Origin of the sequence: Nocardia ignorata NBRC 108230, assembly GCF_001612905.1 — a bacterium.
In the GTDB taxonomy this organism is placed as follows: Bacteria; Actinomycetota; Actinomycetes; order Mycobacteriales; family Mycobacteriaceae; genus Nocardia; species Nocardia ignorata.
In genome coordinates, this window is sequence record NZ_BDBI01000051.1 from 1 (window position 1) to 57,421 (window position 57,421).

The window sequence follows — 57,421 nt, forward strand, 5'->3', positions numbered from 1 at the left end:
GAGCTCGAGCAGCGCGGCCGCGTCCACCCGCAGGGCGGCGGCGGCACGGGGCGCGGCGGCCGGGTCCTTCCACAGGATGGCCGCGCAGCCCTCGGGGCTGATCACCGAGTAGATCGCGTTCTCGCACACCAGGACCCGATCAGCGAGTGCCAACGCGAGCGCGCCGCCGCTGCCGCCTTCCCCGGTGATCACGGTGACCACCGGCACGGGCAGTCCGGCCAGCAGTTTCAGTGATTCGGCGATGGCCACGGCCTGACCCTGTTCCTCGGCCTCGACGCCGGGATAGGCGCCCGCCGTGTCCACCAGTGTGACGACGGGCCTGCCGAGCTTGGCGGCCAGGCGCAGCACCCGGACGGCCTTGCGATAGCCCGCGGGGGTGGGCATCCCGTAGTTGCGTTCGGTGAGTTCGGGCCCGGTGTGGCCCTTCTGGGTACCCAGCACCACGACCGGCAGGCCGTCGAGGCGGGCCAGGCCCGCGATCATGGCGGGGCAGTCGGCCGACATGCGGTCGCCGTGCAGTTCGACGAAATCGTCGAAGGCACCGGCGAGATAGTCCAGGGTGGTCGGCCTGCCGAGCCTGCGGGCCGCGCGCACGCGATCCCAGGATTCGCCGACGGTGAGAGCGGCGGGGTCGGTGATCACGGCGTCGGCGTCACCGGGGTCGGTGCGGCGCGGTGGCGGATCGGCCGTCGCAACCAGGCGGGCGAGCCGGGTGCGCAGCGCCCAGCGGTGGCAGATCATGTCGACGATGCCGTGCTCGAGCAGGAATTCCGCGGTCTGGAAGCCCTCGGGCAGGGTCTGGCCGATGGTCTGCTGGATCACCCGCGGGCCCGCGAAGCCGAGTCGCGCACCGGGTTCGGCGACGATGATGTCGGTGGCGGTGGCGAACGACGCCGCGACACCACCGTAGGTGGGATCGGTGATGATCGAGACGGTCAGCACGCCCGCGTCGTCGAGGCGGCGCAGCGCCCGGCTGGTCTTGGCCATCTGCATGAGCGCGACGATGCCCTCCTGCATCCTTGCCCCGCCGGAGGCGGTCACGAGCACCAGCGGCACCCCGTCCGCCAGTGCCGCTTCCGCCGCCGCGGTCACCGCCTCGCCGACGGCACTGCCGAGACTGCCGCCGAGAAAGCGGAAATCCATGACCGCCAGCACGATCGGTGTGCCGTCGACGGTGCCGCGCACGCAGCGGATCGCGTCGGACAGCTCGGTGCTCTCGCGCGCCTGCCTGATCCGTTCGGGGTAGGCGCGGGTGTCGGTGAACCCGAGCGGGTCGGTGACGGTCGCCGCGGTGGCGATCGGACTGGCCGAATCCGCGTCGAGGAGCTGGTCGACGCGCTGGTCGGCGGTGAGCATGCCGTGGGCGTCGCATTCGGGGCACACCCGGCTCGCCCGCTCGTAGCGTTTGCGGTAGATCATCGTGTCGCAGGACGGGCACAGCATCCAGGCCGTGCCGGTGGTCGCGGTGGTGTCGACGACGGTCATCGGTCCTCCAGCGGGCGTGGGACGTAACGGGCGCAGGCGGCGGGCAGCCGCACACCCGCGGTGCGCAACTGTGCGACGCGGGTGAGGTAAGCGGCGCCGAACAGGAGCTGGCCTGCGATCTCGGCGACGGCGCGGTTCTCCGGGGCGGCGAGATGGGTTCCGGCCGTCCAGGTGTTGAAGGCGCCCATCGCGGGGCCGCACCAGATCTGGTAGTCGGTGACCCGATCGGCGTCGCCGCGGATGCTCCAGCCCGAGGACAGGCCGAGATACCAGCGGAACACCAACGCCATCCTGGCTTTCGGATCCCGCTCCGCGCCGGTCAGCTGGGCCGGGTCGCGCTCGGTGAAATACCGGACGCACTCCTGCCACACCTCGTCGAGCGGCCTGCGGAACAGGGTGGCTTCCAGCTCGGCGCGCAGCGCGGCCGGCAGCGCGTCGAGCCCCGGGTAGGCGCGGTAGGTGTCGTAGAGCTTCTGCGCGCGGGCCGCGAACATCGTGCCCCGGCGCAGCACCTGCACCTGCACCCCGAGATCGAACATGTCCGACGAGGGCGACATGGCGCAGTCGGCGAACTCGGCGCGCGCCAGCAGAGTCTTGGTGGCACCGCACTGCGCCGCCTCGACGGCCGACTGGTTGACCGACCCGGTCACCACGTAGGCCGCGCCGAGTCCGAAGGCGGCCGCGACGGCGTCGGGGGTGCCGAGTCCCCCGGCGGCGCCGATGCGGACGCGGTCGGCACCGGGCACCGTGGCGGCCAGGCGATCCCGGGCCGCGATGAGTTCCGGCAGCAGCACCGTCAGCGGCCTGCGGTCGGTGTGGCCGCCGGAGTCGGCTTCGGCGGTGATGTCGTCGGCCATCGGCACCTGCTCGGCGAGACGGCCCTGCTCGGCGGTGATCCGGCCCGCCGCCACGAGCTCGCGCAGCAGCCGGGCCGGGGCCGGACGCAGGAACAGTTCGGCGACTTCGACCCGGGAGACCTTGGCGATCACCCGGTGCTCGATCTCGATGTCGCCGCGCTGGTCGACGCGGAGGCCGAGGGCTCGATAGCGCACGACTTCGGCGGTCAGATCCATGAAGGCGGACGCCTCCACGCAGCGGACACCGTGGCGCAGGCAGGCGTCGACGATCGCGCGTTCCAGGGCGGGTTCGCTCGGGCTGTGGATGAGGTTGCAGGCGAACGGTTGTGCGCCCAGGTCGGCGGCGAGCTCGCCCAGTGCCGCGTCGACCGTGGCAGGCGCGACACCCGCGGCGCCGTAGGCGGCCAGGTAGCCGTGCCGCGCCATGGCTTTCACCAGGGCGGGCGAGGCGATGCCGTTGGCCATCGCGCCCGCGGCGTAGGCCGCGCGGACGCCGTGAGCTGTGCGGAACGCGCTGTCGCCGAGACGTTCCGGCGGGAGCGGGCCGACCGCGGCGAGCACCTCGGCACGCGCGGCGACGGTCTGGTCGGCGGTGGCGCCGACGTGTCCGTCGGCGCGGACGATCCAGACCGGCGAGTCCAGATCGAGCAGCAGGGCCGTGATGGCCTCGGTGGTGGTGGCGACCGCCACGGTGCGCATCGTGGTCATCACGCTCTCCGATCGACGAGTTCGACGGCCAGGTCGGTCACTTCGTAGATGCGCAGGCCCGGCTTCCACAGCGAGCCGTCCACCACCGCGGTCACCCCGTGTGGTCCGCGATGCAGCGCCTTGACGTGAGCTTCGAGTTCCACGGTGCCGTCGGTGGGCAGGAACTGACCGCGGTAGCGCCAGCTGAAAGGAATGTCGGCTGGGATGCGGAACACCGGGTCGGCCATGTCCGCGGCGTGACCCGCGTCCAGCAGCCATTCCTGGACGGCGTGGATCACCGATTCGACGCCGAGTGAGCCGGGGATGACCGGGTCGAGATGGAAGTGGCGGGCGAAGAACCAGTCCGCCGGATCGATGGGCCGCAGCGAATGCAGGTATCCCGCACCGTGTTTCCCGCCGCCGTCGACCACGTCGACCTGGTCGACGAGGGCCAGGGTGCGGCGCGAGCACAGGGGCACGGTCGGGTCGGCGCGGCGGGCGGCCACGTCGATCGTCCGAACCTCGGCGGCCGGGTTCTCGGCCAGCCAGGACGGTGCGGGGCGCCCGGCGTCGAGCCCGGTCTGGTTGGCGAGTGCCTCGTCGCTGAAGTAGCCGAACATGGTCTCGCCGGTGTAGAACGGCTCGCCGTCGAGGCTGAGCGTGTAGTCGAAGGTCTGCAGGGAGGAGCCGGGCAGGATCGTCGTCGACAGCAGCCGCGAGGACTGTTCGATGGTGCGATCGCGCAGGTCGACCTGCCGCAGGACCGTCGCCGTCCCGCCGAGATTGCGCAGACTGAGAGTTGTACCGGGCTGGGTCAGCGTCGGTCCCGCGTAGTAGCCCATGAGCAGGGCCGCCTGCAGTGAGGTCTCCATGTAGACGAAATGCGGCATGGATTCGTTGGCGGTGTCGGCGTAGTACCAGGAGTCCGCGGGCGAGTCGTACTCGGTGGTGTAGGTGGCGTGGTCGAGAGTGCCTCGCGCACCGTCGAATTCGCGCACCCGGTCGACCAGGAGCAGACCGCCGGTGGGCAGTCGGGTCGCGCGGACCCCGGTGTACTCCGCGAACTCGGGGCCCATGGCGATCGCCTGGTCGCCGCGGGCCAGGTGGGTCATGTGGAATTCGTTGAGCAGCAGGTTCGGAACAGCCTCGCCGGGGCCGACACCCGCGCCGGGCGCCTCGGTGACGGTGACCTCGACGGACAGACCGGGCTCCCCTGCGGAGAAGCTCGCCGTGCCCGTGACGTGCGGGCGGGGTACGAGATCCAGGGCGCTCACGATGAGCTCCAAGGTGCGGTGGGCCGGGACGCGTCCGTCGACAGCAGAACCGGTCGAGTACCCCTGGCCCCCGGGACGCGCAGGGGAGCTCGGTGGTCGAAGTGGCACGGTCGCCGCGGTCAATGTGCTCCCCGACAGGCACAGGTGCATGCCGGTGAACAGCGCGAACACCTCGGCGGCCTGGCGGGCGGCGGCGTCGGGCGCGCCGTCGTACCGGGCGACGACCCGGCCGTCACCGGTACCGCCATAGAGTTCGATCGACTCGATCGCGGTGAGCGCCAACGGTTCTCCACCTGCCAGGCGTGCCACGACTTCGACGCCGTCGCGCCGGTGGGCCGGCCCGAACACCTCCGCGATCGCGCCCGCGGTGAGCGACTCGAGGGCCGCGCGGTCCAACTCGGTGCGCGTGGTGCGAGCCAGTGGCTTGAACGCCCCCTCCCTGGCGGCGACGGACGCACGGGATGCTCGATCGCCGACCGGTGCCGTGCCATGGTCCTCCCGAACGGCGATGGAGGCCGTCGCGCGGACTCGAACCGCGTTGCTGGACAGGGGCGTCCCCACCGCCCGCTTCCACAGCGCACGCTGTAGGGCGACCTGCGCGGCGAGGGCGGCGCGGTGGGCGGTGACGACGCCGGTGCGGAGCTCGGCGATGGCGGCTCGAGGTGCGGCGGCGCTCGCCTCACTCGTCTCAGCGATCGCGGGCGCTCCCACATGTGTGGCACGTTCCCCTGCGGATTGGGCGTCATCCCGCGCCTGCCGAGTGAATTCCACTGCGCGCCCATCGGGCACAATCGCGTGCCCGGCGGGCTCCACTGCCGAGGCGGGGTCAGTCGTCCGGCTCGCGGATTCGGGGGCAGGCCGGTCGGGTGCGGAGTAGGGCGCTGGCCGGGCAGGTGCGGAGTCGGGCGCTGGTCGGGCGGGTGGTGCGGTGTGCGGCGGCGCCGTCAGGGCGGGCTGGGCGGGGGGCGCGCCGGTCGGGTCGAAGGCGATGCCGTCGAAGTCGAGGGCTGTCATCGGGTCCACTTCCTCACCGAGGTCTGGAACTTGTCCGTCAGGTCGGGCGTCGTGAGGACGGTGACGTCCGAGAAGCGTTGCAGCACTGTGCCGTCGGTGGACAGTGCGGTGGCGTCGATGCGGGCTTCGAGCCTGCTCGCGCGTGGGTTGTCGACCACCAGGACGAACGGTTCGGTGGTCGGGAGCGGGTGGTGGTAGTCGATGCGGCCGACGCCGAGCGGCAGGCAGGCCGTGCCGAGCAGTCGGTGACCGAGGACGGGCGGGCCCTGCAGGATCAGGTCGGCGGCGACCGGGTCGTGCAGGTGGCCCGCGTAGGCGCCCGCGGCGACGGGGTCGGTGGGCAGGTGGCAGTCCAGGACGATCGCACTGTCGCTCTCGGCCCGGATCGCGCGCAGGCCCTGCAGCGCGGGACCGTGGAACTGGATGGCGTCCCGGTAGATCCGGTCTGCGGGGGTGCCCGGTCCGGCGGGAATCGTCTGCCTGGCACCGCCGTCCGGGTTCGCGGCCAGCAGCAGGGTCGCCCGGAAGTGGGCGAGCTTGCCGTCGAAGACGGTGGCGCGCACCGCCGTACGGCCGTCGAGGTCGTCGATCGGGACGAGCTCGATCTCCAGCGCGGTGACCGGGTGATCGAAGACGAGTCCCTTGAGCACCTGGTAGTCACGGACGCCGACCACGGTGCGGCCCGGCCTGGTTCGCTCGGCGAGGTGGATCATCGCGCCGAGGCCGAAGGTGGCGGGCAGCACGATGTGGTCACCGATGCGGTGTGCCTGGATCACGGGTTCGTCGACCAAGCCCGCGATGTCGCGACGGGCCCGCACCGTGGCGGGCACGTGTTCGCCGGTCGACAGGGCGGTGGCGGCGCCGACCAGCAGGATCGGCTCGGGCCGGCGGTCCGCGGTGAACTGGGTGGTGAAGGCGGCCGCGCCCGCGGCCGGGGCCAGCAGCGGGATGCCGCGCGCCCGGAAATGCTCGCGCAGGTCGGCGGTCACCATGCCGCCGTCCCAGGCGCCCCAGTCGATCGCGGTGACGCGGTGCCCGGGATGCCTGCGCCGCCAGCTCACCGCGAACCGGCACAGCGCCTCGTTGGCGGCGGCGTAATCCGCCTGGCCCGCATTGCCGAACAGACCCGCCACCGAGGTGAACAAAACCAGGTCCTTCGGCTCGCCCACCGCGGCGAGGACGGCGGCCAGACCACCGAGCTTCGGACGCAACACGCGAGCGATCGAGTCGGCGGTCTTGTCGGGGATCATCGAATCCGCCAGGACCCCGGCGCCGTGGACGACACCGGTGATCTGGTCGCGCCACGGCGCGACGGCCTCGGCGAGTGCCGTCGCGTCGGTGGCGTCGACGGCCAGGTAGTCGGCGCGGTCGCCGAGCGTCGCCAGGGTCGAGCGGATCTCGCGGACGGCGCGGATGTCGCCGCAGGCCCGCTCGATGTCCTTGGGCCGCGCGCCGGTTCCCGCCAGCGCGCGCACCGCGGCGGGCTTGAGGTCGGTGTCGGGGACACCGGCCGCCCAGGTGGGCTCTTCACCGAGCGTGGTGCGGCCGAGCAGCAGGAAGCGCGCCGCGCTGTGCCGGGCGAGGGCGAGGACACAGGTCGCCGTCACTCCCCTGGCTCCGCCGGTCACCAGCAGCAGATCGTCCTCGGTGAGCAACGTCGGCCCGAAACCCGCTGCGGTACTGACTATCTCGGTGACGACAGCGGGCTTGTGCCTGCTCGGCACCGGTGTGCGGCGCAGGCCCGAGGCGTCGACGCCGACCTCGACGGTGTCGATCGCGGCGTCGCACAGCTCCTCGAGCACGATCTGCGCCACCCGCGCCGGAGTCGCCGCCGGCGCGATGTCGAGCGCGCGACAGAACAGTGTGGGTTCCTCGGCGGCAAGGGTTTTCACGACGCCGCCAAGTCCGCCGAGCAAGGCGTGGACCGGGTCGGCATCCCCACGCAGGCCCAGATGACCGTCGAGCCGGGTGACCGTGACGAACCCGGCACGTCCGGTCGCACCGCGCAGGGCGGGCACCACGCGGCCGGCGACCAGGATCGTCTCGGTCAGGATCCGCTCGGCCTGCGCCCACTCCGTGGCGACACCCGCGACGACCACGCACAAGTCGGCGGCGCCGGTGTCGTCGCCGGGTTCGACCCGCCGCACAGTCCAGCTGAGCGCGCGCAGCGCTTCCTCGATCGCCTCCACGTCGGTTTCGGCGGACTCGTCCAGGCACACCACCAGCGCCCGGCCCGCGGGCCGATACGGCTCGACCGCGAGGTCGACCGGGGCGAGCTCGACGAGTTCGACGACATGCCGCGGCGTTTCGGCCGCGGCCTCAGCTTTTGGGTGGACATCACCCCCGACCAGCTCAGCCACGATCTGATCCAGCGAACGCAGTGTGCCGAGTTGTTCGGGTCCGAGAATGGGCAGAGTCGGAAACCGTTCCTGTAATGCGCCGATCACCTGGACCCGTTTGATCGAATCGACACCGAGATCCGCCTCCAGATCCATTGCCGGATCGACCATCTCGACCGGGTAGCCGGTTTTGTCGGCGACCACTTCCCGCAGCGCCTGCCGCAGGGTCTCGGCGGAGTGCGTGAACCCCGCGTCGGCCGAGGCGACCTCGTCCGCGGCCGAACCACCGGTCGGCGCGGCCGGGCCGCTCGGCTCACCCGTCACGACGGAACTGTCGGCCGCCGTGGTCGAAGCCTCGGTGGCGAGCAGATCGGCGATCTGGTCGAGGGTATGTAACGTACCGAGCTGCTCGGGGCCGAGGCTCGGCAGCGACGGGAACCGCTCCTGCAGAGCGCCGATCACCTGCACCCGCTTGATCGAATCGACACCGAGATCGGCTTCCAGATCCATTGCCGGATCGATCATCTCGACCGGGTAGCCGGTCTTGTCGGCGACCACTTCCCGCAGTGCCGCGCGTATCGTTTCGCCGTTCAGCGTCTCCGCCCCCGGCGCACCCTGCTCAGTATCGACGGCGGAGTTCTGGACGTCGGAACCCGCTGTGCCAGCGGCTGTCTGCGCGGCTGCCGAAGACGTCCCTGCATGCTCCTGGGCTATCGGTACAGTTCCGGCTGCCCGCGGTGCGGTGTCGCTCGCACCGGTGAAGTCCTGACTGGCCTGATGACCCATCGGGTAGGCGGTGCCGCTTGCGGCGGGAGTCACCGATCCGGGCACGGTGTTCGTGGGGGCGGTACCGCTGGACAGCGGGGCCGGCGCGGGTAGGTGGCCGTTCGCCGGGGCCTGTGTGGGCGCCGCTGTCAAGGCCTGGGTCGGTGCGGGGGCGTTCACCGCGGGCGGGGTCGCGCGGTAACTGGTCACCGAGTGCGAACCGGCGGCTCCCCCTTCGATCTCGGCCAGCTGGGCGAGCACTTCGCTTGCCCGCGAGTGGCTCTCGCTGATAGCGACTCCGTGATCCTTCACGGCTTCGATGGCGCGCAGCAGACGGTCATCGATGGCACCGGTATTCAGCGCGCCCGCCAGTCCGCGGGCCAGGTCGAGCTGACCGTCGAGGTACTGCCGGTGCGTGTCCAGATGCTGGACGAGTGCGGTGTCGAGCGGATCGGCGGGGATGGTCACGAGCTGTTCCTCCACGAGCGGGGGCACCGAGGGATGGCGCGAAAGTTCGGATACGGCAGGTGATTCGGAGATCGGGTGCGACGGCGTGCCGGTCCGGTCGTCGACCACGGCGTGCGAATCCGCCACGGCGGAACCAGGAACAGTCGCCGGAACATCGGGCAGGGTCGAGCCGCCCCGCGGGGACGCGGTGGGTGAATCAACGAGTGCGGACACAGGTTCAGGGTCGGCGAGGGAGTGTGGTGCTGTATCGGCCGCGAGCTGGATGCGGTAAACGCCCGACAACGCTTCGGCGTAGGCGGCGCGGCGGGCGGCGGGAACGTATTCGGGGGCTGAAAGGATCACAGTCATCCGGTCGGCCGCCGGGGTGGTCGGCTCGGTGGCGGGGGCGGCGTAGCGATTGATACCCGACATCTCGATACCGAGGACGGCGAGACGGACGGCCGCCCGCTTGAGCGCCACGTCTCCGTTGCCGATGGGTCCGGAATCGGTGGCGAAGGCGATCACGTCCTCGCCGAGGGTGCGCCGCACCAGCGAGGTCAGCACCTGTTTCGGACCGCACTCGACGAAGATCGTGCAGCCGTCGGCGTGCATGGCCCGCAGCGCGTCGACGAACTCGACCGGTCGGCTCAATTGCGCGGTCAGGGTCGCCCGGTTGGCGGCGACATCGGCACCGTAGGACGCGCCCGCGGTGTCGGCATAGACCCGCGCATCGGGCTCGACGATGTCGACTTCCTCGACGGCGGCACCGAACTCGGTGACCGCGTGCGCCACATACGGGGTGTGGAAGGCCGCCGCCACCGGCAGATCCCGGGTAGCCCAGCCCTTCTCGGAACTGCGCGCGATGAAGGCGGCGATACCGTCGGGTCCACCACCGACCACGATCTGGTCGGGCGCGTTGTGATTGCAGATCCACACGTCGTCGAGATCGGCGATCACCTCGGCGACCTCGTCGCGAGCCGCGTTGACGGCCACCATCGTGCCCGCCTCCGCGTCGTCGGCGACCGTCATCGCCGCGCCACGCGCCCTGGCCAGACCGAAGAAGTCCTCGGTGCTCAGCGCACCCGAGGCCCACAGCGCGGTCAGCTCACCGAAGCTGTGACCGAGGTAACCGTCGGCCCTGAGCCCGAATTCGGTGAGCACCCGGAACTGCCCGGCCGCGAGCGCGCCGATGGCGGGCTGCGCGAATTCGGTACGGCGCAGGGCGGATTCCTGCTCGGCCCGGGCCTGCTCGGTGAACGCGGGCGGCGGGAACACCACCGCGCCCAGCCGCTGCTCGGCGCCGACGAACGCGGCGTTGGCCTCGTCGAACGCCGCCCCGACGGGCGGATTGTTCAGCACGGTGTCCAAGCCCATGTCCACGTACTGGCTGCCCTGCCCCGCGAACAGCACACCGACCTTCGGGTCAGGTACGGCGGCTGCGCGGAAGTACACGCCCTCGGGGTGGTCCCACTGCGCGGCATCGGGATTGCGGACCAGTTCGTCGACCGCGAGCGTCCGCAGGTCCGCGGCGGTGTCCTCGTCGACCGAGACGAAGCCGATCCTGGCGTGCCCGGCCGGAATGTCACCACCGTCGGAGCCGGGGGTACTGCGCACGACGTCGATCAGCGCGGCGACGTCGGGGGCGTGCCACAGGTGCGCACGCGGCACCCGGTGCAGGACCTGCCCGCGCGTCTGGTCGGCTTCCTCCAGCACGATGTGGAAGTTGGTGCCGCCGAAGCCCATCGCCGAGGCGGCCGCCCGGCGCACCGGGCGCTGCGGGTCGCGCACCCACGGGCGGGTCCTGGTGTTCACGTAGAAGGGCGTCCGGGCGGCGTCGATCTCGCTGTTGGGCGCGTCGACATTGATCGTCGAGGGCAGCACCTTCTGGTGCAGGGCAAGCGCCAGCTTCATCACCCCGGCCGTGCCCGCGGCGCCCTTGGTGTGCCCGATCTGGGACTTCACGCTGCCGAGCGCCGCGAAACCGGTCTCCGAACTGGCCTCGGCGAGCAGCCCTTTCAGCGCGGTCAGCTCGGTCTTGTCGCCGACGGCGGTGCCGGTGGCATGCGCCTCGATCAGTTCGACGTCGGCGGGTGAGCATTCCGCGTCGGCGTAGGCGCGGTCCAGCGCGACCCGCTGCCCCTCCGCGCGCGGCGCGTAGATGCTCTTGGAGCGGCCGTCGCTGGAGGAGCCGAGACCGCGGATCACCGCATAGATCCGGTTGCCGTCGCGGCGCGCGTCGGCGAGGCGGCGCAGGGCCAGCATGGTGATGCCCTCGCCGAGCAGGGTGCCGTCGGCCTCGGCGGAGAACGGGCTGATCCGGCCGGTCGGCGAGAGCGCGCCGACCTTGCTGAAGCACAGGTAGATGAAGATCGAGTTCTCGGTGTCGACGCCGCCGGTGATCATCATGTCGGCGCGACCGTCCTGCAGTTCGGCGATCGCGGTGCGGATGGCGGCCAGCGAGGCCGCACAGGCCGCGTCGACGGTGCAGTTCATGCCACCGAGCCCGAGCCGGTTCGCCACCCGGCCCGCCACCACATTGGCGAGCAGGCCGGGGAAGGAGTTCTCCTCCCACGGCGCGAACGCGGCGACGAACCGGCGCGAGATCTCGCTGACGTCGCTCTCGGACAGTCCCATCGACCGCCCCGCCTCCGCCAGCACCGGCGTCGACAGGCGCGCGGCCAGCGGGTGCATCAGCGGCACCGGGCCGGTGGTGCCGAGCACCACGCCGGTGCGCGCGGGGTCGTACCACTGCGAACCGGTCGCGCCGGCATCCGCCAGCAGGTCACGGGCCACCCCGAGACTCAGGGTCTGCATGGTGCTGGTGACCTCGAGCTGGTTCGGCGGCAGCCCGAACTCGAGCGGATCGAACGCGACATCGGGCAGGAAAGCGCCACGGCGCGAATAGGTCTTGTCCGGCGCCGAGCGGTCGGCGTCGTAGTAGTCGTCCAAGCTCCAGCGCGACGCGGGCACCTCGGAGGTGCAGTCGACGCCGTCGATGATGTTCTGCCAGTACTCGCGGTGGGTGTGTGCCTTGGGCAGCAGACCCGACATCCCGACAATGGCGATCGGGTCGCGTGCCAGGCGTCGTTCGACGGTCACGAAAGGGTTCCTCTCAGGCGGCGACAGTGGTGGCGGTGGCCGAGGCGATCAGTTCGGCCGCGGCGGCGGCGAACAGGCGGTGGCCCACCGGACTCGGGTGCAGACCGTCGGCGGTCCACACCTCGGGCCGGGCCCATTCGGGCCTGGCGGCGATATCGAGAAGCAGGGCGCCGGTGTCGTCGGTGACCCGGGCGAGGACATCGTTGGCGGCGGCGAAACGCTCGCGCAGCAGCGCACGGAAACCGTCCGGCACGGGCAGGCGGGCGGGAATATCGGGGTAACTCGCGGTGAACACCGTGGCTTCCCCGGCTCGCAAGGTGGTGAAGATGGTGTGCAGGTTGTCGGCGAAACGAGCCTCGTCATACGCGCTGACCAGGTCGTTCACGCCGACAACCACGCCGTAGAGGCCGGCCCGCGCCGCCGAGGTCGCCGGTGCGAGCTGGCTCGCGACGACGTCGCCGGTGGTGGCGCCGTGCGTGCCGAAGTTGCGAATCGTGGTTGGCCGCAACCCGAGCTGACCGCCGAGGCGGGAGACCCAGCCCCGGTAGCCACCCGCCGCGGCGGGGTCGCCACGGCCCTCCACGAAGCTGTCTCCGAGCGCCGTCAGGCCGGCCGCGATCACGCCGACACCCCGGTATTCACCACGTGCCGGTCGGCGACCGGGAAGTCCACTTCCTCGTAGAGTGCGGTGAGCTCGGCCTCACCGAAGAATTTGTCCGGCGGGTACAGCCCGGCGATCAGCCCGAAGAACTTCTTCGAGTAGTGCTCGCTGCGGCTGGCCGCGCGGAACACCGAGTCGTAGTACGGGGTGAGGGTGAGTTCGGAGATCGACTGGGTGAGCTCGTAGGTGCTGGCGCTCTGGGCGTCGCGCTCACGCTGGTACTCCGGCAGGGTCTCCTCGAAGGGCCGTGCACCCGAGAGGGTTTCGTGCACCAGATCGGCCAGCAGCTGGCCGTACTTGAAGGCGTCGGTGATGCCCCAGCCGGTGAACGGGTCCTTGTGGTAGCCCGCGTCGCCGACCAGCGCCCAGCCGGGACCGAAGGACTGGCGACGGTAGTTGTCGGGGTAGAGCATCGGCCGGAACGGCTCGACCCGCTTGCCGGTCTCGCGCAACCGCGCGCCGATCTCCGGGTCGATCTGCTCGACGATCTCCTGCACGCCGGCATCGGGATCGGCGCGGAAGTCACGGAACCGGTCGCGCTTGCGCATGACCGCTACCAGGGCCAGGCCGTCGTTGGTCGGCCAGGAGGCGAACTGCTGCTCACCGAACCCGGTGCGGTGGTGCATGCCCCAGTCCACGCCCTCGTAGTACGAGTAGTAGACGAAGCAGGCCGCGGGCGAACCCTCGTAGGTGGCCGCGCCGACCTCCTTGGCGACGATCGAGTTCGAACCGTCCGCGCCGACGACCAGTTTCGCGCGGAATTCCTGCTCGGGACCCTCGCCGACGCGGCCACGGATACCGGCGACCCGGTCACCGTCGCGCAGCAGACCGGTGACGGTGAAGCCCTCGATCACCTCGGCGCCGGACTCGCCCGCCGCGTCGACCAGGATCTTGTCCAGGACGGTGCGGCGGGGGCAGTAGACGGCGTCGATGCCGTCGGCCGAGGGATCGGCCATGCCCGGGATCTCGATGTCGGTGTAGGTGAAGTTCAGGTGCCGGATCGGCGGGCAGCCGGTGGCCACCACCGTGTCCAGCAGACCCCAGGACTTCAGAAAGCCGAGACCGGCCTGGTGGATGTAGTGCGTGGACGGGGTGTCGCTGGGAAAACTCGCGCGATCCACGGCGAGCACGCGGTGGCCCTGACGGGCCAGCAGCATGGCCAGGGGCGAACCCGCGACCCGGGTTCCGACGACGATGACGTCATACATGATGTGATCACTTTCGGTGGTCGAATTCCGATTTCGAGTCTGTCGCCGGTGGAATACGGAAACCACTGGGGCCACCGCAATTCATCGGCCGATCGGTCCCGGCTATCGTCGGCGGGACCGGTGGGAGAATTTCGTGTCGCGTTACCCGCGCGACATGTAGAGCTGATCTATTTCGGCGGAATAGGTTTCGGCGATCGCGGCCCGGCGCAATTTCAACGACGAGGTGAGCAGGCCGGCGTCGACGGTGAAATCGCCGTCGATGATGCGGAATGCGCGAATGGATTCCGGCCGCGACACCAAGGAATTCGCGTCGTCCACGGCGGCCTGGATCGTCTCGGCGGGATCGGCGTCGGGATGCTCGGCGCGCCACTTCGCGTACCGCTCGGCGTCGAGGGTGATCAGCGCCGTCACGAACGAGCGGCCGTCACCGACGACCATGCAGTTGCTCACCAGCGGATGCAGCCGCACCCGGTCCTCGAGCGGGGTCGGTGCCACGTTCTTGCCGCCGGAGGTCACCAGGATCTCCTTCTTGCGCCCGGTGATCCGCAGGTGCCCGTCGTCGAGTTCGCCGATGTCGCCGGTGTGCAGCCAGCCCTCGGCGTCGACGGGCCGCTGGTCGGCGGCCGCGCCCCAGTACCCGGGCGAGACGTGCGGGCCGCGCACGAGGACTTCGCCGTCGGCGCCGATCCCCACCTCGGTCCCCGGGATGGGACGGCCGACGGTGCCGAGGCGGTTGGTGGACGGCGCGCTCACGGTGACGGCGGTGGCCGCCTCGGTGAGGCCGTAGCAGTTGAGGATCACCACGCCGAACCCGGCGTAGAAACCGGCGGTGGTGTCGTCGAGGGAGGCGCCGCCGGAGATCACGTAGCGCAGCCGTCCGCCGAACGCGGCCGCGACGGCGTCGTCGGTGACGGTGGGCGCGGCACCCTCGGCCAGCAGTGTCAGGCCACGCGCGACGGCCGCGTCCTCCTGCCCCTCGGGGAGCAGCGCGCGGACGTGCTTGCGAATCTTCTCCAGCGCGTACGGGATCAGCGCGAGGAAGGTCGGGCGCAGCGTCGCCAGCGCCGGGACCAGGTCGGGCACGCCGGGCAGCAGATGGGTGCGGCTGCCGCCGTACAGGCAGGCGAACAGGATCGTCTGGCCGAACACGTGCGAGAGCGGCAGCGCGAGCACCGTCGTGCCGTCGAAGATCCCCTCGACCTGCCGGGCGGTGTTCGCGGCGGTGACGTACATGTTGCGGTGGCTGATCATGCAGCCCTTGGCCAGGCCGGTGGTGCCGCTGGTGTAGACGATCATCGCCAGGTCGGCGGCGCCCACCGCGGCGATCCGCGCGTCGAGGCCGGGGTGCTCGCCGCCCTCGGCCCACGTGCCGAGCTCGTCGAAGGACCACACGTCGCCGGCCGCGCCCGCGTCGGTCAGGCGGGCGGCGTCGTCGGCGGTCTCGGCCGCGTGGAACCGGCTTCCACTGTCGCTCAGGATGTGTGCGATCTGCGCCGGCGAGGAGGTCGGATACACCGGCACGATCACCGCGCCGACAGCCATGGCCGCGCAGTCGAGCAGCGCCCATTCCAGGCTCGTGCGGCCGAGCACGGCCACCCGGTCCCCCGCCGCGACCCCGCGGTCGAGCAGGGCCGAGGCGAGCCCGCGGACCCGGGTGTCGAGCTCGCCGGTGGTCAGCTGGGTGCCGTCGGCGGCACACAGTGACGGGCGGGCCGGATCACGCCGCGCCGCGTCGGAAACAATCTCGTACAGACTGGACGAATCGGCCGGAACGAATCCGTTCGCGGTAGCAGACACTGTGTTCACGAATCGAATTCTTCACGGCGTCAACCATTCCCGTCGCTGCCGCACTCGCTGTTCCTACCGCACGAAAGTCATGTCCTATCGAGGGGTTCAGGCCGACAATGCGCGGACATCATCGAGTTGTGCCGATTCGACGCATTCCAGGAACAACGCGACCGCGGGATTCGGTTCGTCGGCCCGCCAGACGGCGTGCAAATCCAGAGTCGGCACCGGATCGAATAATTTCACCGCCACCGAACTACTGCCCGGCACACCCATTCCCATCGAAATCGCGCGCGGCAGCGAGGCGAACCCGACGAGTGGTCGCACCGAGACCATGTGCGCGGTCGCGCCGGGGTCGTCGGCCGAATGCGTGACATTGAGTGAGATCCTGGTTTCGGCCGCCGACCGCAGGATGGTGTCGTACATCGCCGGACACTGTTCGCGCGCGAACAGCACGCAATCCTGACTCTGTAGTTCCGCGAAGGGGACACCTGGCCGGTCGGCCCACCGATGTCGGCGCCCGACGACCGCGACGAGCGGAACCCGGTGCAGCAGGCGGCGATAGCGGAAATCGGCGGTACTGGGATGCCCGTAGACCAGGGCCACATCGAGGGAACCGTCGGCGAGGGCGGCCAGCTGGGGGCCGGTCCGCTTCTCCCACAGCGACACCACGATGTCGGGGTGCCGTTCGGTCATCCTGGTGAGTGCCTCCGGCAGCACATGTCTGCTGGCGGGCAGGTTGTAGCCGATGCTGAGGCTGCCCGCCCTGCCCTCGGCGGTGGCCTTGGCCGCCTGGGCGGCGCGGTCGAGCTGAGCGACGATCAGGCGGGCCTGGCTTTCGAACTCGCGCCCAGCGGGGGTCAGCCGGACCTCGTGGGAGTTCCGGGCGACGAGCTGGACGCCGAGCGATTTCTCCAGCTTCTGCAGCTGGGCACTGAGACTTGGTTGGGTCAGATGGAGGCGCTGCGCTGCGCGACCGAAATGCAACTCTTCGGCGATGGTGATAAACGAAACGAGATGTCGGAATTCCATGACGCCGGCTCCTTCCGAGTACCACCACGCTATCGAGGCCGGATAACCGGTGATGAATAGCGGTCGCCGCGCGGATTGCCGGTCGGTGAACCTGGCCGCGCCGCTTCCTAGGGGGCCGGGTTCGCTGCGTTCATCACCGCCTCGAGCGACGCGGCGACGGGCGAGGCGTCGAGGCCGAATGCCCATCCGGTTCGGCCCGCGGCTCGATACTCGACGTAGCTCGCGGCGGTGCCGTCAGCGGCGGCGTGCTGGGTGAGGCCGAGGATCTCGATGGAGTCGGCAGTCTCGGCGAGGGCGGTGATCAGGGCATCGACCGGGCTCGCCTCGTGGGTCGAGTGGTGTTCGGTGCCGTGCACGTCCAGGACGATTTCGGTGGTTCCGTCGACAAATTTCCACTGTACCAGGGTGATTCGACGCTCGTCGGCGGTGTAGCTCTGCGCGAACAGGGCGCGGAGTTCATCGGCGCTGACCTCCGCGCCGGTGTCGTCGGTGTACTCCTGCACCCGCTGCGCGAAGTCGATCTGCAGGCGGCGCGGCAGTTCGAGACCGTATTCGGTGTGCAACAGGTAGGCGATGCCGCCCTTGCCGGACTGTGAGTTGACCCGGATCACGGCATCGTAGGAGCGGCCGAGGTCGGTGGGGTCGATCGGCAGATACGGCACCCGCCATTCCGATTCGCGCTCGTGTATGCCGAGGGCCGCTGCCCGCTCACGATGCTCGGCCATGCCTTTGCCGATCGCGTCCTGGTGGGTACCGGAAAACGCCGTGTGTACAAGATCGCCCACGTACGGGTGCCTTTCGTGGACGGGCAGACACGTGCAGTACTCGACCGTGCGGCGGATCTCGTCGATATCGGAGAAGTCGATCATCGGGTCGACCCCTTGGGCGTGCAGGTTCAGCGCCAGGGTGGCGATATCGACATTCCCGGTGCGCTCACCATTGCCGAAGACGCAGCCCTCCACCCGTTGGGCACCGGCCAGGACGGCCAGTTCGGCGCAGGCGATACCGGTCCCCCGATCGTTGTGCGGGTGCACCGACAGGATCACCGCGTCCCGCCGGGCGAGATTGCGGTGCATGTATTCGATCTGGTCGGCGTAGACGTTCGGCGTCGCCACCTCCACGGTCGCGGGCAGATTCAGCGTGACGGGGCGCTGTGGGGTCGCCTCCCACAACTCGGTGACGGCGTCGCAGATCTCGAGGGCGAAATCCGGTTCGGTCAGGTTGAACACTTCCGGCGAGAACTGGAACCGGACATTCGGCAGCTCGCCTGCCAGTTCCAGGACACCGCGGGCGCCGGTGACGATCAGCTCGCGCAGCTGCTTCCTGTCCTTGCCGAGAACCACCTCGCGCCAGACCGGCGCCGTGGCCGTGTACAGGTGGATGATCACGTCGTTGGTGATGCCGCGGACCGACTCGACGGTCCGTGCGATCAGGTCGCGACGCGCCGGGGTGAACACGACCAGTGCCACATCCGGCGGCGCGATGGGGTACTCGGCCAGCAGGCGTACGAAGTCGAAGTCGGTTCGCGACGCGGACGGGTAGCCGACCTCGATCTCCTTGTAGCCCATGGTGACCAGGAGTTCGAAGAACCGGCGTTTGCGCGCCGGGTCCATCGGTTCGGCCAGTGCCTGGTTGCCGTCGCGCAGGTCGACCGGGACCCACAGTGGCGCGGTGGTGATCCGTGCGCTCGGCCAGTCGCGATGCCCGGCAGGCACTTTCACGCGACGGTGGACATCTCGATATCGATACGACGGCATCGCCGAGTGACGTTGCCGGTTCCATGCGGGCGCACCATCGGCAAGAGGACCCGAAGGTGTTGTCAGGGTGGGGAATTCGGTCATGACTTGCTCTACTTCCCGGCCATCCAGGGCCGAAGACGACGGAGACCGGCCACGACGGAGCCCCACGGCGGGGCGGCCGGTCGTCAGGCCCCGCCGTGGCGGCCGAGGAGGAGCGCGGTGTAGGTCATGATGGGTACACTTCTACCACAACTCCTCAGACAAGTAGAGAGGTCCTCGGGTGATACCGCAGGTAAGGCGCCAGCCACTGGCGGCACAAGCGGCCGAACTGCTGCTCGCGCGGATCCGGGCGGGCGAGTGGCCCTTGGGTCATCGATTACCGGGCGAGACCTTGCTCGCCGCCCAGTTGGGAGTCGGGCGGTCGACCGTGCGTGAGGCGATCCGGGAACTCGCGGGCAAAGGCGTGCTCGACAGCAGGCAGGGCGCCGGCGTGTTCGTCACCGCGCTCGACGTGACCGAGGACTGGGATGTGGTGCTGCGTGGCGCCACCATCGTCGCGGTGATCGAGGCCCGCATCGCCATCGAGGCAGAGGCCGCGGCCCTCGCCGCCGAACGACGGACGCCCGCCGATCTGCGGGCCATCCGGCGAACCCTGGCGGAACGCCGCGTCGAAGGTCGGCCCGTCGCCGATCACGTCGATGCAGACATGGCCTTCCACCGTGCGGTCGTCGTCGCCGCGCACAACGATGTCCTCACCCAGCTTTTCGACAGCCTTCTTCCGCGTCTGCGTCTGGCCATGATCGACATGCTCGAGCTTCGCCCGGTCCGCTCGGAGCAGGACGACCAGCACGCGCACGAGCAACTCGCGCAGGCGATCGCAGACCGAACACCTACCGCAGCAGCAGAATTCAGCCGCGCCCACCTTTCCGCCCTGAAGGAGGCCTTCACATGACCGGCAGCCCCGTGATCGAACTGGACGATGTGACCTTCCGCCGGGACGGCAAGAAGATCATCAACGGGATCTCGCTGACGGTGCGCGCCGGGGAGCACTGGGCGCTCCTGGGGCCCAACGGCGCAGGCAAGAGCACGCTGCTGGGATTCTGCGGTGCTGTCACCTTTCCGACGACGGGGATCGTGCGGGTGCTCGGGGCGCAGTTCGGGCGGGTCGAGTTGGCTCGGCTGCGGCGCTCGATCGGGCATGTGAACCCGCGGCATCGGCTGCCGCATGCCCTCTCGGTGCGCGAGGTCGTGCTCACCGGCATCACGGGCACGATCGACACCCCGATGCGCTGGTCACCGAGTTCCGGCGACCTGGAGCGCGCCGAGCGGATCATCGACACTCTCGGCCTGTCCGGCAAGGCCGACGACCTGTGGCCCACCCTTTCCCAGGGTGAGCGCGGCCGCACCCTCATCGCCCGGGCATTGATCAGCGACCCGCGGGTCCTGCTCCTGGACGAGCCGTCCACCGGCCTCGACCTGGCCGCCCGCGAACAACTGCTCACCACTCTGGACAGCCTCGACCGAACCCACCCAGAAGTCGCCTCGATCCTGGTCACCCACCACCTCGAGGAACTACCGAGCACCACCACCCACGCCCTGCTCATCGCCGACGGTCACACCGTCGCCGCAGGCCCGGCCACCCAGGTCATCACCACCGACCACGTCTCGACGGCCTTCGCCCACCCGATCGAAGTCCGCTACGACGGACGCTGGAGCGCCCGAGCCCGCTGAGCGCCGATGACAGTCTCTCCGTGATCGGCTACCGCGCCGGCATCGGCGGGCCAATCGCAGTACTGCCCCTTCTGGTTCCAGTTCAGGCCACTCGGACAGCTGTGCACGGTCGGCACGTTGTTCGAGCACTCCACGTACTTCGTCACGTCTCCGGGATAGGCGAAGAGCCCGTCGGGTTCGGGGCAGTTGAAGGCGGCGATCTCGAATCCGGTGTCCTGCGCGAGAGCAGGCGACGCGGCGACGAGTGTGAGGACGGGACCGAGGAGCAGTCCGGCTGTCGACAAGGCGAGAGCATGGGCGAATCGCACGGTCGTCTCCTTCGGGTTCTTTCGAGGCGATCAGGACGTCGTCGGCTACCTGTGGCTTGTGCGTCGCATCCTTGCTGCCGACACGATCAATGCACTTTCGAGACACGCGAGCAGGGCGAACATAACCGGGTGACGGTGAAACCAGGACACGACACGCGACGCCGAGACGGTCTGTCAGAGAATCCTCGCCGACCTCACAGCCGCCGACGTCAACAGTTTGTTCAACAACACCGATCAGAACGTCTGCTTCTACACTGACCCCGACTTCACCGGGGACTCTGTAGGCGTAGCCGGACACCAATTCGCCAGGGGTACGGAGACCGAGCTCCCATCGGCAGCGACATCTCGTCGGTGCGCTGGGAAGCCTGCTAGGACTCCGCGCTGTCGAGGATCGAGCGGGCGAGGGTGTCGGGGTCCTCGAGCATCGCGAGATGCCCTACTCCGCGAAGGTATTCCAGCTGGGCACCCGGCACCGCCTCGTAGTCGTGCGCCGACGCCGGGTCCCAGCGGGGATCGGAGTCTCCGAAGATCACGAGGAGGGGCTTTCCGGTGTCGGTGAGGCGCTGGGGCACGGTTCGCGCGGCGAGGTAGTCGATGTTGGCGGCGAGAATCGCACGGAAAGTTCGATAGGACATCGCGCGCAAGTCGGCCACGGCACCGTCGGGCACCGTGATCGTCGTCGCCGCGGTCGCTGCCAGTCCGCGACGGATCATCGAATCGGTGCGCACCGCCCACACGAGCGGACCGAACGGCGGCGAGGTGAGCGCCCGGATGATCGCGGGCTCAGGGAGCAGCGCTGCAAGACTCGGGCCCGTACCGACCAGGACCAGATCGCCGACCAGATCGGGACGACTCTCTACGAGGGCTGTCGCGACATACCCGCCGCTGGAGTGCCCGACCACCCGCAGATTCCGGATGCCGAGCTCGTCCAGCACCTTCGCCACCCGATCCGCTTGTTGCGCAACGGCGTACGTCGATGCCGACTCCGACCGGCCGCATCCCGGCAGGTCGATCGTGATCACTCGATACTTCGTGGCGAGCGACGGCACCACGGGTGCCCACATCGAACCGGTTGCGCCCGAGCCGTGCACGAGTAGCAGGGGCGGTGCGGCCGGGTTCCCGTCGATGACGACGTGCAACCCGCGGATTGTCGTATCCTCGCGTGGCTTGATGGGACTCGATGCGCTCATACCGCCAGCATCGCCTTCGACCCGTCACGTCGTATTGGACAAATGTCAGGCTGTTTCACTCCGGTTAGCCTGGGATGCATGGACGCAGCGAGCCGATGGGACTGGAGTCGGGTCGATGTCGCTGTGCCGGGTCGATTGCCCATGCCGGGGATCCAGATGGCGGGATTCCGGTACCACGGGGATGCCTCCGTGGAAATCACCATGATCCCGCATCCCTCGATCACGCTCCTGCTCGACCTCAGCGAACACGGAGTCGTGTACGACCTTCTGGGGTGCCAAGTCGTCGGGAACGCGATCATCGGTCTCCACGCAGGCCCACTACGCATCACCAGCACAGGAACCGGTGACGTCCTGCAGATCCGCATGTCCCCCGTCGTCGCCGCGGTGGTTCTCCGAGACACCGACATCATCGGCGGCACTGTGACACCGCTGCCGGACCTGTGGGGCAACGAGACCGCCGGCTTGACCGAGCGACTCCGTGCGACGCAGTCGTGGAACGAGCGGTTCGCCATGGTGGCCGCATTCCTGCGAAGCCGGGTGCGTCGCGGATCCGGTGTAGCACCCGAGATCATGTATGCCTGGGACCGGACCGTCCGCAGCAGAGGCCGGATCCGCATCGAGACCCTTGCCGCGGAGACCGGCTGGACCCGCCAGCGACTCTGGTCCCACTTCCGGACCTGTATCGGAGTGTCACCCAAGCACGCGTCCGACCTGGTCCGCTTCGACCATGCCGCCCACCTCCTGGTGGCAGGACGCTCGCCCGCGGACGCCGCCGCCGAGGCAGGCTATGTCGACCAATCGCATTTTCATCGTCGCACCAAGGCGATCACCGACATGACCCCCGCCGTGGTCGCGAAGGCTCCGTGGCTCGCGATCGATGAAGTGGCCTGGCCGACAATCTGATTCCTGTCTCCGCCAGGGCAGCCTGCGAGCGACGCGGCCCCGTCTGCCGTGCGCAGCGTCGAGAAGTACCGGGTCGACGCAGCGGCCGCGCACAAGAACATATCGACATCTATGTAAGGTAAGCCTACACATAGACGAAAGTAGGCAGTTCCATGCGTATCGTGTCGTTCGGTTTCCAAACCTGGGGCCGTAAGACCCTGCAGGCCCTGATCGACTCGGAGCACGAGGTGGTCCTGGCGGTCACCCACCCGGCCGCGGAATCCGCCTACAAGGCGATCTGGAACGACTCGGTCGAGGAACTGGCCACCGAACACGGCATTCCGGTGCACCTCACCGAACGCGCCGACGCCGAGACCATCGATCTCGTCAAGCGTGCCCGACCCGACGTGATCGTGGTCAACAGCTGGTACACCTGGATGCCCGCGGAGCTGTACGACATGCCGCCCCACGGCACCCTGAACCTGCACGACTCGCTGCTACCGAAATTCACCGGGTTCTCGCCGGTGCTGTGGGCGCTGATCAGCGGTGCGGAGGAATTCGGACTGACGGTGCATCGCATGGACGAGCAGCTCGACACCGGCGACATCCTGGTCCAGAAGCGCCTGCCGATCCCGCCCGGCGCCACCGGCACCGAACTCGTCCTGGCCGGCATGGAGTTGATTCCGGGCGCGGTGCACGAGGCGCTCGCGGCGCTCGAGAACGGCACCGCGGTGTGGACGCCGCAGGACAAGGCCGAGCGCACCTACTTCCACAAGCGGTCCGATCGCGACAGCCGGATCGACTGGTCCTTGGACGCGACCGAATCGGAACGGTTCGTGCGGGCGCTGTCCGCGCCGTATCCGCGCGCCTACTCCTACTACCGGGGTGAGCGCATCGAGATTCTCGAGGCGGTGGTCTCCGAGGCACGTTACGGCGGCACCGCGGGCCGGGTGATCGTTCAGGAAGGTGGCGGCGCGGTCGTGTGTGGAGCCGACCCGCACCGCGGTGGCAACCACGCATTGGTGATCAAACGTGTCCGCAGCGCGACGGGTACCGAGTACGACGGTGCCGAATTCTTCGCTCGCGGTGGATATCTCACCGACTTTCCCGCCTGAGTTCCCGGTTCCGCAGCGCCCGTCCGACGGCACGGGCGCGGACTTCCCACCTTCGCTCCCAGCTTCTGAGGCACCATGATCCCCCACCGCTCGACCCCTGCTGTCCGCCCGCTCACCGCGGCACAACGCGAGGTGTGGTTCGCTCAGCAATTGCTCGGGCCGGTGCCGCTCGCGGTCGGCCAGTATGTCGACCTGCGCGGACCGCTCGATGTGGTGGCATATCGCCGCGCGGTCCGCTCGGCCGCACGTGATCTTGGTGCCTATGTGCGGTTCACCCTCGTCGAGGGGCAGCCGGGGCAGGTGCACGACGGTGGCATCGACGATGACATCGCCCTCGTCGACTGCAGTGGGGAATCCGACCCGGCGGCCGCAGCCCACGCGTGGATGCGGGCCGATCAGTGTGCGCCGTTCGATCTGATCGCCGACCCACCCATCGTGACCACGGTCCTGCGCCTCAGCTCGGAGCATCACCTGCTCTACACCCGCGCGCATCACCTGGCGCTCGACGGCTTCGGCGCCGTCCGCATGCAGCATCTGCTGAGCACCTATTACACGGCCTTGCTGGAGGGGCGCGAATTACCTTCGGCCGCGGTCGATTCAACGGCGGTTCTGGCGGCCGAGGAGCAGAGTTATTTGGGTTCGCGACGGTACGGGATCGACCGCGAATACTGGCTCGAGCAGCTCACCGCGCTGCCCTCCCCGACCACTCTCGCGACGCGACCCGGTGCTCCCGACCCGCTCCCGATCCACGCCCGCGCCGAGCTGCCGCAATCACTGGTCGAGCGATTGCGTACGCGCGCCGACTTCCCCGGCATCGCGCCCGTGCTGGTGGCGGCGTTCGCCGCGTTTCTCGGCAGGCTGACCGACACCGAGTCGGTGGCGCTGAGCCTGCCGGTCACCGCGCGCACGACCGCCGCGATGCGCGAATGCGGTGCCATGACTTCGAATATCGTGCCGCTGCGCTGCTCGGGCGCCACGGTGGGTGCCGCCATCGCCTGCGCGCGTGCCGAATTGAGCGGGGCACTCCGTCATCAGCGCTATCGCGGTGCCGACATGATCCGCGACAGTGGTCGCCGAGCCGAGTCGCTGAACTTCGGACCGGCCGTCAACATCATGAACTTCCACACCGAGTTGATGCTCGGCCCGGCGCGCGGCGTCATCGAATTACTGTCCACCGGGCCGGTCGAAGACCTCGCGCTCAATGTGTATCCGCTGACCGATTCCGGGTTGCGGGTCGAGTTCGAAGCCAACCGCCATCGATACACCGAAGCCGAGGTCACCGCGCACCTGGAGCGATTCGTCGGCTTCCTGACGGAGTTCGCGACCGCCGACGACGATCTCGCGATCGACCGGTTGCCGGTCCTCACCGGCGCCGAGACGAGCCTGCTCGTTCCCTGGTGCGGGCCGACGGCTGGTCCACCGGCCACACTGGGCGAGCTGATCGCCGCCGCCGTCGCGAAGAACCCGGACGGCATCGCCGTCGTCTACGGCGAGAAGCGCTGGACCTACCGGGAATTCGACGCGTGGACCGACCGCCTCGCCGGCGCGCTGCAGGCCGCGGGGGCCGGCCCCGAAACCTTGGTCGCGATGGTCATGGGACGCTCCGCCGCCTCGGTCGGAGCTCTCTGGGCGATCACCAAGACCGGGGCGGGCTTCGTGCCGATCGACGTGGGATACCCGGCCGAGCGCATCGCGCACATCCTCGACGATTGCGGTGCCGTCCTCGGCGTCACCGGTGTCGAGCATTCGGCGGATCTGCCCGGATCGGTCCACTGGACGATCGTCGACCCCGATGCGACCCCGGACGCGAAGCTGCTGCCGGTCGCCGCGCGGCCCGAGCACCCCGCCTACCTCATCTACACCTCCGGTTCCACCGGGGTCCCCAAGGGCGTGCTGGTGACCCACGGCGGTCTCGCGAACCTGGCGGCGGAGCGGCGCGACCGGTACGCGTTGCGGCCCGGAGCCCGGACCCTGCACCACGCCTCCCCCGGTTTCGATATGGCGGTCGGCGAGATCCTGTGCGGGCTGGCCGGTGCCGCGACACTGGTGGTTGCCCCGCGCTACGTGATGGCCGGACCGGATCTGGCCGAGCTCATGCGGCGCGAGCGGGTGACCAACGCCATCATCACCCCGGCGGTGCTGGCGACCCTCGATCCCGAGACCCTGCCGGAACTGCGTGTCCTCGGTGTCGGCGGGGAGGCGATCCGCGCCGACCTGGTTTCGGCCTGGTCGCGAAACCGGTTGATGCGCAACGGATACGGCCCTACCGAGGCGACCGACATCGCGACCATCGCGGAGCTGACGCCGGATCGATCGGTGACGATCGGCGCACCGCTTCGTGGATTCCACGCACTGGTACTCGACGCCCGGCTGCGACCGGTGCCACCCGGTGTCATCGGCGAGCTCTACCTCGGCGGCCCGGCCCTGGCGCGCGGCTACCACGGTCGGCACTCGTTGACCGCGGCGCGATTCGTCGCCGATCCGTTCGGCCCGCCCGGCGGGCGGGTGTACCGCACCGGTGACCTGGTCACGCTCACCACCGACGCCGAGCCCGAACTGATCTACCACGGCCGCAGCGACTTCCAGATCAAGGTGCGCGGGCACCGCATCGAGCCGGGCGAGATCGAGACCACTCTGACCGGCCTGCCCGGCGTCGGCCGGGCCGCCGTCACTGCCCATCAGGACTCGAGGGGTACCCATCTGGTGGCCTACCTGGTGCCGGACGGCTCACTCGATGTGGAGCAGGTGCGGCTCCGGATCGCCGAGCAGCTGCCCGCGTATCTACGTCCGAGCGCCTACCTCGTGCTCGACACGCTGCCGTTGACTCCGAACGGCAAACTCGACACCCGTCGCCTGCCCGCGCCGGTGTTCGGTCACCACGGTTCCCGACCCGTCGCGACAGATTCGGAGCGGAAGGTGGCAGCGGCCTTCACCGAGGTTCTCGCGATCGAAGTAGTGGGGGCCGAAAGCGACTTCTTCGAACTCGGCGGGACCTCGCTCACCGCCACCGCGCTCGCGGGACGGCTCGGTCTCGATGTCCGCACCGTCTTCGACGCGCCGACCGTCGCGGGGTTGGCACTGCGACTCGACGACGCCGAAGACCTGGACGCACCGGCGCCGCTGACCCGGCCCGAGCACCTGTCGCCTGCCCCGGCGCAGCTGCGGATGTGGCTGCTCAATCAGCTGTACCCGGAGTCGTCGGCCTATCATCTGCCGATCGCGTTGCGGCTCAGGGGATCTCTCGATATGACCGCGCTCGATGCCGCACTGCGGGATGTGGTCGACCGGCACGAGGTGCTGCGCACGGTGTACCCCGGGACCAGCGCCGGGCCGCGCGTCCGCATCCTCACCGTCGACGAGGCCCTCGGCCGGGCACCGCTGACCGCGCGCATCCTCGACCGTGACGGTCTGGACGTCGAACTCGCGGAGACGGTCACCGTGCCCTTCGACGTCACCACCGACGCGCCGATCCGGTTGGCATTGTGGAATATCGGTTCCGACGACCACGTGCTCGCGCTGGTGGCACATCACATCGCCGCCGACGGCTGGTCGCACGGTCCGCTCGTGGCCGATCTGTCCGCGGCGTACACCGCGCGGGCCGCCCGACGGCAACCGCGATGGGAACCGCTGCCGCTGCAGTACGCCGATTACACACTGTGGCAGCATCGGCGACTCGGCGATCGGCACGATCCGCGATCCCGCGCCGCCCGTCAGCTCGCACACTGGGTGAATGCGCTGGACGGGGCGTCCGACCGGCCGCCGCTACCGACCGATCGAGTCCGCGCCCCCGGCATCGGCAGGCCGGGTGGTGCCGGTGCGGTGGTCGAGTTCGAGATCGGCGCCGACGTCGCGACAGCGCTTGCCGAACTGGCCCGACGACACAACGCGACTCCCTTCATGACCGGCTACGCGGCGTTCACCGTGCTGCTCGGTGACCTGGCCGGAAGCGCGGATGTGACGATCGGGACCCTGGTCGCGGGTCGCGCACACCCCACCCTCGACCGCTTGGTCGGCATGTTCGTGAACACCCTGCCGTTGCGCCTGACGCTGGATCCGCAGGAACACTTCACCGCACTGGTGGTGCGCGCGAGGGAAGTCTCGCTCGCCGCGCTCGGCAATGCCGAGGTCCCCTTCGACCACATCGTCGAAGCGGTGAATCCGTCACGTGACAACACCAGGCACCCGCTGTTCGACGCCGTGTTCTCCTACGAGAACCTGCCCGCACCGCCCTCGCCCGACCTCGGCAACCTGACCGTATCCGTTGTCGATGTCCCCTGGGAAACAACACATTTCGACCTGAGTCTCACGCTGCGTGAAGACCCGGGCACCGGTGGTCTGACGGGGAACCTGCGCTACGCCACCGACCTCTACGAGGAGGCGACCGTCACCGCGTTCGCAGCACGGTTCCGCGACATCCTGACGACCGTCGCCACGCATCCCGAAGTGACCCTCGCGCAGCTGTCCGGCACGACCGGGCTCGGTATGCCCGAACGCCCGGAAATCGACCCCGCGTCCGACGCGCCGGGCCACAGCGGCGAACCGGCGACCGTGCGCGAGCTCGCGGTGGCGCGGGTGTTCGCCGATGTGCTGGAACGAGATTCGGTCGAGATCGACGACAGCTTCTTCGATCTCGGTGGTACCTCGCTGCTCGTCTTCACACTCCGATCGGAGCTGCGGACCCGGCTCGGCATCGACGCCGACCCGCGCCTGCTGTTCGAAGCGCCGACGCCGCGTGCGGTGACAGCGGCGGTGACAGCGGAGTCCGGCGCGGCGGCGGCCGGACAGTGGACCGACATGCTGATCGCCGACGCGCAACTGGATCCCACCATCACGGTGCCCGCGGACTTCCCGCCGACGCCGACCTCGGCCGACGAGGTGCTCCTGACCGGCGCCACCGGTTTCGTCGGCATCCACCTGTTGCGCGAGCTGCTCGACCGCACCCCGTCGCGCGTCTGGTGCCTGGTCCGCGCCGACGACACCGACGACGCGCGCCGCCGTCTAGAAACAGCCCTGCGGCGCTACGGACTGGGGACCGACGGACTCGCCGACCGCGTCGTGCCGGTGCCCGGCGACCTCGCCGCACCGCGGTTCGGGCTCGCCACCGACACGTGGGCCGAGCTGGCGGCGCGTATCGAGGTGATCTACCACAACGGTGCCCGCGTGAATCACCTGGAATCCTATGCCGCCCTGCGCCCGGCGAACGTCGCCGGAACCGTCGAGATCCTGCGGCTGGCTGTCGATACCAGGGTGAAGGCCTTGCATTTCGTCTCGACCGTGTCGGCGGCTGTCGGTGTCGGCCACACCGGAGTCGTCACCGAGCACACGGCGATCACCGCCGACCAGGTACCGCGCAACGGGTATCTGGCCACGAAATGGGTGGCCGAGCAGTTGGTCCTCGCGGCAGCCGAACGCGGGTTGCCGGTCGCCGTGCACCGGCCCGGCCTGGTCGCCGGATCGATCAGCAGCGGCGCGAACAGCGCTGACGACGCGTTCTGGACACTCATCCGATCGGCCGCCCATCTCGGGGTCGCGCCCGACATCGAGTCCGCCGAGGTCACGTTGGCCCCGGTCGACTACGTGGCACGCGCCTTGGTCACGCTCGCCACCGGACGGCAGCCCGCCACCGAGATCTACCACTTGGTCAACAGTGCGCCGACCAAGGTCGGCGACATCCTGAACACGCTGCGCCGCACCGGTTTTCCCATCGACATCGTGCCGGTGGCCGATGCCGCCGAACGCCTGGCCGGGCGGATCGCACAGCATGCCGATCTGATGCGCGCGGCACTCGTGGCCGACAACTACCTCAACGGTGGCGGCGACGCCCTGATCGTCGACGACACCGGCACCCGCGCGGTCCTGGCTCGATCCGGTGTTCGTTGCCCGGACATCGACGGGGCTGTCCTACAGCGTTATGTCGACGGTTTCATCACCGAGGGCCTGCTACCGACCCCGGCCGAAGCGGTGTCGCGAACCCGCCCGGCCGGTCGAGGACCGTCGTGAGCCACGTTCTCCGCGCCCGCGACGGGCCGCAATGCCGCGCGCTTGACCCCACCGCCATCGCTGACGAGAACGACCTCGGGGGCGAGGACGTCCAGCAGGGCTTGGGGTCACCGGAGGTGAGGGCACGGCGGAACGACTCGAGCGCGGCCCCGGGTTTCGTCGGCCGAGACCGTCATTCGGGGGCGGCGGGCATCGACGTGTCCGCGGGCGCGGTGGGCGGTCTGGCGGACGGCGGTGGGAGTCTTGCCGACGGCGGCGGCGATATCGTCGTAGCCGATCTCGAACACCTCGCGAAGCACGAATACCGCGCGTTCGGTCGGTGACAGTGTTTCGAGGATGAGCATCGTCGCCCCGCATAGGATTCCTTGCGACGGCTTCGGGCACGAGACACCGCACAGCCGCGCGCTGTGACGCCGCAGTGAGGCAGATCACGTCACCCAGCAGCGGTGTCACGCCACCAGAGCCGGCGGTGTCTGATGCGCGACCGCTGACGACGGGCTCGTCTCGCGCCTCATCCGAAGGAGAACTCCATGAACCTCGCACTCTGCGATCACCACCGGGCTGCTCGCCGCCCTCGCTTTGCTCGGCGGCGTCACCAAGACATTCAGCCCTGAATTTTGTCTACCTCGCCGCGGCCGCATTCGTGGCCTGGGGTCGATTCGGCCCGGATTCCTTCACCGGCTGAGACGCGCGGCGGCCGACCCGAGCACAGTCTTGGGTCGGCGGGCGGCCTGGCCGTGCTCCTTGCCAACCGAACCGTCTCGTCTCGGTTGGTTGATAAGCTGCTCCCATGACCGATGCTCAGGGAAGTTCGCGGCGCAGCGAGCGATCACGCCAAGCCATCCTCGCGGCCACCCGCGCATTGATCTCCGAGGTCGGCTACACGAAGGTTTCCATCGAGGCCATCGCGGCACGCGCCGGGGTTGGCAAGCAGACGATCTACCGGTGGTGGCCGTCCAAGGGAGCCGTCATTTTCGATTCGTTCCTCGACCTCAGCACAACAGAAGGAGGGCCGCAGGTGGAGCTGCCCGACACCGGGGACATCGAGGCCGATCTGAAGGTGGTCATGCGGGCCACGGCTGCGGAGTTCGCCGACCCGGACTTCGAGCGTCCGATCCGTGCTCTCGAGGTCGAGATCGTCAACGACCCCGAACTCGCTGCCCAGTTCCGCGAGAAGCTCGCGCGCCCGGTGGACGAAGCGAAGAAGGCCCGCTTGCGCAGCGCACAGCGGGCAGGCCAACTCGACCCCGGCGCGGATCTCGACCTGGTCCTGGAGGTGCTCTACGCCCCGTTGTTCCAGCGGTGGTTACACAGGTCCGGACCGCTCACCGCCGAATACGCCGATTCTCTCGTCGACGTCACGCTGCGCGCATTTCGGGCTCCCTCATCGTGACCGACCTCCCGGCGATCTAACGAGCCGGCAGGTGCACCGACACGCACAACCCACCGCCCGGACGCGGGGTGAGAGTAAGAGTGCCCGCGTGGGCTCGGGTGATGCTGTCGACGATGGCCAGCCCAAGGCCCACGCCGGAATCGTGAGTGCGAATGCGTTCGGACCCACGCTGAAACGGTTCGACGAGTGTGGAAACCGTTCGTGGAGTGAGGTTTTCGCCCGTGTTCTCGACCGTGAGGACCACCGAATCGGAATAGCGGCGGGTGGTTGTCCACGCGGTGCCGCCGGGCAGGTTGTGGACTATCGCGTTGTGAACGAGGTTCGTCGTCAACTGCAGGAGCAGGGCGTGCGAGCCGACGGTGGGGGTCGGCTCGCCTGCGGTTTCGAGGGCGATGCCGTGCTTTTCGGCGAAGGGGATCAGCGTCTCGGTGGCTTCTTCGGCGAGCAGGGACAGGTCGACGGGCTCGGGTGTGAACGACCGCTGGTCGGCTCGACTGAGCACGAGTAGGGCTTCGGTGAGATCGATGGCCCGGCTGTTGACGGCCTGGAGGCGTTCGATCAGGTCACTCGGGTCGTCGGGGGGGTCGTCGCGGGCCACCTCGAGCATGGTTCGGGTGATCGCCAAGGGGGTGCGTAGTTCGTGGGATGCGTTGGCGGCGAACCGCTGGTTCTCGGTGACGTGGGCTTCCAGCCGGGCGAGCATGGCGTCGAAAGTGTCGGCCAGTTCACGGAATTCGTCGGCGGTGCCGGCGAGCCGGATGCGGTGCGACAGGGAGCCGTTGGCGGCCAGGCGGGCAGCGGCGGTGATCCGGGTCAGCGGGGCGAGCATTCGTCCGGCCAGGAACCAGCCGCCGACCAGGCCGAAGACCATCAGGAAGAGTAGGACGGCGGCCATGAACGGCGCGAACGAGCGGAGCAGCAGCCGCCGGTTGATCCAGAAGTTGCCGGTGGTGTCGATCCATCCGGCAGGCAGGTAGTACAGATAGAAGACCAGGACGGCGACGAGTAACAAGGTGCCCGCGAGCATGACGAAACCGGCGTAACTGAGGGTGAGCTTGAGGCGGACACTCAGCCCGGGTGCCCTATCCACCGTCACCTCCTGTGCTGATGCGGTAGCCGACGCCGGGGACGGTCGCGATGATCCATGGTTCGCCGAGACGTTTGCGCAGCGCCGAGACGGTGATGCGGACGGCATTGGTGAACGGGTCCGCGTTCTCGTCCCAGGCGCGTTCCAGAAGTTCTTCCGCACTCACGACACCGCCGTCGGCCGCGACGAGCACCTCGAGCACCGCGAACTGTTTGCGCGTCAGCGCGACGTAGCGGCCGTCGCGATAGACCTCGCGACGGAACGGGTCCAGACGCAGACCGCCGATTTCGCGGACGGGTGGCCTGCTGTGGGCGCGCCTGCGGTCGAGGGCGCGCAGGCGCAGGACCAGTTCGCGCAGGTCGAACGGTTTGGTGAGGTAGTCGTCGGCGCCGAGCTCGAAACCGGTTGCCTTGTCGTCGAGGCGATCGGCGGCCGTGAGCATCAGGATCGGCAGCCCGCTGCCCGCGGCGACGATGTGTTCGGCGATCTCGTCGCCGGAGGGACCGGGGATGTCACGGTCGAGGACGGCGATGTCGTAGGTGTTGATGCCGAGCAGCATCAGTGCCGTGTCGCCGTCGCCCGCGATGTCGGCGGCGATGGCCTCCAGTCGCAGTCCGTCGCGGATGGCTTCGGCCAGATAGGGTTCGTCCTCGACGATCAGTACACGCATCGCTCTCGATTCTTCCAGCGGGAACATATCGTCGGCGTATCGAAAATCGCATATGTGCGTGCAACGCCGCATTGTCTTGACTGACTGCATGAATCAGAGAAATATCCGGCGAATTCTAGCGACTGCTGTCGCTGCGCTTACCGCGGCAGGCGCCGTGGCGTTCTTTGTCCACCAGTCGCCGGACCGGTTGTCCTCCGTCGCGTTGTCGATCGATATTCCCCGCGGCGACCCCGGTTCGCCCGGTGCGGGGGTCTTCGACGACCAGTCGCCTTCGGTTGCCAATCTGGACCCCACATTGCTCGATGCGCTCCGTCGGGCCGCCGTCGACGCGGGGAGCGAGGGGGTGGAATTCGTGGTCACCAGTGGCTGGCGGTCCGCGGAACACCAGACGCGGCTGCTGCACGAGGCGGTCGGCAAGTACGGGTCCGAGGCCGAGGCCGCCCGCTGGGTGGCTACCGCGGAAACCTCCGCGCATGTGTCGGGTGACGCGGTCGACATCGGGCACAGCGCGGCGACGACGTGGTTGTCCGCCCACGGCGCCGCGTATGGGCTGTGCCAGATCTACGACAACGAACCCTGGCATTACGAACTGCGCCGCGACGCCGCGGAAAACGGGTGCCCGGCACGGTTTGCCGACCCCACCGAGGACCCGAGGATGCAGCGGTGACCATTCCCCGGCCCGCCACGCTCGTCGCGTTTCGGTTCTGCGTGGTCTATTTCGTTCTGTTCTGCCTGCTGAACACCTACATTCCGTTCGCGTTGCTCGGCATCCTCGGGCGCTGGGTGCGCCGTTATGTGAGCCCGTGGGACATGTCGCTGACCGACCCCGTCACCGGGTGGGTAGGCCGGACGTTCTTCGGCGTCGATGCGGTGCAGCACAAGGATTCCGGTGCCGGTGATCAGGCGGCGGTGTGGGTGCTGGTGCTGTGTCTGCTGGTCCTCGCGGTGGTTGTCGCCGCGGTGTGGACGGCATTCGATCGCCGCACGGCGTACCCCCGGCTGACCGCCTGGTTCTCCCTGTTCCTGAGGTTGTGCCTCGGTGCGCAGATGGTGGGGTTCGGGTTCGCGAAGCTGATCCCGACCCAGATGCCCGGGCCGTCGTTGGCGCAGCTGCTGCAGCCGTACGGCGATCTGAGTCCGGCCTCGGTGCTGTGGTTGCAGGTGGGCAGTTCCCCCGCATACGAGATGTCGCTCGGTGCTGTGGAAGTCGTGGCGGGTCTGCTGCTGTTCTTCTCCCGAACGATGGTGCTCGGTGCGCTGTTGTGCTTGCTCAGTACGGCGCAAATCCTCCTGCTGAACATGACGTTCGACATCCCGGAGAAGTTGCTCGCCGCGCACTTGATGTTGATCAGCCTGGTGCTGCTCGCGCCCTATCTACGGCGGCTGTCGGATGTCTTCGTACTGCAGGGTGGTTGCGCGCCGCTGTCGCTACCGTCGCTCTTCGCCGAAGAACGGAAGAACCGCATCGCGAAAGGGGTCGTGGCGGGTCTGGGACTCTGGGTCGCACTGGCCAGCGGGTACGACCGGTGGGTGGTGTGGCAGGAACAGCACGGGGCAGGCAGCCCCAAATCCGAGCTGTACGGAATCTGGGACGTGCGGGAATTCACCGTCGACGGACAGGTCGCACTACCGCTCACCACCGACGGAACGCGTTGGCAACGACTCATTTTCGAACGCCCGGGATCGGCCACCATTCAGCGGATGGATGGTGAATTCGTTCCGGTGGAAGCCGAGCTCTCCCTCGGCGGGCAGCTCGAACTCGCCCGACCGACAGGACCACTCGCGACTGTATCCACCCAGAGACCCACCCCCGACCTCCTGATACTGCGCGGGGAACTGCACGACCGCCCACTCGTCGTCACCTTGGAACGCCTGGACCTCGCCAGCTTCACCTTGCGCAGTCGCGGATTCCACTGGGTGCAGAACTATCCGTACTTCCGCTAGCTGACGTGTCTATTCAGAACCGTCCCCAGCCGAGCAGTAACGAATGCCCCGGACGGACGTCGTCTGGTTCAGTGGGCGAGTTTGAGCCCGACGACGCCCGTCACGATCATCGTCAGAAACACGAGCTTGAATATCGTCACCGGCTCTTCACCGGTGGCCATGGCGAAGGCGACGGTGAGGACCGCGCCGATACCCACCCAGACCGCGTACGCGGTACCTACCGGGAGTTCGCGCATCGCGATCGCCAATCCGGCCATACTCGCCAGCAGAGCGACGAAGAACAGCACCGACGGCACGAGCCGGGTGAAGCCTTCGGATCTGCCCAGTGCGGTCGCCCACACAGCTTCCAGGAATCCCGACACGACAAGCATAATCCACGACATCGCAGCCCTCCTCGGGCCGTCTTGTCGCACTCCGGGTACGGCACCCCTCGTCCGGAAGCCCGATCGCCGGGCTCACTTCCACCATGGCACGCCGGCTATCGGCCGGCAAGCGATGGTGGTTCGTCTCACCAGCAAAGATGTCGGTGGGTAGCCGTAAACTTCGGCAGGTGGGGAGGATTCGGGAAACGGCCGGTGGACTCGCATTGACGCTACCGAGCGTGGCGCTCAACGTGGTCCTGGTCTACGTCGTGATCGTCGGCTTCGGCCTGTGGGCGGCGATCATCATGCTCGTGTTGTGGACCGGGTTCGGCTGCGGCATGGCCAGCGCACTGTGGTTCCATCCGAATCGGGGCCGAGCGGCGGCGGCCTATGGATTCCGCAAGCCCGTCGGATCGGAGCCCGATATTCTCGCGACCGCTTGGGCCGAGGTCACCCGGAAGGCGGGGGTGGACGGCTGGCCCTACTCGCTGTGGGTGCAGCAGTCGGCCACGTTCAACGCGTTCGCGGCGCCCGCGCGCATGGTCGCGGTGACGAGCTGGGCGATCGAATCGCTACGCCCACGGCAGCTGGCCGCCGTGCTCGCCCACGAACTCAGCCACCATCTCATGCTCGATCCACGTGTGCGACTGCTCGACGCCTGGTTCTCGGTCCCCGCCCGCGTGGTCAAGGGTATCGGCGGGATCCCGGCCCGCGCGGCACGTGGTCCCGGCACTCTCCGATGTCTCGCGCGAGCGGCGATCGCGACGGCACTCCTGGTGGCCGTGGCGTTCTTCCTCACACCACGAATCGGCGAGCCCGCCGTCGCGGTGCTGATCGCACTACTCGTCCTGGAACCCCTGACCGCGGCGGCGCGCGCACGGCGCGGAGAGTTCGCCGCGGACCGGATGGCTGTACACCTCGGGTACGGCCGCGAACTCCACGGCGCGCTCCGCAGGTGGCTGCCGCACGAGACAGCTCACACATCCGCACTGCTCGCGGCCCGCGCTCGATGGCTCGACACGCATCCGCCGATCAGGCAACGGCTGCAAGTGATTCGTCGAACCGCCGCGACCTGATCGCTTCGACCGCCGGGACGCATCAACGGGAGGTATTCACCGCCGTGCCGCGATGCGGGCCCATACCTGCGGGTCGGTGCGGAGACCGCCCGGTGTGTCGGCGCCGTACCGCGCGATTTGGGCGTCGAGGTCCAAGGGCGCGGTCAACGAGGTTCCGGGTGCGAGGGCGTCTTCGACGTGTTCGTCGGGCACCAGCCAGCACACCTCGAACTCGATGCCGTCGGGGTCGCGCGCGTAGAGCGCTTTGGTCGACCCGTGGTCGCTCGCCCCGCTCAGTGCCTTCGCCGCGAGCAGTCGACCGCGGATATCGGCGAGCTCGCGCAACGTGTCGACCTCCCAGGCGACGTGGTAGAGCCCGACCGATCCCGGCGGTCCCGCCGCGGGCCGCCTGGCCTGGAACAGCCCGAGATCGTGATCGTTGGCCGAGCCGGGGTGGCGCAGGAAGGCGCCGCCCGGGAAACCCTCGGCGAGCCGCTCGAAGCCGAGGACGTTTTCGTAGAAGGCGATGCTGCGCTCCAACTCCGCGACGAACAAGACGATGTGGTTGATTCCCCGCATAGCGATGACCTCCTGACCTACGACTGTGGGCGGTCGTCGGCGTCGACACGCAGATCCCGGCCCGTGACCTCCACCGTAGCGGCCAGGGCAGCCAGGCTCAGGGCGGCGGTGACCACGATGATTCCGCTCAGCGCGACGCTCGACCCGTCGAAGGCGACCAGCAGGCTGCTCGCGATCAGCGGGGTGAAGCCCGCGCCGACGAGCGCCGCGGTCTGATAGGCGATGGACACACCGGTGTATCGCACACCGGTGGGGAACATTTCCGACAGCATCGGGGTCAGCGGCGCGTACATCAGGTTCTGCAGCAGCTGCGCGAACATCAGCGCGCCCGTCATGATCCACCACGAATCGCTGTTGATCAGGCTGTACAGGGGGAAGGCGTAGACGATGGCCCCGATCGCGCCCGTCATCATCGTTCGCCGCCTGCCCAACCGATCCGACAGGGCCGCGCTCGCGGGAATGGCGACGATCGAGACGACGACCACCAGCAGCAGCGATCGCATCACCTCGCCGACCGCGTAGCCGATGCCGGTCGCGTAGGCGATGATGTGCGAACTCGTCAGGGCGGTCAGCGCGAACGGTGCGAGACCGGCGAACACGGCGGGGACGAGCAGGCGTGGGCGACGCAGCACCTGCGCCGCGGGAATCGAGTCACGCGGTGGCGCGGCGGTGGCGAAAACCGGGCTCTCGGCGACCCGCAGCCGCACATACATCCCGAGCACGAGCAGCGCCGCGCTCAGCAGGAACGGCACCCGCCACCCCCAGGTGGAGAACTGTGGTTCGGGAAGCTGGGTCACCGCGGCGACCGCCCCGGTGGACAGCAGAAAACCGAGAGGCGTTCCCAGCTGCATGATTCCGGCCCAGCGGCCGCGATTGCGCGCGTCGGCATGCTCGACGACCATCAGCGCGGCGCCACCCCATTCCCCGCCGACGGCCACCCCTTGCACCACGCGCAGCAGCACCAGCAGGATCGGCGCCGCGACGCCGATGGTGTGATAGGTCGGCAGCAGGCCGATCGCCGCGCTGGCGATACCCATCATCAGCATGGTGATCAGCAACATCGACTTGCGGCCCACGCGGTCACCGAAATGGCCGAAGATCACGCCGCCGAGCGGACGTGCGACATACCCGGCGGCGAGGGTGCCGAACGAAGCGATCGTGCTCAACGCCGGATTCGAGCCGGGAAAGAACAGCGGCCCGAATACCACCGCGGCCATCGTCCCGTACAGCAAGAAGTCGTAGTACTCGATCGTCGTACCGAGCAGGCTCGACAAGGCCGCACGGCGGCGAGCTCTCGCGTCGGTCGGGATAAACGCCTGTGGCGCAGACGGACTCGCCTTCTCGGGTGGCAGCGTGGTCACCGAGACTCCTTCGGTTCGGCCGCGAGATCCTCGTTCGACATCGCGGTCACCGCGACGTTTCCAGCGCGACCCGACGACCGGCAATACCGCCGACCACTGAGCGGAATCTTCAGTGACTCCGGCAGCGCAAAGCCATTGCGCGCCTTCCGCGTTATCGCTCGTCGCGTCCTTGCGGGAATTGCGCGACAGCCTCATCGATCAGCCCGCCGAGCTGGTCGGCGGTGATCATGCCGCAGTTCACGAGCCCGGCCAGCCCCTGCAAGGTGGCGAGGAAGATCAGTGCGGTCCGCTGCGGGCTCGTGCCCGGCGGCTCGTCGGCCAGGCCGCGTTCGAACATCGGCGCAAAGGCGGCCTCCGCAGCCGTGCTCACGGCCTCGCCACCTTCACCGTGGTTGTGGGCGAACATCAGCTCGGCCAGGTTCGCCTCGGACGTCACGAGTCGAGGTAGGCCCGGGCCAGCGAGCGAATCCGGGCGCGGTAGTCGGGCGCGGCATCGACCGCGGTCCTGCTGTTCACCGCCGAACTACAACGCCGCCTGAGCGCGGTCGGATCGTCGGTCATCGCGACGACCGCGCATCCCGGCTGGGCCTCCACCGGCTTCCGGATCACCAGCGGTAACCGGCTCATCGACGCCCTGTCGGCCATTTTCACGCCAATGCTCGCCCAAGGCCCCGACGCCGGTGCGCTTCCCACACTGCTGGCGGCCGTGAGCGACATCCCCGGCGGCAGTTTCGTCGGTCCGAGCCGCTTCGGCGGTGTTCGCGGTCCGGCAACAGTGGGCGAGATATCCCCCGTGGCCGAGGATCCGGACTCCGCCGCGCGGCTCTGGCGCGCCTCCGAACACCTCACCGGCACGCGCTTCCCCTTCACCTCCGCGTCGCCGTCACCCGCCCCGACCACAGACGTCTTTGGAGCATGACGATGCGGCGCATCACTACGGCGAGCGAGAGGTGTTGCGGCTGAACGCCTTCGAGCCCCATCGTCCGGTCCACGCGAGGTGCCCGTGCGCGTGTACGCCGCGGACATCGGTGGTCACGAGGCCAGCCGTCTGACCTCAGGCAGCGTCAGAGCTGTGTGGGCCGGCCGACCGGTGGCCGGGGCCGACATGGTCAGGTCGCGGAGTCGATGGTTGCGGGCTTGCAGGGCTTCGGCCGTGGTGGGAAAGAGTGCCGCTTCACCGGTGGCGATCTGTGATTGGTTGAGTTCGACGAATGGGCGGCTGGCGCGTTCGTAGGCGGCGAAGGCGGTGGTGTGGTCGTCGTGTGCGGCCAGGGATTCGGCGAGCATGTAGGCGCCGACGAGCGCGAGGCTCGACCCCTGCCCGGTCAGGAACGACGGTGCGTAGGCGGCATCGCCGACGAGTGCCACGCGCCCGGTGGACCATTGCGGCATGCGGATCTGACTTACCGTGTCGAAGAACGGATCTGGGGAATCCCGCATGGCCGCGACGATGTCCGGCACCTTCCATCCGTCGTCGCCGAAGATCGTGGATATCAGCGCACGTCGAGTCTCGTTGTCGCGGAGGGCTTCGTGGGATGGTTCGGAGTGGGCGAAGGTCAGGAGGGCGTGTACGTCGTCGCTGTCTCCCACGGCGTAGAGAGCGGCGGCTCGTCCGGGGGTGTTCCAGATGAGCGCTTCGTGTGCGAGCCCGAATGTATTGGGCACGGTGCTGATCGCGAAGCAGTAGCCGAGGTAGCGCAGGTAGTTCTGTTCGGGGCCGAAGGCGAGCGTCCTGGTGCCTGAGTGCAATCCGTCGGCACCGACAACAAGATCGAAACTGCGTTGGGCGCCGCTGTGGAAGGTGACGTCCACACCGTGCTCGTATTCGGTGAGCGCGTCCACGGAGTCGTCGAAGACGAACTCCACGTCGTCACGGACTGCCGTGTACAGGACGTTCGTCAGCGTCTCCCTCGGGACTTCGAGGTCATGCCCGTCGACGCCCCCGGCCACCGCCTGTGGATGAACGACAGCGGCCCGACTGCCGTCGGCCTCGAGGAAGGTGACCCGCTGTGTGTCGATATGGGCTCGCTGTAGCTGCGGCAGAATGCCCATCCGGTGCGCGACCTCGACGGCGGTGCCACGCAAGTCGATCGGGTACCCGCCGCCGCGCACACCGGCGGACTTCTCGACCACCGTCACCTCGAATCCGAACTTGTGCAACCAGAACGCCAGCGCGGGACCCGCGATACTCGCGCCCGAAATCAGCACAGTTCCTCTGGATTTCATCTCAACTCCTCTGTTTCGAGGGAAAGGGTCACGCGTGCGTTTCGACAGCCTGGCGCTCGAGTTCCGACGCGGGCATCCGACGCTGCGGGCGGGTGGTTCGAACAAGAAGGACGACCACGACCGCGGCGATCGCGAAGGCCGTGGTGGCGATCGCGATATAGCCGAATACGCCGGTAGCCGAGTTCACCGTCTCGCCGTCCGCGACGACAGTGGTCGATGCGAGAACGGCCGCGCCGACGAAGTTGAACACCACGGCCCCGGTCGAGACCATCACCATGACCAGGCTGGACACGACGCCTTGCCGTTGCGCCGATGCCAAGTCGCCCGCCGTGTTGAAGCCCGACGCACCCAACGCCGCGACCGTGACTCCGAGCAGGAACGCGAAGCACAGCGCCGCGACCAACTGGGACGCACCGAGGAACATGCCGATGGTGGCCACGGTTCCGAGCATGACCGCCCCGGCCAGAGTTCGGGCAGGCCCGATTCGCGTACCCGACCAGCCGGCCACCGGCCCGCCGAGCATGACGCCGACAGCGGGTGCCGCGAGAAGCAACGCCACCGACCCGCGACCGCCGAGTCCGTAGCCCAAGTTCTGGTCCGCCGAGACATCACTGATGAGCGGGATGAGTTGCAGCATGCTCTGGTAGGAACCGGCACCGAGGAAGACGACCAGAAGCGTGAGAAGCAGTGGCTTGCCGAGGTTTCCGACGTCGATCAGCGGATCAGCCTTCCGGCTCGAGACCGTGAACCAGCTGACCAACGCCACGGCCCCGCCGAGGAGCAGGGCAAGCGGTCCGATAGCGGACCACCCGAGATCGGGACCCATGCTGATGTAGCCGAGCACTCCGAGCAGACCGCCGCCGAGCAGCAGCGCACCCGAGATGTCGAGCCGGCCCGGCGTCTTCACCAGCGATTCGGGAACCAGGAAACGCACGCATACAGCCATCGCCACCGCGACAGCGGCCGAGATGAGAAACAGGATCTGAAAGCCGAACTCCGTCGCCAGCTTCTCGACGAGGAACCGGGAGGCGACATTGAGGATCGCGGTTCCGGTGGTCACGATACCGACGATGATCATGGCCAGGCGTGGCGTGCAGACGGTTCGCACGATCGCGACCGACAGGAACATCGCGGCCAACGCCGCTCCCTGCAACATGCGACCGATCACGAATACCCACATCGTCGGGGCGACCGCGCAGATCAGCGCACCGACACAACTGATGAGCAAGGTCAGCACGAGGACCCGGCGTTTTCCGTATATGTCGGCACTCTTACCGAGCAACGGGGCCCACATCACGCCCGCCAGCATCGCGGTGGCATTGAGCCACGCCGCCTGGTCGGTGCCGAAATGGTCCAGCATCTCGGGCAGGACGATCAGCGGTGCGCCGATCGCCGAATCCACCACGAAGTTCACCAGGGCCAGGATCGCCACGAGGCCGAGTAGTCGCCGACTCCACCTCGTGTGAAGACCGACGTTCACACCGTCGGTTGTGTTCTGCTGCATCGACTTCGGCTCCTCACCAGACTTGATTCCCCGACTGAGCGGGATTCGCACCGCCCAGGGACTTTCTGGTTACAACCGTTCCAGCGGAGCCGTCGGCGGGCATCGTCTCTCGTCATCGATTGCCGCTGGTGCTGTCGCACCAGACGACCGCGCACTCCTGGTGCGTAGGAACCGAGTCGTGCGCCTTGCGGTTGCGGGACGCTCGCCACGCGTATCTTGGGCGAGGTGTTGCCGAACCAGCAGCGTCCCCCGATCCGGTGATGACCACCCAGCAGGTGGCACGACGACCGGTGTGGTGGCGCGAGGCGCTCGTCCTCGCGACGGCGTTCCTGCTGTGCCTGTCCGGCGGGATCTTTCACCCCGACAACACCCTCGGATGGCCACCGATCGCCACCTATGCCGTCGCGGGTGTCTCGTGTGCGGCGCTGGTCGTGCGGCATCGGGCGCCCGTAGCCGTGGTCGCGGTAACCACGGTGTGCGGGATGCTGGTCGCCACGTTGGGCCTGCTGTCAACCCCGCTGATCGTCGTGCCCGTCGCGATCGCCGCCTACGCGCTGGCACTGCACACCGAGCTGAGGGTGACGATCGCGGTCCTGCTTCCCGCCGTGGCATTGCTTGTCGCGACTGCCCCGCTTCTCGACGGGCTGTCCTGGCAGGACGCCGGCAGGCTGCTGTCGGTGGCGGCGCTCCCGCTGATCGCCGGGGCGCTCGGCAATGCGACGCAGAGCAGGCGCGCCTACCTGGCCGCCATGGAAGAGCGGGCACTGCGCGCCGAGGAGAGCCGGGAGAGCGAAGCGCGGCGCAGCGTCGCCGAGGAACGGGTGCGCATCGCCCGCGAGCTCCACGATGTCGTCGCACACCAGATCACCCTCGCCAATGCCCAAGCTGTTGTCGCCGCGCACGTGTTCGACTCCCAGCCGGACCAGACCCGCTCGAACCTGAACAACATCATCGAGACCACGAGAAACGCCCTCGACGACCTACGCGCCACGGTCGGACTGCTACGCCAGGCCGGGGACGCGAACACTCCCGCCGAACCGTCACCCGGCCTGGCCCAGCTCCCCCGGCTGCTCGAGTCGTTCGACCGTGCGGGGCTGCGTGTGACGACGGACAACGACGGCACGCCCGTACCGCTACCGCCAGGCGTGGATCTCACCGCCTTCCGGATCATCCAGGAGGCCCTGACCAACGTAGGCAAACACGCCGGAACCAGCCACGCTCGAATCCGCCTGTCCTGGGGCCACGACCTGCTCGGCATCACCGTCGCCGACGAGGGACCCGGCTCGCGAGCAGCGAACAGGCCGAGTTTCACGGGGTCGGACCGGCCATCGGGCTACGGGCTCATCGGTATGCGAGAACGCGCCAAGGCGGTCGGGGGTCAGCTCGTCACCGAAAACAGCCCGGCGGGTGGCTTCATCGTCTCCGCCCACTTGCCACTCACATCGGCGAACACGACCGGCGACACGGAGAACGGTGGTACCCCATGACAATTCGAGTGCTCCTCGCCGACGACCAGGCCCTGCTCCGCCAGGCGTTCCGTACGCTCCTCGACACCGCCGACGACATCACCGTGGTCGGCGAGGCCGCCGACGGCGCACAAGCGGTGCGGCTCACCCGTGAACTGCACCCCGATGTGATCGTCATGGACATCCGGATGCCCGAGACCGACGGCATCACCGCCACCACACAGATCTGCGCGGACCCGCACCTGCGCGACAGCCGGGTCCTCGTCCTGACCACCTATGAGACCGACGAATATGTCGCACAGGCACTCCGCGCGGGTGCGAGCGGCTTCATCGGAAAGGGCATCGGCGCAGCGGAACTGCTCACTGCCGTGCGCACCATCGCAGACGGCGAAACCCTCCTCTCCCCCGCCGCGACGCGAACCTTGATCGCCCGCTTCCTCGCAACCCCACCCGACGACAGCGCTACGCACACCTCCGAGAAACTCGACGTGCTCACCCCGCGAGAACGCGAAATGACGAGGCTTGTCGCACAAGGACTGTCCAACAACGAGATTGCCGAACAGCTGTTCGTCAGCCCGTTCACCGTCCGCGCCCACGTGCAGCGTGCCATGAACAAACTGCACGCTCGCGATCGCGCACAACTCGTCGTCATCGCCCACCAGACCGGACTGGTCAACCACGCCAGCGACGGCGGCCTGCCGTGACCGCCGGTTGCCCGCAACAGGGTCAGGGCTTCGACCGCGGGTCGGGGCGATCCCGAGCGTGCGGGCGATCCGCGCCATGAGCTGAGACATCTTCGACGGGAACGAATTCGGTTACGGCACGGTGAGCGGGCGGACCCGGCCGTTGTGAATCGCCGTTATCTTCCACCCGTTTTCGGTGCACAGCAGCACGATGGTCTGCCGGGAGAGCCGCCGCTTCGGCAGGCGCGAGCGCCACGGCATCAGCACCGAGGCGGTGCCGTACACGATCGCCACATCCGGGGTGATGTAGCGGATGGACTCCAGTTCACCGGTCAGAGCTGATCCCGCCAGGACTCCACGGAGCAGCCGGTCGTGGTTGCGCTGATGCTGTTCACGGCCGATGGCACAGGTTCCGTCGTAGGAAACGTAATCGGAGTCCACGGTGAAGAGCGCGCCGAAGGCTTCGGCGTCATTGGCGGTCCAGGTCTGCTGGAGCTGCTGGAAGACCTCCGCGACGATCATCGACGAGATCGGACAGCAGTTGCGGCTGCTGCAGCGCAGCTTCGACACCTTCGACGAGGCGGTCGCCGCGCACTTGCGGCTCAATCGCACCGATATGCGGTGCCTCGACATCGTGTTGGGCCGCAGACCGCTCTCCGCAGGTGAGCTGAGTTCCGCGCTGCGGCTCAACCCGGCCGCCACCACCACGGTCATCGACCGGCTCGAACGGGCCGGATATGTCTCGCGCGCACAGGATCCGGACAATCGGCGGCGCGTGCTCATCGAGCCGACCGCGGACGCGCGGCGCATGGCGGAGCTCATCTTCGAACCCGTGGGCCGGGCCGGGGCGGCGGCGCTCCGGCGCTACGACAGCGACCAAACGCGCCTCGTTCTCGACTTTCTCGCAACGGCTCTGCGCGTCCATCAGGAGCAGACCGACCTGATTGCCGAACGCACCCGGAACGAAGGGTCCGCATCGAGTTAGTGGCCCAGACCCTCGGCCTGTGAATCCTCGGGCTGCGGATGGCCGGCCGTGGTGGCGAGGATGGTCCGCGCGACCAGTTCGGGATCGTCGATCATGGGGACGTGACCGACGCCCCGGAGGACCCGGAAGTGAGTTTGTGCAGAAAGGCGTAGCCGGGCGATGGGGGTGTTCACCGCGAGCGGCAGCAGGCGATCGTGCTCGGCCCAGGCCACTGTCATGGGGCACGGAAGATCCGGCAGCGGTGCGATGTACTCGTCGGTGCTGAGCAGGTCGGTGGTGACCGGGCATTCGGTCAGATCATGGACGATGTCGAGAGCTTGCGCACTGCTGATGCGATCGCCGCGAGTCGCGATATTGCGCAGTGCGAGCCGCCGGATCAGGGGTGACCACAGGCCGAGCGGCGCCAGGGGCCTGCCGAGACGAGCGGTTGCCGCCTCGCGAGCGATGATCGAGGTCCCGTGAGTCTGACTGGCGCGGCGCGGTTCCCAGAACCCGGCCGGAGACAGGGCACATACACTGCGGGCCCGGCCCCGGCGTGCCAGTTCGATCGCGATCCATCCGCCGAGGGAGTTCCCGGCCAGATGCACCTGGTGAAGGCCGCGGGTATCCAGCAGCGCTTCGATGTCGTCCACGAGATGGCTCACCCGCGTGGGCCGCTGTGTCGGCTTCGGTCCGTCGCGATGGCCGAGCAGCGTGGGGGTGATGACGTGGTGGTGCGGCGCCAACAGCGGCACAACCTCGGCCCAGGCGCGTTCCGACATCGTGAGCCCGTGCAGCAGAACCAGCGGTGGTCGGTCGGCGTTCATGATCGTCCTTTGCGAGGCGCTGATCTCGACGGCGGCGTTCCCTTACCGTCGGTGGCGGTCAGGGGCGTGGTCGGGTGCGGCGCATCGCTTCCAGGCGGTCGAGTAACGCCTCGAGGGCTTCTTCGAACTCGTCGGCCGCGCGGTCGGCCGCCAGGTGGCTCTGCAGGCGGTGCACGTTCGGGTAGTCGGCCAGATCCGAGGATTCGTGCTGCCCGGGCTCGGCGGTGGTGATCGGGCTCAGCTCGACCCCCTTGGTCGCCACCTCGAGCAGGAGGTGGCCCAGCAGGAACGTGGCGAAGGACCGGTAGGCCTGCACCGCCTGACGGTCGTCGAACCCGAAGCCAAGCATGGTGTCGAGGAAGGACTCCATCCAGTTCAGGCTGCGCAACGGCGGACACAGCCAGGGCGCCTGGGGCGGGCTCGATGCCATCAACGGGAACACCTCGGGGTGCTCGATGGCGACGCGGCGCACGCCGTGCGCGAGGCGCTGCAGATAACCCTGCCAGCTGCCGCCCGCACCGTCGGGCTCCATCAGGTTCTGCTCGTAGAGCTGGTCGACGAGGTGATCGACCACCCCGGCCAGCAGATCGTCACGCCCGGACACGTATCGGTACAGGGCCATCGCTTCCACGCCGAGCCAGGAACCGAGGCGGCGCATCGTGAGGTGCCCCAGGCCTTCCTCATCGATCAGCGCGATCGCGGATTCCAGGATCAGCACCCGATCCAGTCGAGGGGCGCGCCGAGCATTTCCGTCGCGTGGACTGTTGTCGCGCAGCTCGGCGCCCGAGTCGATCGTGTCCTCGCTCAGGGCGGAGCTCCTGTCAAAATCCTCGGGCCCTGGTCTTCCAGCACGCCACTATAACCCCAGGATACCGGGATGTTCCGGCTCGACTCAACGTACCCCGTCACGGGGTAGTCGATACACCGGTTTACAAGATAAACCGCCATATGTTTATCTTGTAAACGGCAGCCGTGGCACACCCCCGGAGCCCGAGCGACACGGCTCGAGGCCGCGGCCGGCAGCGCTCAGCAGTATTGACGGCGATCAGAGGTCGCGGGCACGAGCCACTCGGTTCGGGAATTGAGGAGTGACGTGATGGACAAGCCCGCGATGCTGCGGATGGACAGTACGGCGCGGACGACGCCCGGTTACTCCGACCGGCAGTGGGCTGTGCGTGAGGCGGTGCTGAAATGGGCACACAACGAAGACCTTTCCGACAACGCCGGGCGGGCCCTCGGCGCCTTCGTCGTCGGGGCATCGGTCGGTTGGCCGGGCGAGTCCCTCACCGAGAACGAGGTAGTTCGCGCGTCACAGTGGTTGACGAGGATGGGTCTGTTCGACTCCGTCGATCTCGACCCGGCATTCGGTCACCGGACCACGGTCTATCGCCCTCGGATCACCGCCGAAGGAATCCGCGTGGCTCGCGGCCAGGGTGGAGTTCGCGGGATTTCCTGGCCGGGCATGGCGATTCAACCATCCAGTCCGCCGAGCGATCTCACTCCTCCGCCGCAGCAGACCGGGTAGTCGATCCGGTTGTCAGGTCGACGAGAGTCGGACCTTCGCCGTTGCTCGTCCGAAGATCTTCCGCCCCTGACACGTGGCGACGATCGCCACGACCGCTGTCCGCTGCCGAGGATCGACCGACCTCACGGTCCCCGAGAACTCGACGCGCGCTCCGGCGCTGGTCACATAAACCGGGCTGGTGAACCGGACCGCGTACTCGAGGACAGCACCGGGATCACCCAGCCACGAGGTGAGATAACCCGCTCCCAGACCGACGGTCAGCATGCCGTGAGCAACTGGAGCGTCCAGATTCACCGCTCGCGCGGCTTGCGGGTGCCAGTGGATCGGATTCGGATCACCCGCCACACCGGCGTAATTGACCAGATCTCCAAGGGTGAGAGAAAAGACCCGTGGTGGTAGCTTCTCACCCTCCGCGACGGACTCGAAGCGACGCGTTCGGCCCCCGCATGCGCCTTCCGATCTCGGCCGAGGATCAGATCCCTTGCGCATCCGTGAACGGAGTCCAGCACGCGACGGTCTGTCGTGAAAACCCCGCATCACAAGGTCATCGGCCGAATGAGACCTCGGGCCGCCTGCCTGGCCTCGTCCGACGAAACTTGTCCGCGAAGTGATCAGCGGGCAGTCGTACTGGTCTGTGATCTCGGTCTTGAATTCGAAGAGTTCGCTGCCGAAGGCTCCGCGAAACGACTCGAAACTCACATCGCAGGTCAATGCGTCGCCAGCACGAATCGGCTTGTGGTAGTTGACAACCTGGTCGGTCTGCATGATCCGGCTGAGATCGTATCCACCGGCCACCGTGTCGAACATCGCTCGTTGCGCCCGAAACGCGGGAATCGCGAAGAAGGTGAGTGGCGCGATCAGCCCACCGTAACCGAACTCCACGCCGGCGGCTTCCGACCGATGCACCGGATGGCTGTCCTGGACCGCGCGCGCGAATTGCCGGATCTCTTCTCGCCCCACGACATACCGGTCGTCGCAGCGATAGGTGCACCCCACCATGGTCGACGGGTGGAGGGCGACGACCGCCGCTCCCCCGAGCTTCGCGCTGGTCATCACCATAGCGAGCAGAGTAGTGTCCGCTGCCGCGTCGGCGGTGCCACCGGAGCCCGGAGTGTCGACAGCTTTCGGAGCGAATGTGCCGAGGACAGACCCGCCACCATCAGCCGGTCACGAGTCACAGGCCGGCTTCGAGCTCCGCTATTCGCCGACGCTCATCACCGAGCTCCGGCCCATCGGTCCCGATTCCGCTGGCGCGGGCCAACAGTTCCCGCGCCAGCGCCGGATCAGCTTGGCGCACCGCCACATCCGCGCGCACCACCAGCAGCTTGACCAGCTGGACCGCCGTCGGCTCCTCATCGGTGCGGCTCAGAGCCCGGTCGAGAACCTTCACCGCCAGCTCCAGATCCTGCTTGGAATCAGCGAAGAGCGACCCCATGTGGACGGCCCGATCGAATGTCTCCTTCGGCAACGGCCGATGCCGCTGATCGGGGCTGATCGGCTGTGCGACCTGAATGGTGTTCCCACCCGGATCGGTCACCAGGAACTCGCGCACCCCATAGCTCCTGTCCGTCAACGCACCGACCCGCGGCACACCGTGAACGGGCACCGACCCGTACACCGCCCGCAGCCCTTCGGTGAAAACCTCGTACAGGTAATCGACGTCGTCGGTGTCGACCAGGCAACCATGCGTCGAAGACGTGGGATCGAACTTCTTGTCCCCGTAGAAGTTCAGCTCGATATTCCCACGTTTCACGCTCAGAAACTGGTAGGGCACCGTCTGTTCGAACGTGATCTCGAATCCGATCGCGACATAGAAGTCGCCCACCGGCTCGATCGACTGAGCCATCAATCTGGGAATCACCTTTTCGGTCATGCTCTCGAAGCTAAGAGGTTGGCTCGACCGGACGCACATAGAAGTGAGAACGCCGACATTCGCTGGTCATCACCCGTCCGGATCTATCTCCGGGAGCAGGTCAGGCGTTTCGGCCAGCCATCGTTTCGCAATGCCCCAGCCGGGTAGCCGTGCTGTAACGAGCCACGAGGCAGGAGGGAAGGGTCATGACGAGACCGGTACTGGAAGCCCGGCGCCGCGACACGGTCCACCACGGGGACCTGGAAGTCGACTTGGACTCCCTCACACCCGCGAGCACGCGGGTAATGGTGCGCGAATTCCTCGCACCATTACCCGAAACCTCAGCCGCGGACACGATCCAGGTATTCGACGAACTCGCGAGCAACGCCCGCCGCCACGGGCTCCCGCCTCGGCGTGCCCGGCTATCGCTGGACCACGTCCGCGACCGTGTGCGCATCGAAGTAGACGACACCGGCCCCGGTGAACCGCACCCGCGCGCCCCCGACCACACCGGCGGTCTCGGACTTCTCCTGGTCGGCAACCTCGCCGACGCCTGGTCTTGTAGCCGCTACGACGGGCACAAAACCATCCAGGCCGAACTCACCTTCGCCGACGACGTCCGCCCGGCGGCGTGATCATCTGGGCAGCGGGATATCGGCCTTGAAGCGGTCGCCCGGTGGAAGTCCGCGTAGTACGGCGCTGGTCCAGGCCACCGCCGGTGGCCAGCCGGCCGTGGCGTTGACGAGGTGTTCGGGCAGGGGCATGGTGTAGAACCGCAAGTCGGCGCCGCGGTCCCAGTAGTCCTGGACCGTCGGTAGAACGACGTCGGCGGGGATCAGTTCGTCCCAGATGCCGTGCCACCAGAAAATCGGGCTGTCCGGAATGTGGTGGCCGAGACTCTGTTCCGCGAGAATCCGCATGACCTCGGGGGTGGTGTCGAGCGATTTTCCCGGCTTGAAGTAGGCACTGATCGGCCGGTACGCGCCGGCCGCCGCGATCGTGTAAACACAGCGCTTACCCATGTCCGCGACAATCGCTTGACCCCCCGGGGTCAGCAGCTCCTCGGCGTCGAACGCCTCGGGGAATTCCCGTGACAGCGCGGCGAATCCGAGCCACATGGTGAAGTTGCTGATACCGGTGAGCCCGGGCTGCGCCGCCACGGCGAAGCGGGCCTGGGCCTGCAGATCGGCAGGGAAGCCGCCGACCGCGGTGCCGAGCAGTCGCACGTCGGGCGCGTAGGTCCGGCGCAGTTCGGCGGCGCGGATCGACCCCGAGCCACCACCGGAGTAGCCGTAGAGCGCGATGCCGGAATCGGCCAGCCCCAGCGCCGAATTCTTCATGGCGCGAAGGCTGTCGAGCACCATCTTGCCTTCGTCGTAGGTGTTGAAGGTGTTGAACTTGCCGTCGAAGTCCGGGACATTGATCGCGAAACCCTGGGCCAGCCAATAGACCGCGAGCGCGGCTTCTTTCATCGTCCCGGTCCGCAAGGTGTAGGACGGATTGCACGACGAGTCGGTCGAGTCGATCGCCTCCTGGAACGACAGCACCGGACGCGGGCTGCCCGACCAGGGAATGCCGGGAATGATCACCGAAGTTGCCGTGGCGATCGGATTGTCGTGCACATCGTTGCTGCGGTACAGCAGCTGTTCGGTGTGGACGGGGAAGGGCAGACCGAGCAGCCGGGTCTGCACCGTGCGGGAACGGATGATCTGCCCTGGGGCGTAGGAACTCAGGTCCGCCGGGTCGTCGTACCACGGGTCCTCAGCGGGGACCGGAATCGGCAACAGATCGTAGAGCTGGGGCTCGGTGGGCAATTGCGGCAGCTGATTCTGATCCGGCGGAAAGCTCGGATACGGATCGGCCGCGGCGACCGTGGTGCCCGATACCGCCAGACACATCGCTGCCAGCGGGGCCACCGCCCATCTCCGCGCAACTCTCGGGTTCTTCATCGAATCCTCACTTCGGTAGGTGACGCCGATTACAACACGCCACCTTGTTGTTAACAAGAGTTCTTGTTTCAATTTCGCATTCGATACGCTGATCTGCGTGACATCGATCGAAAAGCGGCCACGGCGAATCCAGGGCCTCGACGCCGAGCAGCGCCGAGCCCGCAGGCGCGAGCAGATCCTGCACGCCGCGTTCGAGCTGATCGCCGCCAACGGATACCCCAACACCTCCATCGAGCAGATCTGCCAGACCGCGCTGGTCGGCAACAAGGCGTTCTACGAGTTGTTCGACAGCAAGGAGGCCTGCTACCTCGCCCTGCTGCAGCAGGTCAGTGAGCGATTGCAAGCCGACGTCGCCGCCGCGCTCGCTCGCGCGCAGGGCGATCGCGATGCCGTCGTCGTCGAGACCCTCAGCGCCTTCGCCCACGCGCTGGTCGACGACCCCCGCGTCGCCATCGTCACCTTCGGCGAGGCGAGCGCCATCTCGGCCACGGTCGAACAGCAGCGCCGCACCAACCGGAGATGGGCGGCCGAGTTCCTCGAAACACTGTGGCGCGATTACGGATTCGTGCCGGAGACCGGTTCGCGCGTCGACCTGCACGCCCTGGCTGTCGCCACCATCGGCGGGCTGTTCGACACGGTCTCGGACTGGCTGCACCACACCACCCGCGGCACCTCGGGTGACATCGACACCCTCATCCGCGACCTCACGGCATTCACCCAGATCGTCCACCTCGGCCTGGGCGCAGCCGCGCGGACACCCGACTCGAACAAGTAAGAGCGATCCGGGGTTATCGACCTTCGGCACCCAACTCAGGTGGCGCGCACCGCACGCACGATGCGCACCTACGGCCCGATCGCCGGTGGCGTACGCAGCTCCGCGCAACGGACGCCGGACCGGATCGCGATCATCGACGGCGACCGGCGGATCAGCTATCGCGAACTCGACGAGCGCACCGATGCCATCGCCGCCCGCTGGTACCGGGACGGGCTCAGCGCCGACCACACCATCGGCGTCCTCTACCCGGACGGTGCGGCACTGGTCGAAACCATGATCGCCGCAGGCAAACTCGGAGCGCGGCTGGTCCTGCTCAGCACCGGTTTCGGCGCCACCCAACTCACCGACGTGCTCGCCCGTGAACAGGTCGACGCACTCGTCGCCGATCCGAGCCTGCCCGTGGCGGCCACTCCCCTACCCGACACCATCACCGTGCTCACCCTCGATGGCAGCCTCGATGCGCAACGGCCACCGGCGCCGACCCGGCAGGGCGGGTTCGTCCTGCTCACCGGCGGCACGACCGGAACACCCAAGGGTGCGCCACGCCGGGTCGAATCCCCCTTGGCGGCAGCGCAATTCGTCGACCGGGTACCGCTGCGACGTGAGCAGACCGTGCTGTTGTGCGCGCCGTTGTTCCACGGAACCGCCCTGTCACAGTTCATCCTGTCGCTCAACCTCGGTTCCACGATCGTGCTGCACTGCGAATTCCACGCCGCTCGCGCGCTCGCCCAGATCGCCGAACATCGCGCGGATATGGTCGTGCTGGTTCCGACCATGCTGCGGCGCATACTCGATCTGAGCCCAGAAGTACTGGCACACACCGACACCACCTCGCTGCGCATCGTGTTCACCGCGGGCGCGGCGCTCCCCTCGGCGCTCGGCAACAGGGCGATCCAGACTTTCGGACCCGTGCTCTACAACTTCTACGGCTGCACCGAAACCGGCACCGCCACCATCGCGACCCCACAGGACTGGACAGCCGCACCCGGCACCGTCGGCAAGGCCCCGGTCGGCATCACCGTCGCGCTCTACCACGCCGACGGCACCCGCATCACCGAACCCGATGTGGTCGGGACCGTCTACGTCGGCAACTCTATCGCCTTCGCCGGATATTCCGGCGGCGGCTCCAAGCGGATCCGCGACGGCCTGATGAGCACCGGCGACCTCGGCCACTTCGATTCCGGCGGAAGGCTTTTCATCGAAGGACGTGACGACGACATGATCGTTTCCGGCGGCGACCTCGACGCCGACACAGTCCGCACCTACGTGAAAACCCACCTCGCCCGCTTCAAAGCCCCCCGCGACGTCGTCTTCCTCGACGACCTCCCCCGCACCCCCACCGGCAAGATCGACCGCCGCACCCTCCTCACCCTGACCTGACCACCGCCGCGGGCAACGACCTTGTGGTCGGCCCGCGGCGTGGTCGGGTATCAGCTTTCGATGGCGGCGTGGAAGGCGACGGTGTCGAAGATGTCTTCCATTCGGGTGGCTCTGCCTTCGCGCATGGTCCAGGAATGCAGGAAGGGCAAGGTGGTCGAGGTTCCGGTGCGGGCAATGACCTGGCGTGTGCCCAGGACGATGACGCGGTCGTTCTGTTCGATGAACTCGACCGGATCGAGCACCATGCCGCCGAGCACCGACGGGACGCGAGCGAGGAACTCCTTGATCCCGTCGTGGCCGATCTTGGTTCCGCCCAGGCCGTATTTCTGCATGCCGTCGGGGTGCACCCATTCGACGTCGTCGTGCATAGCGGAGAGGATCTTGCCGACATCGCGGGTCGCGAAACCCTCGTACGCGGTGCGGATTACCGCGATGTTCGGGGTCGTCACCTGAGTGTGGTTCATCGCGGCGTCACCTCACGGACGTGCGCGGGGTGGTGCGCGGCGAGGGTGCGCCGGATTCCCTCGCGCCAGTCGACGGTGCAGGGGCCGGTGATGGAGCGGCGCATTTCGGGATCGAACTGGTAGGTCTCGCGGGTGACCTCGGACGGGACGAGCTGCGCCTCGATGCCACTGAGTTCTTCGAGGTAACGGACACAATCGGTGATCCCGACCGACTCGTCACCACCCCAGTTGACCACCCGGGCGGGTACCGACGCCGCGTTCCACAGCGCGGGAACCTGGGCGACGAGGTCGTCGGTGTAGAGCAGCGAACACCAGTTCTGGCCCTCGAGTGGAACCGGAATCGGTTCGCCTGCCAGCATCCGCTTGAAGTACAGCATGGGCACCCCACCGTATCCGCCGGGACCGTAGGCGATATTGAGCCGGGCGATCGTGGTCGGCAGTTCGAGTGTGTTCGCCAACGCTCGCACGGTGCCTTCGGCCGCGATCTTGCCGACCGGGTAGGTGGGCAGCCAGTCGGCGACACCGTCGATCGGGTCGGATTCGCGATAGGCGTGGTCGAGGGTCTGCCGTTTGTACAGCGCGCCGGTCGACACGAACAGAAACGCCTCGGCGGTGCGGCAGTGGGTCATCAGCCGCGCGCACGCGGTGGAGTTGACGGTGAGCGCGTCCTCGAAATCGGTGCCGTCACCGCGGTGGACCGCCGAGTGCAGCACGTGGGTGAAATCGGTCGGCAGCTGCGCGTAACCCGCGGCCGTCGTGTCGTTCATGTCCCAGTGCCGGGTGGTCACGCCGGCGGCGCGCAGTTCGTCCTCGACACCCGGTGTGCCGAAGCGGCCGAGGCACCAGACCTCGTTGTGGGCGGCGAGCGCCTCGGCGACCGGTCTGGCGACCTGCCCCGTGCCGCCGGTGATCAGAATCTTCTTGCCCTGCAACGTATTTCTCCCTATCGGTCGGCGTCGGCCTGTGCCAGCGCGCGGTCGAGTTCTTTGCGCAGAATGGACTGGAACGCGGTGACGTGCCGTGGTCCCATCAATGTGTAGTGCTCACCGGGCACATCGATGTAGCGGTTCGCCTCGGTGGTGAATTCGTCCCACCGGCGCAGTTCGTTGTCGATCCAGTCCTGTTTGGTGCCGCGCAACGGGACCGCGCAGAACACACTCATCGAGCGAACGGCACCGCTCGGCGTGTAGGTACGGCCGAGGCCGGTGAGCCCGTCGGCGAGTTCGGCCCAGGCCGTGAACTTCGTCAGATCCAGGTCGAGTTCGGCGACGCGGTCGGGCGGGGCCAGTTCGATCAGGCGAGCGAGCTGGCCCCCCTTGGACAGCGCTCGCAATTCGGCGGGCAGTTCGACGGCCTGCCGCTTGGTGATCAGGTCGAGGAACATCGCGAGATTCGTCGCGGTCTCGGTGAAATCGAGCTCGTCCATGCGGTATTTGATGTGCGGTGGCAGGTTGAAGCTGCCGAGGAAATCGACCCGTTCACCCTCGGCTTCGAGCCGCTTGGCGATCTCGAACGCCACCGCGGCGCCGAAGGAGTAACCGGCCAGGGCATACGGACCATGCGGTTGCCGCCGTCGGATGGCGCTCGTATAGACATCGACCATCTCGTCGAACGTGTGGAACGGCTCCTCCCCCTTGTTGAAACCGCGGGCGCGCAGCGCGTAGAACGGACGGTCTCCGACGAAGTACTTGGCCAGATTGACAAACACCAGCACCTCGCCTACACCGGGGTGCACACAGAACAGCGGCGTCTTCGTACCGCTGGTCTGCAACCCCACGATCGGATCGTAACGGCGCGGCCCGCCACCGCCCCCGTCCACGACAGCTGCCAGCTCCCGCACCGAGGGTGCGGTGAGGATGGCGATGATCGGCAGATCCGCCACCCCGAAGCGGCGCGCGATCTGTTGCTGCAGCCGAAGGATGTCCAGCGAGGTGCCGCCGAGGTCGAAAAAGCTGGCCGTGGCGCTGATTTCGGTTGCCGGAACATCGAACAGCTCCGCGTAGACATCGGTCAGGATCGACTCGGTACCCCCCTGCGGTGCCGAGTATCCACCGAGCTGGCGGGTCGTGAGTGCCGCGGTGTCGGCGATGACATGGTCGTAGCCACCTGATTCGAGCTGTTGGCGCATGCGCGGCCGCAAGGTCTTGCCCAGGCTCGTCTTCGGGAAGTCCGCTTTGCTCAGGGGCAGAATGAATCCGGGGCGGAACCCGCACAGCAACACCACCGTGGAACGGACGGCCGTCAGTAGGCGATGCAGGTCGGCTTCGTCGGCGGTCTCGGCGTGCAGGGCGATCACGAGCTGTTCGGTGTCACTGCCGGGGCGACGCGTCGGGAACGCGGCCACATAGCCACGGGCGATGCCGTCGAGTTCTTCGACGGCCGTTTCGATCTCGTGGCTGAAGTAGTTCACGCCGTTGACGATGATGCTGTCCTTGCTGCGGCCGACCAGCGTGAGCCTGCCGTCTGTCACCCGGCCGAGGTCGCCCGTGCGGAACCAGCCGTCGGCGGTGAACGCCGCGCGGGTGGCCTCGTCGTTGTTGAAGTAGCCGCGGGTGACCATGGGGCCACGCAGCTGCACCTCCCCGGCGGCACCCGCGGGTAACGATCGCCCCTCCTGGTCGGCGACCCGCAGCCGTAATCCGGGCACCGGATGTCCGACGGCTGCGAACTCCTGCCCGGCGTCGGCGTTCGGGAAGTCGCGATTGTAGATGCTTCCCGCGCAGGTCTCGGTCATCCCGAACGCCGGCCACAGCGCGGTCTCGCGCAGACCGTAGGCGGCGAAAATGTCGAGGAACCGTGTCCCGGTCGCGACGACATTGGCTTCGCCGCCGCTCACGATATGCCGCAGACAGCTCAGTTCGAGACGGGCGCCGTCGATTTCGGGTTCGAACAGCGTATTCAGTTGCCCGAGCAGGAAATTGGGTGTGAAGGTCATGCTCACCCGATGGCGGGAGATGATCCGCAGGAATTCCATCGGATCGTCGGCGACCACCTCACTCGGCGCATGGATCTGTCGCGCACCGCAATACAGCGGCAGCAGATGCGTTTCGAGCAGAGCCGCGACGTGATCGAACGAGATCCAATTGAAGGTGATGTCGTCGGGATTCAGGTGCTGTACCGCGGCTTTGGCCGCCATGGAGCCGAGCAGATTGCCGTGGGTGAGTGCCACCGCTTTGGCGTTTCCGGTGGATCCGGAGGTGAGTACCAGCAGCGCGAGGTCGTCGGCGGAGGCGAGGTACGGAGTGGGCTCGTGTTCGCCGGTGCGCAACGATTCCAGCGTCACCGTCGCCAATCCGGGAACCGCCGGCATGGTGTCGTCGATCGACTGTGACGTCACGACGAGTGGGCGTTCCAGCAATTCGTCGACATGACGCAACGCGCTCGCCCAGCGCGCCGGATCGGCGGGCTGGGCGACCATCGGGCACGGCACGAATCCGCCGAGGAAACACGCCCACAGCACGGTGACGAAGTCTTCGTGATCATCGAGCAGGAGAGCGACTTTCGACTGCGGACGCACCCCGCGGTCGCGCAACGCACCGGTGAGCGACAGGGCCTCGTCGAGCAGTTGGGGGTACGAACGGTGCACCCGCACGGTCGGTCCGTCGCCGGTGCGCTGCAGGTAGGTCGTGCCGCTCGTGGGGTGGTGCCGGGCGGCGTGCAACAGAATCTGAGCCACCGACCCGGCGTCGTTGACCGCGTGTGGTACAGGAATGGTCGAAATATTCGATGTAGCAGTC

General features: G+C 68.1%; 46 protein-coding genes, 2 pseudogenes and 1 riboswitch. Of the genes and pseudogenes, 18 read left to right on the plus strand and 30 right to left on the minus strand.

Annotated elements, in window-relative coordinates; translation table 11 throughout:
- From accD to NI2_RS31315, 9 genes are all read right to left on the minus strand, one after another.
- A partial coding sequence (gene accD, locus NI2_RS31275; RefSeq protein WP_067498588.1) for an acetyl-CoA carboxylase, carboxyltransferase subunit beta occupies positions 1-1,485 on the minus strand: 1,485 nt, incomplete at its 3' end.
- Complete coding sequence (locus NI2_RS31280) at positions 1,482-3,050, minus strand: PfaD family polyunsaturated fatty acid/polyketide biosynthesis protein (RefSeq protein ID WP_067498591.1); 1,569 nt, start codon at positions 3,048-3,050, stop codon at positions 1,482-1,484. The genes accD and NI2_RS31280, both read right to left, overlap by 4 nt.
- Positions 3,050-5,317, minus strand: coding sequence for a beta-ketoacyl synthase (locus NI2_RS31285; RefSeq protein ID WP_243749973.1), 2,268 nt, complete (start codon positions 5,315-5,317; stop codon positions 3,050-3,052). The genes NI2_RS31280 and NI2_RS31285 overlap by 1 nt, the downstream gene beginning before the upstream one ends.
- The gene (locus tag NI2_RS31290; RefSeq protein WP_067498594.1) at positions 5,314-11,967 is read right to left on the minus strand and encodes a type I polyketide synthase; all 6,654 of its coding nucleotides are present in this window, start codon (positions 11,965-11,967) and stop codon (positions 5,314-5,316) included. Before NI2_RS31290 ends, NI2_RS31285 begins: the two co-directional genes overlap by 4 nt.
- A gap of 13 nt (positions 11,968-11,980) precedes the next feature.
- On the minus strand, positions 11,981-12,589 hold the full coding sequence (locus NI2_RS31295; RefSeq protein ID WP_067498597.1) for an SGNH/GDSL hydrolase family protein: 609 nt from the start codon (positions 12,587-12,589) through the stop codon (positions 11,981-11,983).
- A complete protein-coding gene (locus NI2_RS31300; RefSeq protein ID WP_067498600.1) occupies positions 12,586-13,836 on the minus strand; it encodes an NAD(P)/FAD-dependent oxidoreductase in 1,251 nt (416 codons plus the stop codon). The genes NI2_RS31295 and NI2_RS31300 overlap by 4 nt, the downstream gene beginning before the upstream one ends.
- A 141-nt stretch (positions 13,837-13,977) precedes the next feature.
- A complete protein-coding gene (locus tag NI2_RS31305; protein WP_067498602.1) occupies positions 13,978-15,642 on the minus strand; it encodes an AMP-dependent synthetase/ligase in 1,665 nt (554 codons plus the stop codon).
- Positions 15,643-15,729: 87 nt separating this feature from the next.
- A complete protein-coding gene (locus NI2_RS31310; RefSeq protein ID WP_067498605.1) occupies positions 15,730-16,653 on the minus strand; it encodes a LysR family transcriptional regulator in 924 nt (307 codons plus the stop codon).
- A 107-nt stretch (positions 16,654-16,760) separates the two neighbouring features.
- The gene (locus tag NI2_RS31315; protein ID WP_084477046.1) at positions 16,761-18,494 is read right to left on the minus strand and encodes a 2-isopropylmalate synthase; all 1,734 of its coding nucleotides are present in this window, start codon (positions 18,492-18,494) and stop codon (positions 16,761-16,763) included.
- Between the two features lie 178 nt (positions 18,495-18,672).
- Between NI2_RS31315 and NI2_RS31320 the strand changes: the two genes are divergently transcribed.
- Both NI2_RS31320 and NI2_RS31325 read left to right on the plus strand, forming a co-directional pair.
- Positions 18,673-19,344: a FadR/GntR family transcriptional regulator gene (locus tag NI2_RS31320; RefSeq protein WP_067498615.1), complete on the plus strand. Its 672-nt coding sequence runs from the start codon at positions 18,673-18,675 to the stop codon at positions 19,342-19,344.
- A complete protein-coding gene (locus NI2_RS31325) occupies positions 19,341-20,123 on the plus strand; it encodes an ABC transporter ATP-binding protein (protein ID WP_067498618.1) in 783 nt (260 codons plus the stop codon). Before NI2_RS31320 ends, NI2_RS31325 begins: the two co-directional genes overlap by 4 nt.
- Here NI2_RS31325 and NI2_RS31330 read toward each other — a convergent pair.
- A complete protein-coding gene (locus NI2_RS31330) occupies positions 20,090-20,431 on the minus strand; it encodes a carbohydrate-binding module family 14 protein (protein WP_067498621.1) in 342 nt (113 codons plus the stop codon). The genes NI2_RS31325 and NI2_RS31330 overlap by 34 nt on opposite strands.
- Positions 20,432-20,612: 181 nt before the next feature.
- Here NI2_RS31330 and NI2_RS35815 point away from each other — a divergent pair.
- Positions 20,613-20,702 (plus strand): annotated as a pseudogene (locus NI2_RS35815) (peptidase inhibitor family I36 protein); the annotation flags it as partial.
- Between the two features lie 97 nt (positions 20,703-20,799).
- Here the strand turns inward: NI2_RS35815 and NI2_RS31335 are convergent.
- Positions 20,800-21,621, minus strand: coding sequence for an alpha/beta fold hydrolase (locus NI2_RS31335; protein WP_067498624.1), 822 nt, complete (start codon positions 21,619-21,621; stop codon positions 20,800-20,802).
- 78 nt (positions 21,622-21,699) lie between these two features.
- On the opposite strand from NI2_RS31335, the gene NI2_RS31340 reads away from it, so the two are divergent.
- The 3 genes from NI2_RS31340 to NI2_RS31350 all read left to right on the plus strand — a co-directional run bounded on the left by NI2_RS31340 (position 21,700) and on the right by NI2_RS31350 (position 29,618).
- Entirely contained in the window at positions 21,700-22,524 is an 825-nt protein-coding gene (locus NI2_RS31340) for a helix-turn-helix domain-containing protein (protein ID WP_243749974.1), read from the plus strand.
- Positions 22,525-22,676: 152 nt separating this feature from the next.
- Positions 22,677-23,618, plus strand: a complete 942-nt coding sequence (locus NI2_RS31345; protein WP_067498627.1) for a methionyl-tRNA formyltransferase — start codon at positions 22,677-22,679, stop codon at positions 23,616-23,618.
- A 75-nt stretch (positions 23,619-23,693) separates the two neighbouring features.
- Positions 23,694-29,618: a non-ribosomal peptide synthetase gene (locus tag NI2_RS31350; protein ID WP_067498630.1), complete on the plus strand. Its 5,925-nt coding sequence runs from the start codon at positions 23,694-23,696 to the stop codon at positions 29,616-29,618.
- A 2-nt stretch (positions 29,619-29,620) separates the two neighbouring features.
- On the opposite strand, the pseudogene NI2_RS35460 reads toward NI2_RS31350, so the two are convergent.
- Positions 29,621-29,968: pseudogene (locus NI2_RS35460) on the minus strand (sigma factor-like helix-turn-helix DNA-binding protein); the annotation flags it as partial.
- A gap of 440 nt (positions 29,969-30,408) precedes the next feature.
- Between NI2_RS35460 and NI2_RS31360 the strand changes: the two are divergent.
- Positions 30,409-31,011, plus strand: a complete 603-nt coding sequence (locus tag NI2_RS31360) for a TetR/AcrR family transcriptional regulator (RefSeq protein WP_067498633.1) — start codon at positions 30,409-30,411, stop codon at positions 31,009-31,011.
- 16 nt (positions 31,012-31,027) lie between these two features.
- On the opposite strand, the gene NI2_RS31365 is transcribed toward NI2_RS31360, so the two are convergent.
- The gene (locus NI2_RS31365; RefSeq protein WP_208115366.1) at positions 31,028-32,101 is read right to left on the minus strand and encodes a sensor histidine kinase; all 1,074 of its coding nucleotides are present in this window, start codon (positions 32,099-32,101) and stop codon (positions 31,028-31,030) included.
- Positions 32,094-32,768, minus strand: a complete 675-nt coding sequence (locus tag NI2_RS31370; protein ID WP_067498684.1) for a response regulator transcription factor — start codon at positions 32,766-32,768, stop codon at positions 32,094-32,096. The genes NI2_RS31365 and NI2_RS31370 overlap by 8 nt, the downstream gene beginning before the upstream one ends.
- A 154-nt stretch (positions 32,769-32,922) precedes the next feature.
- Between NI2_RS31370 and NI2_RS31375 the strand changes: the two genes are divergently transcribed.
- Both NI2_RS31375 and NI2_RS31380 read left to right on the plus strand, forming a co-directional pair.
- A complete protein-coding gene (locus tag NI2_RS31375; protein ID WP_243749976.1) occupies positions 32,923-33,435 on the plus strand; it encodes a M15 family metallopeptidase in 513 nt (170 codons plus the stop codon).
- On the plus strand, positions 33,432-34,712 hold the full coding sequence (locus NI2_RS31380; protein WP_067498636.1) for a DoxX family protein: 1,281 nt from the start codon (positions 33,432-33,434) through the stop codon (positions 34,710-34,712). The genes NI2_RS31375 and NI2_RS31380 overlap by 4 nt, the downstream gene beginning before the upstream one ends.
- 68 nt (positions 34,713-34,780) lie before the next feature.
- Here the strand turns inward: NI2_RS31380 and NI2_RS31385 are convergent, their stop codons facing one another.
- Complete coding sequence (locus NI2_RS31385) at positions 34,781-35,095, minus strand: DMT family transporter (RefSeq protein ID WP_067498639.1); 315 nt, start codon at positions 35,093-35,095, stop codon at positions 34,781-34,783.
- A 10-nt stretch (positions 35,096-35,105) separates the two neighbouring features.
- A riboswitch (guanidine-III (ykkC-III) riboswitch) is annotated at positions 35,106-35,172 on the minus strand.
- 90 nt (positions 35,173-35,262) lie between these two features.
- Here NI2_RS31385 and NI2_RS31390 point away from each other — a divergent pair.
- On the plus strand, positions 35,263-36,150 hold the full coding sequence (locus NI2_RS31390) for a M48 family metalloprotease (protein WP_166655792.1): 888 nt from the start codon (positions 35,263-35,265) through the stop codon (positions 36,148-36,150).
- Positions 36,151-36,186: 36 nt separating this feature from the next.
- On the opposite strand, the gene NI2_RS31395 is transcribed toward NI2_RS31390, so the two are convergent.
- From NI2_RS31395 to NI2_RS31410, 4 genes are all read right to left on the minus strand, one after another.
- A complete protein-coding gene (locus tag NI2_RS31395) occupies positions 36,187-36,708 on the minus strand; it encodes a VOC family protein (protein ID WP_174552258.1) in 522 nt (173 codons plus the stop codon).
- A 17-nt stretch (positions 36,709-36,725) separates the two neighbouring features.
- Positions 36,726-38,069 (minus strand): MFS transporter, encoded by a 1,344-nt coding sequence (locus tag NI2_RS31400; protein ID WP_307658597.1) that lies wholly within the window; start codon positions 38,067-38,069, stop codon positions 36,726-36,728.
- A 151-nt stretch (positions 38,070-38,220) separates the two neighbouring features.
- On the minus strand, positions 38,221-38,505 hold the full coding sequence (locus tag NI2_RS31405; RefSeq protein ID WP_067498645.1) for a hypothetical protein: 285 nt from the start codon (positions 38,503-38,505) through the stop codon (positions 38,221-38,223).
- Positions 38,502-38,714 (minus strand): hypothetical protein, encoded by a 213-nt coding sequence (locus NI2_RS31410; RefSeq protein WP_067498648.1) that lies wholly within the window; start codon positions 38,712-38,714, stop codon positions 38,502-38,504. Before NI2_RS31410 ends, NI2_RS31405 begins: the two co-directional genes overlap by 4 nt.
- 10 nt (positions 38,715-38,724) lie before the next feature.
- Between NI2_RS31410 and NI2_RS31415 the strand changes: the two genes are divergently transcribed.
- Entirely contained in the window at positions 38,725-38,988 is a 264-nt protein-coding gene (locus NI2_RS31415) for an SDR family NAD(P)-dependent oxidoreductase (protein WP_067498652.1), read from the plus strand.
- Positions 38,989-39,101: 113 nt separating this feature from the next.
- Here NI2_RS31415 and NI2_RS31420 read toward each other — a convergent pair whose 3' ends face one another.
- Positions 39,102-40,295 carry an FAD-dependent monooxygenase gene (locus NI2_RS31420; protein WP_067498654.1) on the minus strand — a complete coding sequence of 398 codons (1,194 nt, stop codon included), beginning with the start codon at positions 40,293-40,295 and terminating at the stop codon, positions 39,102-39,104.
- Positions 40,296-40,323: 28 nt separating this feature from the next.
- On the minus strand, positions 40,324-41,799 hold the full coding sequence (locus tag NI2_RS31425) for an MFS transporter (protein WP_067498656.1): 1,476 nt from the start codon (positions 41,797-41,799) through the stop codon (positions 40,324-40,326).
- 260 nt (positions 41,800-42,059) lie between these two features.
- Between NI2_RS31425 and NI2_RS31430 the strand changes: the two genes are divergently transcribed.
- Both NI2_RS31430 and NI2_RS31435 read left to right on the plus strand, forming a co-directional pair.
- On the plus strand, positions 42,060-43,286 hold the full coding sequence (locus NI2_RS31430) for a sensor histidine kinase (protein WP_067498658.1): 1,227 nt from the start codon (positions 42,060-42,062) through the stop codon (positions 43,284-43,286).
- The gene (locus tag NI2_RS31435; RefSeq protein ID WP_067498660.1) at positions 43,283-43,969 is read left to right on the plus strand and encodes a response regulator transcription factor; all 687 of its coding nucleotides are present in this window, start codon (positions 43,283-43,285) and stop codon (positions 43,967-43,969) included. Before NI2_RS31430 ends, NI2_RS31435 begins: the two co-directional genes overlap by 4 nt.
- Positions 43,970-44,080: 111 nt before the next feature.
- Here NI2_RS31435 and NI2_RS31440 read toward each other — a convergent pair whose 3' ends face one another.
- On the minus strand, positions 44,081-44,470 hold the full coding sequence (locus tag NI2_RS31440) for an SgcJ/EcaC family oxidoreductase (protein ID WP_133734097.1): 390 nt from the start codon (positions 44,468-44,470) through the stop codon (positions 44,081-44,083).
- Positions 44,471-44,489: 19 nt separating this feature from the next.
- Here NI2_RS31440 and NI2_RS31445 point away from each other — a divergent pair, with 19 nt between their 5' ends.
- The gene (locus NI2_RS31445) at positions 44,490-44,933 is read left to right on the plus strand and encodes a MarR family transcriptional regulator (protein WP_243749977.1); all 444 of its coding nucleotides are present in this window, start codon (positions 44,490-44,492) and stop codon (positions 44,931-44,933) included.
- Here the strand turns inward: NI2_RS31445 and NI2_RS31450 are convergent.
- Both NI2_RS31450 and NI2_RS31455 read right to left on the minus strand, forming a co-directional pair.
- The gene (locus tag NI2_RS31450) at positions 44,930-45,739 is read right to left on the minus strand and encodes an alpha/beta fold hydrolase (RefSeq protein WP_067498662.1); all 810 of its coding nucleotides are present in this window, start codon (positions 45,737-45,739) and stop codon (positions 44,930-44,932) included. The two genes, NI2_RS31445 and NI2_RS31450, sit on opposite strands and share 4 nt — an antisense overlap.
- Before the next feature lie 58 nt (positions 45,740-45,797).
- Positions 45,798-46,532, minus strand: coding sequence for a TetR/AcrR family transcriptional regulator (locus NI2_RS31455; protein WP_371852026.1), 735 nt, complete (start codon positions 46,530-46,532; stop codon positions 45,798-45,800).
- A gap of 303 nt (positions 46,533-46,835) precedes the next feature.
- Here NI2_RS31455 and NI2_RS31460 point away from each other — a divergent pair, with 303 nt between their 5' ends.
- Positions 46,836-47,264, plus strand: coding sequence for a hypothetical protein (locus tag NI2_RS31460; RefSeq protein ID WP_067498666.1), 429 nt, complete (start codon positions 46,836-46,838; stop codon positions 47,262-47,264).
- A gap of 12 nt (positions 47,265-47,276) precedes the next feature.
- Here NI2_RS31460 and NI2_RS31465 read toward each other — a convergent pair whose 3' ends face one another.
- Both NI2_RS31465 and NI2_RS31470 read right to left on the minus strand, forming a co-directional pair.
- Positions 47,277-48,323 (minus strand): fused (3R)-hydroxyacyl-ACP dehydratase subunits HadA/HadB, encoded by a 1,047-nt coding sequence (locus NI2_RS31465; protein WP_243749978.1) that lies wholly within the window; start codon positions 48,321-48,323, stop codon positions 47,277-47,279.
- 115 nt (positions 48,324-48,438) lie between these two features.
- The gene (locus NI2_RS31470; protein ID WP_255284054.1) at positions 48,439-49,176 is read right to left on the minus strand and encodes a DUF8817 family protein; all 738 of its coding nucleotides are present in this window, start codon (positions 49,174-49,176) and stop codon (positions 48,439-48,441) included.
- Positions 49,177-49,322: 146 nt separating this feature from the next.
- Here NI2_RS31470 and NI2_RS31475 point away from each other — a divergent pair, with 146 nt between their 5' ends.
- Positions 49,323-49,751, plus strand: coding sequence for an ATP-binding protein (locus tag NI2_RS31475; RefSeq protein WP_084477054.1), 429 nt, complete (start codon positions 49,323-49,325; stop codon positions 49,749-49,751).
- Here the strand turns inward: NI2_RS31475 and NI2_RS31480 are convergent, their stop codons facing one another.
- A complete protein-coding gene (locus NI2_RS31480) occupies positions 49,752-51,014 on the minus strand; it encodes a lipase family protein (RefSeq protein ID WP_067498697.1) in 1,263 nt (420 codons plus the stop codon).
- Between the two features lie 148 nt (positions 51,015-51,162).
- On the opposite strand from NI2_RS31480, the gene NI2_RS31485 reads away from it, so the two are divergent.
- Positions 51,163-51,840, plus strand: a complete 678-nt coding sequence (locus tag NI2_RS31485) for a TetR/AcrR family transcriptional regulator (RefSeq protein WP_243749979.1) — start codon at positions 51,163-51,165, stop codon at positions 51,838-51,840.
- Between the two features lie 39 nt (positions 51,841-51,879).
- Positions 51,880-53,220 (plus strand): AMP-binding protein, encoded by a 1,341-nt coding sequence (locus NI2_RS31490; RefSeq protein ID WP_307658605.1) that lies wholly within the window; start codon positions 51,880-51,882, stop codon positions 53,218-53,220.
- A 50-nt stretch (positions 53,221-53,270) separates the two neighbouring features.
- Here the strand turns inward: NI2_RS31490 and NI2_RS31495 are convergent, their stop codons facing one another.
- From NI2_RS31495 to NI2_RS31505, 3 genes are all read right to left on the minus strand, one after another.
- A complete protein-coding gene (locus tag NI2_RS31495; RefSeq protein ID WP_174552259.1) occupies positions 53,271-53,684 on the minus strand; it encodes a nuclear transport factor 2 family protein in 414 nt (137 codons plus the stop codon).
- Positions 53,681-54,616: an NAD-dependent epimerase/dehydratase family protein gene (locus NI2_RS31500; RefSeq protein ID WP_084477058.1), complete on the minus strand. Its 936-nt coding sequence runs from the start codon at positions 54,614-54,616 to the stop codon at positions 53,681-53,683. The genes NI2_RS31495 and NI2_RS31500 overlap by 4 nt, the downstream gene beginning before the upstream one ends.
- Positions 54,617-54,627: 11 nt before the next feature.
- Positions 54,628-57,421: non-ribosomal peptide synthetase (locus NI2_RS31505; protein WP_218018537.1), on the minus strand; the 2,794-nt coding region annotated here is incomplete at its 5' end.

What these genes read in the sequence shown, in the direction of transcription:
- NI2_RS31440 (WP_133734097.1), bottom strand. Translation starts at nt 44,470, where the DNA reads ATGATCGTCGCGGAGGTCTTCCAGCAGCTCCAGCAGACCTGGACCGCC.
- NI2_RS31415 (WP_067498652.1), top strand. Translation starts at nt 38,725, where the DNA reads ATGCTCGCCCAAGGCCCCGACGCCGGTGCGCTTCCCACACTGCTGGCG.
- NI2_RS31465 (WP_243749978.1), bottom strand. Translation starts at nt 48,323, where the DNA reads ATGGTGATGACCAGCGCGAAGCTCGGGGGAGCGGCGGTCGTCGCCCTC.
- NI2_RS31310 (WP_067498605.1), bottom strand. Translation starts at nt 16,653, where the DNA reads ATGGAATTCCGACATCTCGTTTCGTTTATCACCATCGCCGAAGAGTTG.
- NI2_RS31280 (WP_067498591.1), bottom strand. Translation starts at nt 3,050, where the DNA reads ATGACCACGATGCGCACCGTGGCGGTCGCCACCACCACCGAGGCCATC.
- NI2_RS31475 (WP_084477054.1), top strand. Translation starts at nt 49,323, where the DNA reads ATGACGAGACCGGTACTGGAAGCCCGGCGCCGCGACACGGTCCACCAC.
- NI2_RS31430 (WP_067498658.1), top strand. Translation starts at nt 42,060, where the DNA reads ATGACCACCCAGCAGGTGGCACGACGACCGGTGTGGTGGCGCGAGGCG.
- NI2_RS31370 (WP_067498684.1), bottom strand. Translation starts at nt 32,768, where the DNA reads ATGCGTGTACTGATCGTCGAGGACGAACCCTATCTGGCCGAAGCCATC.
- NI2_RS31470 (WP_255284054.1), bottom strand. Translation starts at nt 49,176, where the DNA reads ATGTGCGTCCGGTCGAGCCAACCTCTTAGCTTCGAGAGCATGACCGAA.
- NI2_RS31395 (WP_174552258.1), bottom strand. Translation starts at nt 36,708, where the DNA reads ATGCGGGGAATCAACCACATCGTCTTGTTCGTCGCGGAGTTGGAGCGC.
- NI2_RS31300 (WP_067498600.1), bottom strand. Translation starts at nt 13,836, where the DNA reads ATGTATGACGTCATCGTCGTCGGAACCCGGGTCGCGGGTTCGCCCCTG.
- NI2_RS31385 (WP_067498639.1), bottom strand. Translation starts at nt 35,095, where the DNA reads ATGTCGTGGATTATGCTTGTCGTGTCGGGATTCCTGGAAGCTGTGTGG.
- NI2_RS31420 (WP_067498654.1), bottom strand. Translation starts at nt 40,295, where the DNA reads ATGAAATCCAGAGGAACTGTGCTGATTTCGGGCGCGAGTATCGCGGGT.
- NI2_RS31480 (WP_067498697.1), bottom strand. Translation starts at nt 51,014, where the DNA reads ATGTGTCTGGCGGTATCGGGCACCACGGTCGCCGCGGCCGATCCGTAT.
- NI2_RS31435 (WP_067498660.1), top strand. Translation starts at nt 43,283, where the DNA reads ATGACAATTCGAGTGCTCCTCGCCGACGACCAGGCCCTGCTCCGCCAG.
- NI2_RS31345 (WP_067498627.1), top strand. Translation starts at nt 22,677, where the DNA reads ATGCGTATCGTGTCGTTCGGTTTCCAAACCTGGGGCCGTAAGACCCTG.
- NI2_RS31460 (WP_067498666.1), top strand. Translation starts at nt 46,836, where the DNA reads ATGGACAAGCCCGCGATGCTGCGGATGGACAGTACGGCGCGGACGACG.
- NI2_RS31315 (WP_084477046.1), bottom strand. Translation starts at nt 18,494, where the DNA reads ATGACCGAATTCCCCACCCTGACAACACCTTCGGGTCCTCTTGCCGAT.
- NI2_RS31425 (WP_067498656.1), bottom strand. Translation starts at nt 41,799, where the DNA reads ATGCAGCAGAACACAACCGACGGTGTGAACGTCGGTCTTCACACGAGG.
- NI2_RS31360 (WP_067498633.1), top strand. Translation starts at nt 30,409, where the DNA reads ATGACCGATGCTCAGGGAAGTTCGCGGCGCAGCGAGCGATCACGCCAA.
- NI2_RS31340 (WP_243749974.1), top strand. Translation starts at nt 21,700, where the DNA reads ATGGACGCAGCGAGCCGATGGGACTGGAGTCGGGTCGATGTCGCTGTG.
- NI2_RS31450 (WP_067498662.1), bottom strand. Translation starts at nt 45,739, where the DNA reads ATGAACGCCGACCGACCACCGCTGGTTCTGCTGCACGGGCTCACGATG.
- NI2_RS31325 (WP_067498618.1), top strand. Translation starts at nt 19,341, where the DNA reads ATGACCGGCAGCCCCGTGATCGAACTGGACGATGTGACCTTCCGCCGG.
- NI2_RS31350 (WP_067498630.1), top strand. Translation starts at nt 23,694, where the DNA reads ATGATCCCCCACCGCTCGACCCCTGCTGTCCGCCCGCTCACCGCGGCA.
- NI2_RS31285 (WP_243749973.1), bottom strand. Translation starts at nt 5,317, where the DNA reads ATGACAGCCCTCGACTTCGACGGCATCGCCTTCGACCCGACCGGCGCG.
- NI2_RS31495 (WP_174552259.1), bottom strand. Translation starts at nt 53,684, where the DNA reads ATGAACCACACTCAGGTGACGACCCCGAACATCGCGGTAATCCGCACC.
- NI2_RS31335 (WP_067498624.1), bottom strand. Translation starts at nt 21,621, where the DNA reads ATGAGCGCATCGAGTCCCATCAAGCCACGCGAGGATACGACAATCCGC.
- NI2_RS31410 (WP_067498648.1), bottom strand. Translation starts at nt 38,714, where the DNA reads ATGGCCGACAGGGCGTCGATGAGCCGGTTACCGCTGGTGATCCGGAAG.